General features: G+C 75.4%; 54 protein-coding genes (1 of these 54 only partly in view). 23 read left to right on the plus strand and 31 right to left on the minus strand.

Annotated features, from left to right (window positions below):
• Positions 1–514 carry the 3' end of a (Fe-S)-binding protein gene (locus BLS21_RS20790; protein ID WP_091223050.1) on the plus strand. The gene continues 791 nt to the left of window position 1, outside the view, so the window shows 514 of its 1,305 coding nt (coding positions 792–1,305); its start codon lies beyond the left edge, outside the window; its stop codon occupies positions 512–514.
• Positions 515–527: 13 nt separating this feature from the next.
• On the opposite strand, the gene BLS21_RS20795 is transcribed toward BLS21_RS20790, so the two are convergent.
• Together BLS21_RS20795 and BLS21_RS20800 are read right to left on the minus strand one after the other, a co-directional pair.
• Entirely contained in the window at positions 528–1,619 is a 1,092-nt protein-coding gene (locus BLS21_RS20795) for an FUSC family protein (protein WP_175479683.1), read from the minus strand.
• Between the two features lie 130 nt (positions 1,620–1,749).
• Complete coding sequence (locus BLS21_RS20800; protein ID WP_217636226.1) at positions 1,750–2,505, minus strand: MerR family transcriptional regulator; 756 nt, start codon at positions 2,503–2,505, stop codon at positions 1,750–1,752.
• A gap of 91 nt (positions 2,506–2,596) precedes the next feature.
• Here BLS21_RS20800 and BLS21_RS20805 point away from each other — a divergent pair, with 91 nt between their 5' ends.
• Entirely contained in the window at positions 2,597–3,211 is a 615-nt protein-coding gene (locus tag BLS21_RS20805) for a DinB family protein (protein WP_091223056.1), read from the plus strand.
• 11 nt (positions 3,212–3,222) lie between these two features.
• Positions 3,223–4,128, plus strand: a complete 906-nt coding sequence (locus tag BLS21_RS20810; protein ID WP_091223058.1) for a haloalkane dehalogenase — start codon at positions 3,223–3,225, stop codon at positions 4,126–4,128.
• A gap of 165 nt (positions 4,129–4,293) precedes the next feature.
• Here the strand turns inward: BLS21_RS20810 and BLS21_RS20815 are convergent, their stop codons facing one another.
• The 4 genes from BLS21_RS20815 to BLS21_RS20830 form a co-directional block, all read right to left on the minus strand.
• On the minus strand, positions 4,294–5,163 hold the full coding sequence (locus BLS21_RS20815) for an ABC transporter permease (protein WP_217636227.1): 870 nt from the start codon (positions 5,161–5,163) through the stop codon (positions 4,294–4,296).
• A complete protein-coding gene (locus BLS21_RS20820) occupies positions 5,160–6,122 on the minus strand; it encodes an ABC transporter ATP-binding protein (RefSeq protein WP_091223060.1) in 963 nt (320 codons plus the stop codon). The genes BLS21_RS20815 and BLS21_RS20820 overlap by 4 nt, the downstream gene beginning before the upstream one ends.
• Before the next feature lie 42 nt (positions 6,123–6,164).
• Positions 6,165–6,545 (minus strand): antibiotic biosynthesis monooxygenase, encoded by a 381-nt coding sequence (locus tag BLS21_RS20825; RefSeq protein WP_091223227.1) that lies wholly within the window; start codon positions 6,543–6,545, stop codon positions 6,165–6,167.
• A gap of 92 nt (positions 6,546–6,637) precedes the next feature.
• Positions 6,638–7,237 carry a TMEM165/GDT1 family protein gene (locus BLS21_RS20830; protein ID WP_175479684.1) on the minus strand — a complete coding sequence of 200 codons (600 nt, stop codon included), beginning with the start codon at positions 7,235–7,237 and terminating at the stop codon, positions 6,638–6,640.
• A 322-nt stretch (positions 7,238–7,559) separates the two neighbouring features.
• Between BLS21_RS20830 and BLS21_RS20835 the strand changes: the two genes are divergently transcribed.
• Complete coding sequence (locus BLS21_RS20835; protein ID WP_091223062.1) at positions 7,560–8,663, plus strand: MFS transporter; 1,104 nt, start codon at positions 7,560–7,562, stop codon at positions 8,661–8,663.
• On the opposite strand, the gene yczE is transcribed toward BLS21_RS20835, so the two are convergent.
• Positions 8,656–9,279, minus strand: a complete 624-nt coding sequence (yczE, locus tag BLS21_RS20840; RefSeq protein WP_091223064.1) for a membrane protein YczE — start codon at positions 9,277–9,279, stop codon at positions 8,656–8,658. The genes BLS21_RS20835 and yczE overlap by 8 nt on opposite strands.
• A gap of 58 nt (positions 9,280–9,337) precedes the next feature.
• Here yczE and yczR point away from each other — a divergent pair, with 58 nt between their 5' ends.
• Entirely contained in the window at positions 9,338–10,771 is a 1,434-nt protein-coding gene (gene yczR, locus BLS21_RS20845; RefSeq protein ID WP_091223066.1) for a MocR-like transcription factor YczR, read from the plus strand.
• Positions 10,772–10,897: 126 nt separating this feature from the next.
• Here the strand turns inward: yczR and BLS21_RS20850 are convergent, their stop codons facing one another.
• Positions 10,898–13,612 (minus strand): diguanylate cyclase domain-containing protein, encoded by a 2,715-nt coding sequence (locus tag BLS21_RS20850; protein ID WP_245700630.1) that lies wholly within the window; start codon positions 13,610–13,612, stop codon positions 10,898–10,900.
• Between the two features lie 104 nt (positions 13,613–13,716).
• Positions 13,717–15,372, minus strand: coding sequence for a GGDEF domain-containing protein (locus tag BLS21_RS20855; protein ID WP_091223070.1), 1,656 nt, complete (start codon positions 15,370–15,372; stop codon positions 13,717–13,719).
• Between the two features lie 115 nt (positions 15,373–15,487).
• On the opposite strand from BLS21_RS20855, the gene pheA reads away from it, so the two are divergent.
• Positions 15,488–16,423 (plus strand): prephenate dehydratase, encoded by a 936-nt coding sequence (gene pheA / locus BLS21_RS20860; protein WP_091223073.1) that lies wholly within the window; start codon positions 15,488–15,490, stop codon positions 16,421–16,423.
• A gap of 25 nt (positions 16,424–16,448) precedes the next feature.
• Here the strand turns inward: pheA and BLS21_RS20865 are convergent, their stop codons facing one another.
• The gene (locus tag BLS21_RS20865; protein ID WP_091223075.1) at positions 16,449–18,545 is read right to left on the minus strand and encodes an MMPL family transporter; all 2,097 of its coding nucleotides are present in this window, start codon (positions 18,543–18,545) and stop codon (positions 16,449–16,451) included.
• A gap of 80 nt (positions 18,546–18,625) precedes the next feature.
• Here BLS21_RS20865 and BLS21_RS20870 point away from each other — a divergent pair, with 80 nt between their 5' ends.
• Positions 18,626–19,084, plus strand: a complete 459-nt coding sequence (locus BLS21_RS20870) for a MarR family winged helix-turn-helix transcriptional regulator (RefSeq protein ID WP_091223077.1) — start codon at positions 18,626–18,628, stop codon at positions 19,082–19,084.
• 45 nt (positions 19,085–19,129) lie between these two features.
• Here the strand turns inward: BLS21_RS20870 and BLS21_RS20875 are convergent, their stop codons facing one another.
• The 3 genes from BLS21_RS20875 to BLS21_RS20885 form a co-directional block, all read right to left on the minus strand.
• On the minus strand, positions 19,130–19,456 hold the full coding sequence (locus BLS21_RS20875; protein WP_245700631.1) for a GroES family chaperonin: 327 nt from the start codon (positions 19,454–19,456) through the stop codon (positions 19,130–19,132).
• A 76-nt stretch (positions 19,457–19,532) separates the two neighbouring features.
• A complete protein-coding gene (locus BLS21_RS20880; protein ID WP_091223079.1) occupies positions 19,533–19,880 on the minus strand; it encodes a metallopeptidase family protein in 348 nt (115 codons plus the stop codon).
• A 13-nt stretch (positions 19,881–19,893) separates the two neighbouring features.
• Complete coding sequence (locus BLS21_RS20885) at positions 19,894–21,327, minus strand: GuaB1 family IMP dehydrogenase-related protein (RefSeq protein WP_091223081.1); 1,434 nt, start codon at positions 21,325–21,327, stop codon at positions 19,894–19,896.
• Positions 21,328–21,421: 94 nt separating this feature from the next.
• Here BLS21_RS20885 and BLS21_RS20890 point away from each other — a divergent pair, with 94 nt between their 5' ends.
• Positions 21,422–21,664 carry a FitA-like ribbon-helix-helix domain-containing protein gene (locus tag BLS21_RS20890; RefSeq protein ID WP_091223233.1) on the plus strand — a complete coding sequence of 81 codons (243 nt, stop codon included), beginning with the start codon at positions 21,422–21,424 and terminating at the stop codon, positions 21,662–21,664.
• On the plus strand, positions 21,661–22,038 hold the full coding sequence (locus tag BLS21_RS20895) for a type II toxin-antitoxin system VapC family toxin (protein WP_091223083.1): 378 nt from the start codon (positions 21,661–21,663) through the stop codon (positions 22,036–22,038). Before BLS21_RS20890 ends, BLS21_RS20895 begins: the two co-directional genes overlap by 4 nt.
• Before the next feature lie 3 nt (positions 22,039–22,041).
• Here the strand turns inward: BLS21_RS20895 and BLS21_RS25355 are convergent, their stop codons facing one another.
• Both BLS21_RS25355 and BLS21_RS20900 read right to left on the minus strand, forming a co-directional pair.
• Positions 22,042–22,203, minus strand: coding sequence for a hypothetical protein (locus BLS21_RS25355; protein ID WP_175479686.1), 162 nt, complete (start codon positions 22,201–22,203; stop codon positions 22,042–22,044).
• A gap of 199 nt (positions 22,204–22,402) precedes the next feature.
• Positions 22,403–23,125: a hypothetical protein gene (locus tag BLS21_RS20900; RefSeq protein WP_091223085.1), complete on the minus strand. Its 723-nt coding sequence runs from the start codon at positions 23,123–23,125 to the stop codon at positions 22,403–22,405.
• Between the two features lie 160 nt (positions 23,126–23,285).
• On the opposite strand from BLS21_RS20900, the gene serS reads away from it, so the two are divergent.
• From serS to BLS21_RS20915, 3 genes are read left to right on the plus strand one after another with little or no spacing between them, the layout of a single operon-like run.
• Positions 23,286–24,587 (plus strand): serine--tRNA ligase, encoded by a 1,302-nt coding sequence (gene serS, locus BLS21_RS20905; protein WP_091223235.1) that lies wholly within the window; start codon positions 23,286–23,288, stop codon positions 24,585–24,587.
• Positions 24,577–25,503, plus strand: coding sequence for an HAD family hydrolase (locus BLS21_RS20910; RefSeq protein ID WP_091223087.1), 927 nt, complete (start codon positions 24,577–24,579; stop codon positions 25,501–25,503). The genes serS and BLS21_RS20910 overlap by 11 nt, the downstream gene beginning before the upstream one ends.
• A complete protein-coding gene (locus tag BLS21_RS20915; protein WP_091223089.1) occupies positions 25,496–26,299 on the plus strand; it encodes an HAD family hydrolase in 804 nt (267 codons plus the stop codon). The genes BLS21_RS20910 and BLS21_RS20915 overlap by 8 nt, the downstream gene beginning before the upstream one ends.
• Positions 26,300–26,653: 354 nt before the next feature.
• On the opposite strand, the gene BLS21_RS20920 is transcribed toward BLS21_RS20915, so the two are convergent.
• Positions 26,654–28,174: a GAF domain-containing protein gene (locus BLS21_RS20920; RefSeq protein ID WP_091223091.1), complete on the minus strand. Its 1,521-nt coding sequence runs from the start codon at positions 28,172–28,174 to the stop codon at positions 26,654–26,656.
• 97 nt (positions 28,175–28,271) lie between these two features.
• Positions 28,272–28,679, minus strand: a complete 408-nt coding sequence (locus BLS21_RS20925) for a GlcG/HbpS family heme-binding protein (protein WP_091223093.1) — start codon at positions 28,677–28,679, stop codon at positions 28,272–28,274.
• A gap of 186 nt (positions 28,680–28,865) precedes the next feature.
• Here BLS21_RS20925 and BLS21_RS20930 point away from each other — a divergent pair, with 186 nt between their 5' ends.
• Genes BLS21_RS20930 through BLS21_RS20950 form a run of 5 tightly spaced genes read left to right on the plus strand, consistent with a single transcriptional unit; the run spans position 28,866 to position 33,885 of the window.
• Positions 28,866–29,315, plus strand: a complete 450-nt coding sequence (locus tag BLS21_RS20930; RefSeq protein WP_091223095.1) for a diol dehydratase small subunit — start codon at positions 28,866–28,868, stop codon at positions 29,313–29,315.
• 16 nt (positions 29,316–29,331) lie between these two features.
• The gene (locus BLS21_RS20935; protein ID WP_091223097.1) at positions 29,332–31,047 is read left to right on the plus strand and encodes a propanediol/glycerol family dehydratase large subunit; all 1,716 of its coding nucleotides are present in this window, start codon (positions 29,332–29,334) and stop codon (positions 31,045–31,047) included.
• 3 nt (positions 31,048–31,050) lie between these two features.
• Positions 31,051–31,644: a propanediol/glycerol family dehydratase medium subunit gene (locus BLS21_RS20940; RefSeq protein WP_091223099.1), complete on the plus strand. Its 594-nt coding sequence runs from the start codon at positions 31,051–31,053 to the stop codon at positions 31,642–31,644.
• Position 31,645: 1 nt separating this feature from the next.
• Positions 31,646–33,541 (plus strand): diol dehydratase reactivase subunit alpha, encoded by a 1,896-nt coding sequence (locus tag BLS21_RS20945; protein ID WP_091223102.1) that lies wholly within the window; start codon positions 31,646–31,648, stop codon positions 33,539–33,541.
• Positions 33,526–33,885 (plus strand): glycerol dehydratase reactivase beta/small subunit family protein, encoded by a 360-nt coding sequence (locus tag BLS21_RS20950; protein ID WP_091223104.1) that lies wholly within the window; start codon positions 33,526–33,528, stop codon positions 33,883–33,885. The genes BLS21_RS20945 and BLS21_RS20950 overlap by 16 nt, the downstream gene beginning before the upstream one ends.
• Positions 33,886–34,012: 127 nt before the next feature.
• On the opposite strand, the gene BLS21_RS25360 is transcribed toward BLS21_RS20950, so the two are convergent.
• Complete coding sequence (locus BLS21_RS25360) at positions 34,013–34,225, minus strand: DUF4190 domain-containing protein (RefSeq protein ID WP_091223106.1); 213 nt, start codon at positions 34,223–34,225, stop codon at positions 34,013–34,015.
• Positions 34,226–34,512: 287 nt separating this feature from the next.
• On the minus strand, positions 34,513–35,082 hold the full coding sequence (locus BLS21_RS20960; RefSeq protein WP_091223109.1) for a bacterial proteasome activator family protein: 570 nt from the start codon (positions 35,080–35,082) through the stop codon (positions 34,513–34,515).
• An 89-nt stretch (positions 35,083–35,171) separates the two neighbouring features.
• Between BLS21_RS20960 and BLS21_RS20965 the strand changes: the two genes are divergently transcribed.
• Positions 35,172–36,395 carry a cysteine desulfurase-like protein gene (locus BLS21_RS20965; RefSeq protein ID WP_091223112.1) on the plus strand — a complete coding sequence of 408 codons (1,224 nt, stop codon included), beginning with the start codon at positions 35,172–35,174 and terminating at the stop codon, positions 36,393–36,395.
• 1 nt (position 36,396) lies between these two features.
• Here the strand turns inward: BLS21_RS20965 and BLS21_RS20970 are convergent, their stop codons facing one another.
• Both BLS21_RS20970 and BLS21_RS20975 read right to left on the minus strand, forming a co-directional pair.
• Positions 36,397–37,389, minus strand: coding sequence for an NAD(P)H-quinone oxidoreductase (locus BLS21_RS20970; protein WP_091223114.1), 993 nt, complete (start codon positions 37,387–37,389; stop codon positions 36,397–36,399).
• A gap of 80 nt (positions 37,390–37,469) precedes the next feature.
• The gene (locus tag BLS21_RS20975) at positions 37,470–38,195 is read right to left on the minus strand and encodes an NAD(P)-dependent oxidoreductase (RefSeq protein ID WP_091223116.1); all 726 of its coding nucleotides are present in this window, start codon (positions 38,193–38,195) and stop codon (positions 37,470–37,472) included.
• Positions 38,196–38,347: 152 nt separating this feature from the next.
• Between BLS21_RS20975 and BLS21_RS20980 the strand changes: the two genes are divergently transcribed.
• Entirely contained in the window at positions 38,348–39,343 is a 996-nt protein-coding gene (locus tag BLS21_RS20980) for an AraC family transcriptional regulator (protein ID WP_091223118.1), read from the plus strand.
• Positions 39,344–39,444: 101 nt separating this feature from the next.
• Here the strand turns inward: BLS21_RS20980 and BLS21_RS20985 are convergent, their stop codons facing one another.
• The 4 genes from BLS21_RS20985 to folP all read right to left on the minus strand — a co-directional run bounded on the left by BLS21_RS20985 (position 39,445) and on the right by folP (position 43,556).
• Positions 39,445–40,413 carry an alpha/beta hydrolase gene (locus BLS21_RS20985; protein ID WP_091223120.1) on the minus strand — a complete coding sequence of 323 codons (969 nt, stop codon included), beginning with the start codon at positions 40,411–40,413 and terminating at the stop codon, positions 39,445–39,447.
• Between the two features lie 44 nt (positions 40,414–40,457).
• The gene (locus BLS21_RS20990; RefSeq protein ID WP_091223122.1) at positions 40,458–42,059 is read right to left on the minus strand and encodes a 4-coumarate--CoA ligase family protein; all 1,602 of its coding nucleotides are present in this window, start codon (positions 42,057–42,059) and stop codon (positions 40,458–40,460) included.
• Positions 42,060–42,154: 95 nt separating this feature from the next.
• On the minus strand, positions 42,155–42,580 hold the full coding sequence (locus tag BLS21_RS20995; protein WP_091223124.1) for a PaaI family thioesterase: 426 nt from the start codon (positions 42,578–42,580) through the stop codon (positions 42,155–42,157).
• A gap of 115 nt (positions 42,581–42,695) precedes the next feature.
• A complete protein-coding gene (gene folP / locus BLS21_RS21000) occupies positions 42,696–43,556 on the minus strand; it encodes a dihydropteroate synthase (protein ID WP_091223126.1) in 861 nt (286 codons plus the stop codon).
• 72 nt (positions 43,557–43,628) lie between these two features.
• On the opposite strand from folP, the gene BLS21_RS21005 reads away from it, so the two are divergent.
• A complete protein-coding gene (locus BLS21_RS21005) occupies positions 43,629–44,090 on the plus strand; it encodes a MaoC family dehydratase (RefSeq protein ID WP_091223128.1) in 462 nt (153 codons plus the stop codon).
• 116 nt (positions 44,091–44,206) lie between these two features.
• Here BLS21_RS21005 and BLS21_RS21010 read toward each other — a convergent pair whose 3' ends face one another.
• Both BLS21_RS21010 and BLS21_RS21015 read right to left on the minus strand, forming a co-directional pair.
• Positions 44,207–45,460 carry a serine hydrolase domain-containing protein gene (locus BLS21_RS21010; RefSeq protein ID WP_091223130.1) on the minus strand — a complete coding sequence of 418 codons (1,254 nt, stop codon included), beginning with the start codon at positions 45,458–45,460 and terminating at the stop codon, positions 44,207–44,209.
• A gap of 209 nt (positions 45,461–45,669) precedes the next feature.
• Positions 45,670–45,954, minus strand: a complete 285-nt coding sequence (locus tag BLS21_RS21015) for an HU family DNA-binding protein (RefSeq protein WP_091223132.1) — start codon at positions 45,952–45,954, stop codon at positions 45,670–45,672.
• Positions 45,955–46,148: 194 nt separating this feature from the next.
• Here BLS21_RS21015 and BLS21_RS21020 point away from each other — a divergent pair, with 194 nt between their 5' ends.
• A complete protein-coding gene (locus tag BLS21_RS21020; protein ID WP_091223134.1) occupies positions 46,149–47,072 on the plus strand; it encodes an aldo/keto reductase in 924 nt (307 codons plus the stop codon).
• On the opposite strand, the gene BLS21_RS21025 is transcribed toward BLS21_RS21020, so the two are convergent.
• Positions 47,073–48,215 carry an EAL domain-containing protein gene (locus BLS21_RS21025; RefSeq protein ID WP_245700632.1) on the minus strand — a complete coding sequence of 381 codons (1,143 nt, stop codon included), beginning with the start codon at positions 48,213–48,215 and terminating at the stop codon, positions 47,073–47,075. It lies immediately after the preceding gene.
• A 129-nt stretch (positions 48,216–48,344) separates the two neighbouring features.
• Between BLS21_RS21025 and BLS21_RS21030 the strand changes: the two genes are divergently transcribed.
• Positions 48,345–51,083: a SpoIIE family protein phosphatase gene (locus tag BLS21_RS21030; protein ID WP_091223136.1), complete on the plus strand. Its 2,739-nt coding sequence runs from the start codon at positions 48,345–48,347 to the stop codon at positions 51,081–51,083.
• Between the two features lie 13 nt (positions 51,084–51,096).
• Here the strand turns inward: BLS21_RS21030 and BLS21_RS21035 are convergent, their stop codons facing one another.
• Positions 51,097–51,816: a trimeric intracellular cation channel family protein gene (locus BLS21_RS21035; RefSeq protein WP_091223138.1), complete on the minus strand. Its 720-nt coding sequence runs from the start codon at positions 51,814–51,816 to the stop codon at positions 51,097–51,099.
• Positions 51,817–52,014: 198 nt separating this feature from the next.
• Here BLS21_RS21035 and BLS21_RS21040 point away from each other — a divergent pair, with 198 nt between their 5' ends.
• On the plus strand, positions 52,015–53,550 hold the full coding sequence (locus tag BLS21_RS21040; RefSeq protein WP_091223239.1) for an amidase: 1,536 nt from the start codon (positions 52,015–52,017) through the stop codon (positions 53,548–53,550).
• A 135-nt stretch (positions 53,551–53,685) separates the two neighbouring features.
• Here the strand turns inward: BLS21_RS21040 and BLS21_RS21045 are convergent, their stop codons facing one another.
• Both BLS21_RS21045 and BLS21_RS21050 read right to left on the minus strand, forming a co-directional pair.
• A complete protein-coding gene (locus tag BLS21_RS21045; protein WP_091223140.1) occupies positions 53,686–55,698 on the minus strand; it encodes an acyl-CoA dehydrogenase family protein in 2,013 nt (670 codons plus the stop codon).
• Positions 55,699–55,775: 77 nt separating this feature from the next.
• A complete protein-coding gene (locus BLS21_RS21050; RefSeq protein WP_091223142.1) occupies positions 55,776–56,423 on the minus strand; it encodes a TetR family transcriptional regulator in 648 nt (215 codons plus the stop codon).
• Between the last annotated feature and the right edge of the window lie 20 nt (positions 56,424–56,443).

Below are 56,443 nucleotides of genomic sequence, written 5' to 3' on the forward strand. Positions count from 1 at the left end.
GCTGCAGGACTCCTGCCACCTGCGCAACGGGATGGACGTCTGGCGGGAGCCGCGGGAGCTGATCGCCGCCGTCGCCGACTACGTCGAGCTGCCCGGCGCGGCGCAGTGCTGCGGTTCCGCGGGCACGTACTCGCTGCTGCGGCCGAGGGACAGCCGCCGGGTGCTGGCCCCGAAGCTCGACCAGATCGAGGCCGCCGGCGTCGACTACGTCGTCGCGGTGAACCCCGGCTGCCAGCGGCAGCTCGTCACCGGCCTGCGCCGCCGCCGCTCCCGGGTGCGTGTGCTGCACCTGACCGAGCTGCTGGCCGCCGCGCAGGACGGCGGGCTGCCCCGCCGCCGGCTGCGGCTCGGGGCGCGGCCGGGCCGCCGTGCCGAGGTCCCCGCCGACGAGGCCGCCGGGATGGCCGCCCACCTGAACGACCGGCCCCTGCCCGACGACCCGGGTGCCGCGGGTGCCGGCCGACCCGACGCGCTCGACGGGTCCGCCGGTCCCGACGAGGTGCACCGCAGCTGACCCTGCGGGCCGGTCAGGCGGCCTGGGCCTGCCTCCGGTGCGCGCCGAGGGCGGCCAACCCGCGCCGGACCCCGACCGCCACCGCACCGAGGGCGAAGAAGCCGTCCTCGTCGGCGGGCTGGGTCGTGCGCAGCAGGGTGACCAGCCGGTCCAGCGCGGCCTCGGCTCCGGCGATCCGCTCGTCCCGGCGGTCGGGCGTCGTCCCGTCCGTGCTGTGGTACGGCGTACGGACCACACCGGCCAGGCCCGCCAGGGCGTCGGCGAGCACCCAGCCGGCCCCGGCCTCGACCCGGTCGATGCCGCGCCGGTGCGGCTGCAGCTCGACGACCAGCGAGGTGAGGTCGTCGACGAGGACGGCGACGCGGTCGACCGCCCGGGACTCCTCGCGGATGCCGGCCGCCCGGCCCTGCCAGCGCGGCGCCCGGGGGTTGGCCCGGCGGGCGCGCTCGACCTGCGCCTCGGCGGCGCGCATCCGGTCCAGCGTGCGGTCCAGCACCGTGGCCCGGCCGCTCCACTCGGCGGGGTCGGGCACCCGGCCCTCGCGCAGGGTGCCGGCGATCTCCTCGAGGTGCGCGGCGAGCTGCGACCGGGCGGTGGCGATCTCCTCGACCGCGCGGGTCAGCTGCATCGGCGGGAAGAGCACGGTGGTCACCAGCACGCCGATCGCGGCCCCGAGCAACGTCAGCCCGGCGTAGCGCAGCACGTAGGCGCCGGGGTCGTCGAGGCCGACGGTGATCATGAGGACGGCGGCGAAGCTGACCCAGCTGGCCTGCTCGCGCCACAGCTGCAGCTGCTCGACGGCGATCGCCACGGCGACGATGAGCGCGATGGTGAGGGCGTCGGGCACCACCCGCGTGACCTCGTACAGGGCCACGGCCAGTCCGAAGCCGGTGAGGATGGCCAGCACGCTGCGCCAGGCGGCGCTGGCCGAGTCGGCGATCGTCGGGTGCACGGCGATCACCGCGCCGAGCGGGGCGTAGTACGCGTACTCGCTCAGCAGCGGCGGCAGCAGGACGGCGACCTGCCAGGCGAGCGCGGCCGCCACCGCCGCCCGCACCCCGCGCTGCACGGCCGGCCGGTGCAGCTGCACCCACAGGGCTCCCACGGGGTCAGGATGACCGGTGCCGCAGCCCGCCGTTGCGCCGGGTCCCGGCGCCGCTGCGTTCCGTGAGATCTGCACACTCGCGCCCATCAGGCGTCCGATGGTGACGAGTGTGCAGATCTCGCGGGTTCGGTCACCCGCCCTGGCGGGCGGCGTTGGCCTGGACCGCGGTGCTCACGTACTGCGCCAGGCCGGGGGCGATCGCCTCGTAGGTCGCGGTGAACCGCTCGTCCTCGACGTACATCCGGCCCAGGCCGGCGTGCATCTCGGGCGGGCAGTCGTAGAACCACCGGCCGATGTGCTGCCGGTGCTCCTCCGCGACGTCCATCGCCTGCTCCGAGTCGGCCGGGACGCCGGCCCGCATGACCTCGGCGAAGCGCCGGTGGACGTCGTCCATCTCCTCCTTGATCCGGACCCAGTCCTCCTTGGTGTGGCTGCGGGTCCGCTGCTGGGACTGCGCCCACGCCTCGGTGTCCCCCCAGCGCTCCTCCGCCTCGCGCTCGTGGTCCTCGGACCAGCCCTCCCCGAAGAGCTCGAACCTCTCCTCCGGGGTCAGTGAGATCCCCATCTGTCTCGCCTCCATCTCCTTCTCGACGGCCGCGACCACCGCCCGCGTCCGCTCCAGCCGGTCGAGCAGCAGCCGGTGCTGGCGGCGCAGGTGCTCGGCCGGGTCGGCGGCGGGGTCGTCGAGCAGGGTCGCGACCTCCTCGAGGGGGAACCCGAGCTCGCGGTAGACCAGCACCTGGTGCAGCCGGTCCAGGTCGGCCGGCGAGTACCGCCGGTAGCCCGCAGTCGTCCGGCCGGACGGCGACAGCAGTCCGATCCGGTCGTAGTGGTGCAGCGTCCGGACCGTCACACCGGCCAGCGCCGCGACCTCGCCCACGTTCACGGGTGTCCTCCCTCCTGACGCCGACCAGTGCACGGCCTGACGTCGCGTCAGGGTCAAGCGTGCTGCCGGTGTCGTGCGCCAGGCTGCTCGCATGGACGAGAAGAGCGCCCTGCGCGAGTACCTGCGCCTCGGCCGGGCCGCCCTGCTGGCCAAGCTCGACGGCCTGGGCGAGTACGACGTCCGGCGGCCGATGACGCCGACCGGCACCAACCTGCTCGGGCTGGTCAAGCACGTCGCCTACGTGCAGCTGGGCTACTTCGGCGAGGTCTTCGGCCGGCCGAGCGGCCGGCCCTTCCCGTGGGAAGCCGAGGGCGCGGAGGAGGGCGTCGACCTGTGGGCGGCGCCGGACGAGAGCCGGGACGACGTCCTCGAGCTGTTCCGGTTCGCGGCCGCGCACGCCGACGCGACGGTCGAGGCGCTGCCGCTGGACGCCGTCGGCGAGGTGCCCTGGTGGGGGGACGAGCGCCGGCACCCGACGCTGCACACGATCCTGGTGCACGTGTGCGTGGAGATCGCCCGGCACGCCGGGCACGCCGACGTCCTGCGCGAGCTCCTGGACGGGTCGGCCGGCCTGAGCCCGGGAAACAGCAACCTGCCCGAGCGCAGCGCCGACGAGTGGGCGGCGTTCCGGGCGCGCATCGAGGACGCCGCGCGGCAGGCGGCCGGGACCGCGGTCCCGAGCGGTGCCACGAGCGGGGATGGGTGAGGATCGCAGGCATGGCAGCCGACGACGTCTCGCCCGAGGACCCGTTCCCCCGCAAGCGCGTCCGCGTCGACCGGCGGGCCGACGGCAACCTGCACATGGCCTACGTCGAGGTGGGGGAGGGCGACCCGATCGTCTTCCTGCACGGCAACCCGACGTCGTCCTACCTGTGGCGCAACGTCATCCCGCACGTCCAGCACCTCGGCCGCTGCCTGGCTCCGGACCTGATCGGCATGGGCGAGTCGGACAAGCTGCCCAGCCCGGACCGGGGCACCTACTCGTTCTCCGCGCACGCGGGCTTCCTGGAGCGGTTCCTCGAGGAGGTCGGCGCGACCGAGCGGGTCACCCTCGTGCTGCACGACTGGGGCTCGGCGCTGGGCTTCGACTGGGCCCACCGGCACGCCGGCGCGGTCCGCGGCCTGGCGTTCACCGAGGCGCTCGTCGTCCCGCTGACCTGGGCCGACTGGCCGGCCGACGCGCGCCGGATCTTCCGCACCATGCGCGGGCCGGACGGCGAGGCCGCGGTGCTGGAGAACAACGTGTTCGTCGAGCGCATCCTGCCGGCGTCGGTGACCCGCGGCCTGAGCCCGGAGGCGCACGCCCGCTACCGCGAGCCCTTCGCCGACCCCGCGCACCGCTGGCCGACGCTGGAGTGGCCGCGGCAGCTGCCGATCGAGAACGTGCCGCCCAAGGTCCGCGACGTCGTCGCCCGGTACGGCCAGTGGCTGCGCACCAGCGACGTCCCCAAGCTGTTCCTCAACGCCGAGCCGGGCTCGATCCTGGTCGGCCGGCCGCGGGCGTTCGTGCGCAAGTGGAAGGCGCTGACCGAGGTCACCGTGCCCGGCTCGCACTTCGTGCCGGAGGACTCGCCGCACGAGATCGGCCGGGCGCTGGCCGAGTGGATCCCGACGCTGCGCTGAGCGACGTCTCCGCCCGTGGTGACCGGACGGACATGCACCTGAGGAACCTCTCCCCCTGCTCACGGGAGGAAGCAGGGGGAGAGGTTCCTCAGGTGGTCATCGCCTCCTCCTGCCCGCCTTCGACGCCTCGGCGGTCCCCTGGACACGAGCGGCGCGGGTCCTCCCTCAGTCGAGCGCCCGCCGACGGAATCCCACCAGGCTCGTCACGCCGAAGACGACGAGGAAGCCGGCCAGCGCGAGGGCGCACAGCCACAGCGGCAGGTGCGGCACGTCCGGCGCCATCTCCGCGCGCAGCGCCTCGCTGACGTAGGTCAGCGGGTTGAGCGCGCAGACCACCTGGAACCAGCGCAGCGTGTCCAGGGACTGCCACGGGAACTGGGTGGACCCGGTGAACAGCAGCGGCGTCAGGACGACGGCGAAGACGACGTTGATCCGGTTGGGCTTCACGAACGTCCCGAGCGTCATGCCCATCACCGCGCCGACCAGCGAGCCGAGCACGAGGAACGCGGTCAGCAGCGGCAGGTCGCCCCACTGCACGGGCAGCGTGCCGAGCACCCACCAGCTGATCGGGAACATCACCGCGGCGGCGACCAGCGCCCGCAGCAGCGAGAACACGATCTTCTCGACGGCGACCAGCGCGGTGGGCAGCGGCGCGAGCAGCCGGTCCTCGATCTCCTTGGTGAAGGAGAAGTCGATGACCAGCGGGAAGGCGGTGTTCTGCAGCGCGGTGAGGAAGGCGGTCAGCGCGATGACGCCGGGCAGCAGCACGTCGGAGTACTGGCTGGTGGCGAACCCGAGCTCGACGAGCACCTTGCCGAAGACGAACAGCAGGAAGACCGGCTGCAGCACGACCTGCAGCAGGAAGGGCACCAGCTCGCGGCCGGTGACGAAGACGTCGCGCCACAGCAGCGCGCCGAAGGCCCGGCCGACGTCCGGCCGGCCCGGTGCGGCGCTGCCGACCCCGGCGGCCAGGCCCGGTACGGCGGTGTCGGTGCTCGTCGCAGCCCCCCGCCCCGAGGAGGTGTCCGTGCTCATCGCAGTTCCCGTCCGGTCAGGCTGAGGAAGACGTCCTCGAGGCTGGGCTCGCCGATGCGCACGCCGGTCAGCCGCGCGTGCCGCGCACCGAGCGCCTCGGACACCGGGCCGACCAGCGCCGCGGCGTCGCCGGAGAGGTAGAGGCGAGCCCGCAACCCCGAGCCGTCGGCCACCTGCTCGACCCGCTCGGCGAGCGGGGCGAGGGCCGCCAGCACCGCGTCGTCGGTGTCCTCGGCCGCGCGCGCCACGTCGATGTCCAGGGTGGCGCTGCCCGGCAGTGAGCGGGTGAGCGCCGCGGGGGTGTCCAGGGCGAGCAGCCGGCCGTGGTCCATGATCCCGACCCGGTCGGACAGCGCGGCCGCCTCGTCCATGTCGTGGGTGGTGAGGACGACGGTGACGCCGCCCTCGCGCAGCTCGCGGATGCGGTCCCACACGAACAGCCGGGCCTGCGGGTCCAGCCCGGTGCTCGGCTCGTCGAGGAAGACCACCTGCGGGGCGTGCATGAGCGCCCGCGCGATGAGCAGCCGCTGCGCCATCCCGCCGGAGTAGTCGTCGACCTTGTCCCCGCCGCGCCCGCCCAGGCCCAGCTGCTCGAGCAGCGCGTCGGCCCGGCGGTTGCGCTCGGCCCGGCCGACGCCGTGGTAGGCGGCGTGGAAGACCAGGTTCTGGCGGGCGGTCAGCGCGCGGTCGAGGTTGGACCGCTGCGGCACCACCGACAGCCGGCTGCGTGCGGTGACCGGGTCGGCGGCGACGTCCACCCCGGCGACGCTGGCGGTGCCCGAGGTGGGCAGCACCCGGGTGGTGAGGACGCCGATCGTCGTCGTCTTGCCCGCGCCGTTGGGGCCGAGCAGGCCGAAGACCTCGCCGCGCGCCACCGTGAAGGAGATCCCGTCCACGGCGTTGACCGGCCGGCCGGGGTAGCGCTTGACGAGGTCGGTCACCTGCACGGCCGCATCCATCGGCGGCCATGCTGCCACCGGGACGGGCGGGGACCGAGCGGGTTACGCGGACAGCGCAGCCGCCGTCTGCACCGTGGGGACGACACCGGCGGTGCCGGGGTGCGACCGGTTGCTGAACTCCCGCATCTCCGGGCCCCAGCGCCGCATCGCCGAGCGGTGCGGGTCGGTCCGGACGAACGCGCGCATCGCGGCCTCGTCGTCCCACCAGGACACGGTGGTGAAGTGCCGGGCCAGCGGCTGGGCGCGCAGGTACAGCGAGCGCGCGCCCGGAGCGGCCATGGTCTGGGCACGGATGGCCAGCGAGTCGCGGAAGAACGCCGGGACGTCGCGGAGCCGGCGCAGGTGCAGGTGGGTGACCACGACGACGCCCGGGCCGTCCCCGACGTGCTCGGCGGTCCACGGCAGATCGGGGATGACGGCCACGGCGACCTCCTCGGTGTCGTCCCCGTGGGTCGCCAGGCTAGGTCCCGCCGGCACGGCCGTGGAGTGGCCTTGGGCCCGCCCGGGGTCCTCCCTCAGCCCGCGAGGGTGCGCACCGTCTCCACCGCGGCGACGACGGCGAAGACGAGGAACAGCACCGCGGCCACCCGGCGGATCAGCGCCACCGGCAGCCGGTCGGCCAGCTTCTTGCCCAGGAACACGGCCAGGCCCGAGACGGTGAGCAGCGCGGCCCAGGACCCGACGAAGACCGACACCGGGTCGTCCAGGCGCGCGGCCAGCCCGGCGGTGGCCAGCTGCGACAGGTCGCCCCACTCGGCGGCGAACAGAACGCCGAAGGAGATGGCGGCGACCCGGAGGAACGACGTCCCCTCCTTGCCGGCCGCCACGTCGTCGGCCTCCTCCGGGCCCTCCGTCGCGCTGCGCCACAGCAGGACGGCGCCGGCCAGGAAGAGCACCGCCACCACCCCGCTGACCAACGCCTCGGGCAGCAGCGACAGCAGGCTGCCCGCGGTCACCGCGATGGCGACCTGCAGGCCGAACGCCGTCCCGACGCCGACGAACACCGGCAGGGGCGGGAAGCGGGTGGCCAGGACGAGGCTCGCGAACAGGGTCTTGTCCGGGAGCTCGACCGGCAGGACGAGCACGAAGGCGGTCAGCACGACCGTCAGGGACACGGGGTTCTCACTTCCGTCAGGGCGCTGCCGGACGGATGCGGGCAGCCTCCGACCGGCAGCTGCCGGCGAGGCGACTGCGGTCGAAGGTCTCGCCCACCCACGGCCGAGCGTGGGCCCGCTGACCGGGCGCCCGGGGGCGCCAGCGTGTCGACCAGCGGACGGGGGGCTACTCCCCTTCTCGGCCGGAGAGCCTAACCCAGCGGTGCCCGGAACTCGGCTGCGGGCCGGGGTGACCCGCGCTACGGTGCGCGCCGTGCCGTTCCGTTGACGCCCGGCCAGGGCATCCCTGCCGCCCACCGCCCGGCCGCTCGCGCGCCTGGCGGTGGGGTGGACCGCGCTGTCCGAGCTGGTGCCGCTGTACCCGCTCTACGCGCTGCTGTTCCTCGACACGGGGCTCTCGGCCGCCGAGATCTCGCTGCTGTTCGCCGCCTGGTCGGTCACGGCGCTGCTGACCGAGGTGCCGGCCGGGGCGCTGGCGGACCGTTGGTCCCGCCGGGGCGCGCTCGTCGCGGGCGGCGTCCTGGAGGCGGCCGCCTTCGTCGTGTGGACCGTCGCGCCGCAGTACACCGGCTTCCTCGCCGGCTTCGTCATCTGGGGCGTGGCCGGCGCGCTGGTCTCCGGCACGGTCGAGGCCCTGGTCTACGACGGCCTGGCCGAGGTGGGCGCCGAGGGCGCCTTCGCCCGGGTCAACGGCGCGATGACGTCGGCCGAGCTGCTGGTGCAGATCCCGACCGCGGCCGCGGCCAGCGTGCTCTACGCGCTGGGTGGATACCCGCTGGTGGGCTGGGCCAGCGCCGCGGTCTGCCTCGCCTGGGCGGCGCTGGCCCTGCGGTTCCCCGAGCCGCCGCGGGAGCGCGACGGCACGACGCTGGTCGCCACCCTCCGCTGCGGCGTGGCCGAGGTCGTGCGCGTCCCCGCGCTGCGGCTCACCGTGCTCGCGGTCGCGCTGGTCGGGGCGATGGACGCGGTGGAGGAGTACTTCCCGGTGCTCGCGGGCGACCGCGGGGTGCCCACGGTCGCCGTCCCGGCGGCCGTCCTGGGCATCATGCTGGCCGGGGCGCTCGGCGCCGCGCTGGGTGACCGGGCCGACCGGCTGTCCGACCGTGCACTGCCGGTGCCGCTGCTGCTCTCGGGTGTGCTGCTCGGGGCGGCGGCCGCGGTGCCCGGGCCGCCCGCGCTGGCGCTGGTGGCCGCCTCCTACGCGCTCTACCTCGCGGTGCTGGTGGTGGCCGAGGCGCGCCTGCAGGAGCGGATCGACAGCGCCCGCCGGGCCACGGTCACCTCGGTCGCCGGCCTGGGCACCGAGCTGGCCGCCCTGCTGGTGTTCGCGGCCTGGGCGCTGGGCGGCGTCGCGGCGGTGGCGGCGCTCGTGCTGGCCGTCGTCCCCGTGGTGGCGGCCGGCCTGCGCCGGCCGCCGGTCAGCTGACCCGGGCGGGGGCGCGGGGGAGGTCCATCGCCAGCCGGGGGAGCAGCACGTGCACCAGCGGGCCGATGGCCAGCGCGTACAGCACGGTGGCGACGCCCAGCGTGCCGCCGAGCAGCCAGCCGACGGCGACGACCGCGACCTCGATCGAGGTGCGCACCAGTCGCACCGAGCGGCCGCTGCGGCGCACCAGGCCGGTCATCAGGCCGTCGCGCGGACCCGGGCCGAGGTGCACGCCGATGTAGGCGGCGGTCGCGACCGCGTTGAGCGCGATGCCGAGGGCGACGAGCGCGATCCGGGAGGGGAGGGCCGACGGCTCGGGCAGGACGGCGAGCGCGGCGTCCAGCGCCAGGCCGATGACGACGACGTTGCTCACCGTGCCCAGCCCCGGCCGCTCGCGCAGCGGGACCCAGGCGAGGAGCACCAGCGCGCCGACGACCATCGTGACGACCCCGAGCGACCAGCCCAGCTGGCGGGCCAGGCCCTGGTGCAGCACGTCCCAGGGCATGACGCCCAGGCCCGAGCGCACGAGCAGCGCCATCGACACCCCGTAGAGCACCAGGCCCGCGTAGAGCTGGACGAGGCGGCGGGCCGGCCGGGCGGTCAGGAACTGGTGCATGACCCGATCCTCCGCGACGATTGGCCTGCCAACCACAGGCCAATCCGCAGGAGGTGGCATGGAGACGACGTCCGCGCGCTCGCTGGCCGTGCTCGTCGGCGACCTCGCCACCGACCGGCCGCCGCGCTACGCGGCGCTGGCCGGGCGCATCCGCCGGCTGGTCGCCGACGGCCGGGTGCCCCTGGGCACGCGGCTGCCGGCGGAGCGGGAGCTGGCGACGGCGCTCGCGGTCAGCCGGACCACGGTCACCGCCGCCTACACGCGGCTGCGCGAGGACGGGTGGGCCACCGCCCGGCAGGGCGCCGGGACGTTCGCGGCCCTGCCCGCCGGGCCGCACCGCGGTGCGTGGGTGCCCGGGCCGGCGGACGACGGGGCGATCGACCTCGCCCACGCCGCACCCGCGGCACCCGCCGCCGTCCCGGCCGCGCTGGCCGCGGCGCTCGAGGAGCTGCCCCGCTTCCTGGCCACGCACGGCTACCACCCCGCCGGACTGCCCGACCTGCGGGCGCGGATCGCCGCGCGCTACACCGCCCGCGGTCTGCCCACGACCCCCGAGCAGGTGCTGGTCACCAACGGCGCGCTGCACGGGGTCTCGATCGGGTTCGCAGGCCTGCTGCGGCGCGGGCAGCGGGTGCTGGTCGAGCAACCGAGCTACCCCAACGCCCTGCAGGCCGCCCGGGCCCTCGGCGCCCGCGTCGTCCCCGTCGCGCTCGACCCCGACGAGCCGGCCGCCTGGCTGGACGCCGCCGAGCGCACCCTGTCCGCCGTCCGGCCCGCGGCCGCCTACCTGATGCCGGACTTCCAGAACCCGACCGGCGTGCTGCTCGACGGAGCCGGCAGGGAGCGGCTGGCCCGGGCGCTGCGCCGCACCGGCACCCCGGCGGTGGTCGACGAGACGTTCGCCGAGCTGGGGCTCGATGCGGCGGCGCCACCGCCGCTGGCCGCCTTCGGCCCCGGCCACCTCTCGGTGGGGACGCTCAGCAAGGTGGCGTGGGGCGGCCTGCGGGTGGGGTGGGTGCGCGCCGAAGCCGACGCCGTCCGCCGGCTGACCGCGGTCGCGGTCCGCACGTCGATGTCCGGGCCGGTCGTCGAGCAGCTCGCCGCCTGCGCGCTCCTCGACGGCCTGGACGGGTCGCTGCCGGCCTGGCGCGAGCAGCTGCGCGAGCGCCGATCCGTGCTGACCGCCGAGCTGCGGCAGCGGCTGCCCGACTGGCGGGTGCCCGCGCCGGCGGGCGGCCTGGTGCTGTGGTGCGGGCTGCCCTCGCCGCGCTCCCGCGCGGTGGTCGCTGCGGCCGAGCGGCTGGGGCTGCGGCTGGCCGCCGGCCCGCTGTTCGGCACCGGCCACGCCCTCGACGACCGGCTGCGGCTGCCCTACACGCAGCCGCCGGAGGTCCTGCGCCGGGCGGTGGCCCTGCTCGCGCGGGCCGACGCCGAGGCGACCGGGGCCCGACCGCCGGTGGACGCCGCCGACGAGCCGCAGCCGGTGGTCTGACCCGGGCCCCGCCGGTGTCCCCTCACCCGGTGATCAGCTGAGCTGATCCCGCCGGGTCCTGGCTCACCACCGGTCGTGCGCCAGGACCCGCGACGGATCTCAGCTGATCGTCGCGGGGCGGAGAGCTCAGCCGCGGCGGTGGCTGCGGCGGGCGATGCGGGCGGCGAAGACGCCGGCGGCGTGGCCGTTGTCGATGTTGCTCACCACGACGCCGGGTGAGGCCGAGTTCAGCATCGTCAGCAGCGCGCTGAACCCGCCGAAGGAGCCCGGCTGCCCGGTCGACGTCGGGACGGCGACGATCGGCACGTCGGTGAGCACGCCGAGCAGGCCGGCCAGCGAGGCGTCGAGGCCCGCGACGACGACCAGGCAGTCGACGTCCTCGGGCAGCGCGTCGCCCGGCAGCCCGGCGCGGAACCGGCTGCCGCCGACGTCGTCCACCCGCAGCACCGCGGTGCCGGTGACCCGCGCGGCGAAGGCGGCCTCGGCGGCCACCGCGAGGTCACCGCCGACCCCGCACAGCACCCCGATGCGGCCGACGGGCTCGGGCAGCGGGCCGACCGCCGCGGACATCGAGGCGGCGTCGACCGTGGTGTAGGCGTCGTGCTCGCTGGCCAGCGCGACCAGCGTCTCGGCGGGGGCCCGGACGACGACCGCCGGCCGGTCCGGGAACTGCCGGCGTGCCTCGCGGACCAGTGCGAGCACCTGCTCGGTGCTGCGGCCGGGTGCCCAGATGACGTCGGGCTCGGCCGGCACCCCGCGGGCCGGTGCGGCCGGCGGGACCGGCGGCTCGAGCGGTGGCGGTACCGCGGCCAGGGCCGGCTCGGCGAGGCTGCCCAGGCCCAGCGGCGGGTCGGCCGGCTCGACGAGCAGCGGTGCGAAACCGCTGCTCACCGCGGTGGGGTCGGTCAGCGGGGAAGGCTGCACGGCAGGGACCCCGGGGGCCGGCGCGACCGGCCCCGGGGAGCCGGCGGGCGCCGTGTCGCCCCGGGAGGCCCCGTCCGTCGCAGCAGTCCCGGCCGGGTCGGGGAGCGCGTCCGGCGGACCGTCGACGGCCCGGGTCTGGGTCACCGCCGACAGCCGGACGACGCGGTCGCGGCCGCTGCGCTTGGCGTCGTAGAGGACGCCGTCGGCGGCGGCGAACAGGGTGCGCCGGTCGTCGCCGCGGGTGGCCGAGGCGATGCCGACGCTGATGGTCACCGGCACGGGCATCCCGAGCGCCGCCCAGTCGGTCTCGGCGACCGCGCGGCGGCAGCGCTCGAGCGCGAGCTCCGCCTGCTCGGCGGTGGTGTCGGGAAGCAGGACGACGAACTCGTCACCGGCCCAGCGGCACACGTCGTCGGTGTCGCGGCACCCGGCCACGAGGATCTCCGCGACCCGGCGCAGGACGTCGTCCCCGCCGGCGTGGCCGACGGCGTCGTTGACCTCCTTGAACCGGTCGACGTCCACCACGGCCAGCGCCGGTGCCGCACCGCTGCTGAGCAGACCGTCGAGGGTGGCCTCGGCGTAGCGGCGGTTGGGCAGGTGGGTGAGCGGGTCCTCGTAGGCCTGCCGGCGCAGCTGCCCGGCGGCCCGCTCGGTCTCCAGCAGGCTCTTGCGCCGGCCGAACAGCTCCACCCAGCGGGTGCGCCGCTCGTCGACCCGGTCCAGCTCGTCGGCCAGGTAGGCCTGCAGGTAGGGCAGTGCCCGCCCCGCGTCGTCCAGCTCGGCGTGCAGGGTGCACAGCTCGCGCAGCGCGGCCCGGCGGACCCGCGGCAGGCCGTGCTCGGTCGCCGTGGCGAGGGCCTGGGCCAGCTGCTCGTCGGCGTCGCCGCCGTCCCCCTGCCGACGCAGCGCGCGGCCCAGGGCGAGCAGCGCCGCCGCGTGCAGCGCCCGGTCGCCGGTGGCGGTGGTCCGGACGGCGGCCCGCAGCGGGTCCATGGCGGCGGCGTGCTCACCCAGGCCCACCAGCGCCCAGCCGTGCACCACCTGCGCGGCCACGACCGCCTCGCCCGACTCCGGCGGCAGCAGCGTCAGCGCCTGCTCGGCCAGCGCGCGGGCCTCGGCGAAGTGCGGGGCGGCCGCGTCGGGGTCGCCGTCGTCGAGCAGCGCCTCGCCGAGCTCGGCGCACAGCTCGCCCAGGGAGCTGGCCGCGCGGGCGACGAGGACGTGGGGCCCGCCGTCGTCCGGCCGCGGCGCGTCGGCGACGGCCGCCGCGGCCACGGCGGTCTCGTGCGCCCGGCGCTGGTAGTCCAGCGCGAGCGGCATCAGCTCGAGGTCGGCGAGCACGCCGGCGAGGGTGGTCAGCGTCTCCACCAGCAGGGCGGACGGCGGCAGCGCGAGGTCGAGCAGGCTGGCCGCCTCCACCGCCTCGTCCATGGCGGCGTCGATGCGGCGCGACAGCAGCTCGATGCGGGCGTGCCGGGCCAGGCCGGCGGCTCGCTGCAGCTCGTCCTCGGTGGCGTCGAAGGCGGCCTTGGCCGAGCGCACCAGCGCGATGGCCAGCGCGGCGTGGGAGGCGCGCGGGTCGCCGTCCTCGGCCGCGGGAGCGCCGTCGATCAGCTCGGCCACGCCGGCGTGCAGGTCCAGCCCGGCCGCCGCGCCGGGTCCGGACGCGGGCCCGACGGGGTCGCCGACGAGGGTGAAGCCGGCCCGCCGCAGCCGCCGCACGAGCAGCTCGGCGCGCAGCGTGTCGGCCCAGGCCCGGCCCAGGTCGGCCGGACGGTCGGCGCCGCCGTCCCGCGGCGCGGGGGCCACGTAGGGGGAGGAGTCGGTGCCGACGTCGGCCAGCAGTTCCTCGGCGTCGTCGAGCTGCCAGTTGGTGAGAGCGGCGGTCACCCGGTGGTGCAGGGCTCCGGGAGGCACGAGCGCACTGTGCCTGCCGTTGTCAATGGAGTCGAGCACCGGACGAAGGGCACGCCGGGGGTCCGGGGCACTCCCGTCACTGCCGTCCCACCGGGTCCGCGCCGTCACGGGGCACCCTCGCCCGCGGTCCGGCCGCCGTGGGTGCGCACCCGGTTGCGCCCCCCGCGCTTGGCGGTGAACAGGTGCAGGTCGGCGGTGTCGAACAGCGAGCGCCAGCCCAGCGGCTCGTCCTCGGCCGCCGTGGCGGTGGCCACACCGATGCTGACCGTCACCGGCTCGGGCAGCTGCAGCTCACCCCAGTCCGCGTCGGCCACCGCGGCGCGCAGCCGGTCGACGGCGGTCAGTGCCTGGGCCTCGGTCGCCCTCGGCAGGACGACGAGGAACTCGTCGCCGGCCCACCGGTACACCTCGTCGCCGGTGCGGCAGTGCTCGCGCAGCAGGTCGGCGACCCGGCGCAGCACCTCGTCGCCGTGCGAGTGGGAGGTGTCGTCGTTGACCGCCTTGAACCGGTCGATGTCGACCACGGCCAGCGACACCGGCTCGGCGCCCAGCCGCATGCTGCCCAGCCGGCGCTCGGCGCTGCGCCGGTTGCCCAGCCCGGTGAGCGGGTCCTCCAGCGCCACCCGGCGCAGGTGGGCGTTCTGCCGCTCGGCCTCGCGCAGCCGGCTGCGCCGCACGAACATCTCCGCCCACAGCTCCCGGCCGCGGGCGAGCGCGCGGCCGGTGTCGGCGCGGTAGGCCTCCAGCCAGTGCAGCGCCTCGGCCGGGCGGCCCATCGCCGCGGTGCCCTGGCCCAGCTCCAGCAGGCACTGCCGGTAGCGGCGGCGGTCGCCGGCGGCGGCGAAGGCCCCGGCGGCGTCGACCAGCAGGTCGGTGGCCTCGGCGTCGTGGCCGCCGCCGGACCGGTCGTGGGCCAGCCGGGTCAGCAGCCGGGCGAGCACCAGGTCGGCGTAGCCGCGCAGCCACGTCCCGCCGTCCCGGTGCACGCGCTTGTGCGCGCGCCGCAGAGGGCCGAGGCCGTCCTCCACCTCACCGCGGCAGGCGATCGCCCACGCCTGGACGACGTCGAGCAGGTCCTGGTCGCCGTGCGCGGGCTCCCAGCCCAGGGCGCGGGCGGCCTCGGCGCAGTCCACTGACGTCCTGGCCAGCTCGCGGGCGCGCTCGGCCTCGCCGCGGCGGTGCAGCGTCTGCGCCAGCTCGGCGTGCTGCTGGGCGCACAGCTGCAGCAGCCGCCAGCGGTCGGCCAGGCCCGGCAGCTGGTCGGCCACCCGGGAGCCCTGGAGCGCCTGCGCCACGGCGAGCTCCTCGAGGTCGAGGGCGGCCAGGGTCAGCGCGAGCCACAGGTGGGCCTGGTGCAGGGCGCGGGACGGTCTCTCGGCTGCGGCGGTCTGGGTCAGCAGGCTGGCGTCGATGGCCAGCACCATGCCCGTGTCGGCGTGGTCGGCGGCCACCTCCACGTGGGCCAGGTGGGCCAGGGTCAGCGCCGTCTGCGCAGAGGGCCGGCAGCCGCCCAGGGCCTCGCGGGCAGCCGACACCTCGGCCGCGACCGCCCGGGGGTCGCCGTCGACCAGACCGCGGCGGGCGGCCAGCGCGTGCCGCCAGGCGGACCAGCAGGGGTCGGTCGCGGCGTCCAGGGTCGCGGCGGCGCGGTCGTGCTCGGCGGTGAAGGCGGCGGGGTCGTCGCGGTCGCTCGCGGACAGCAGACGCCAGAGCGCATCGTCGAGGTCACCCTCGGTGAGGCGCTCAGGGCCGGGGGTCACGCACTGCCTCCCACGACGGTGTCCGGCCGCTGTGCGGCCACGGGTCCGGTGACGAGCGTGGCAGCTCCCCCCGGGTGGGGCATCCGCCCTCCCCCGGCCGCTCTACCCTCGTCGGGTGCCTGGGACGCCTCCGACGCGGTACGCCTATCTCGGCCCCGAGGGTACCTTCGCCGAATCGGCCCTCATCAGTGCCGTTGGTGCCGACGAGGGGATCCGGCAGCCGGCCGCCGGGGTGCCGGCGGCGTTGGCCGCCGTCCGTTCGGGGGACGCCGACGCCGCGCTCGTCCCGCTGGAGAACTCGGTCGAGGGTTCGGTGCCGGCCACCATGGACGGCCTGGCCGACGGGGACCCGCTGCTGATCACCCGCGAGGTGTTCCTGGCGGTCTCCTTCGTCCTCGCCGGCCGGCCGGGGACGACGCCGGCCGACGTCCGCTCCGTGGTCAGCCACCCGCACGCGCTGGCGCAGACCGCCGGCTCCCTGGCGCGGCTGCTGCCCGGCGTCGTCCCGCTGCCGGCCACCTCCACCGCCGAGGCCGCCCGGCAGGTCGCGGACGGCGAGCACGACGCCGCCGTCTGCGCGCCGATCGCCGCCGAGCGGTACGGGCTCACCGCGCTGGCCGAGGACGTCGCGGACCGGCCCGGCGCCGTCACCCGGTTCGTGCTGGTCGCGCCTCCGGGGCCGCTGCCGGAGCCGACCGGCAACGACAAGACCTCGCTGGTCGCCGTCGTCGGGGACCGCACCGGCGCGCTGCTGGACGTGCTGAGCGAGTTCGCCGTCCGAGGCATCAGCCTGACCCGCATCGAGTCGCGGCCGACCCGCGAGCGGCTCGGCGTCTACTCCTTCTCCCTCGACTGCGAGGGGCACGTCGCCGACGCGCGGGTGGGGGAGGCGCTCTCCGGCCTGCACCGGGTCTGCGACGACCTGCGCTTCCTCGGCTCCTACCCGCGCGCCGACGGCCGGGAGAACAAGCCCGTGACGCCGGTGTCGACCGACGCGGCGTTCCGCGAGGCCGCCGGCTGGCTCGAGCGGGTGCGCGCCGGCCGCGTCTGAGAGCGGCCGGGGACCCCGGGGTCGGCTACACCCGTTCGAGCTCGGGCTCCGGCTCGGGGGTGGGGTGCCGCCGCGCCAGCCGGCTGGGCCACCAGGTGCGGTCGCCCAGCAGCGCGACCGCCGAGGGCACCACCAGCGAGCGGACGACGAAGGTGTCGAGCAGGACGCCGAAGCCGACCAGGAACGCCAGCTGCACGAGGAACAGCAGGGGCAGCACCGACAGCGCGCCGAAGGTCGCCGCCAGCACCAGTCCGGCGCTCGTGATGACCCCGCCGGTGACCGCCAGCGCCCGCAGGACGCCGTCCCGCGTGCCGTGCCGCAGCGACTCCTCACGGGCCCGGGTCATGAGGAAGATGTTGTAGTCGATGCCCAGCGCGACGAGGAACACGAAGGCGATCAGCAGGATGCCGGGGTCGCTGCCCGGGAACCCGAGGACGCCGTCGAAGAGCAGCGCGGCCACCCCGACCGTCGCCCCGACGCTGAGGACCACGGTCGCCATCAGCAGCAGCGGCGCCACCAGCGCGCGCAGCAGCAGCGCCAGGACGACGGTGATCACGACGAGCACGGTCGGCACGATGACCCGCAGGTCCCGGGCGGCGGTCTCGCGGGCGTCGAGGTTGCTCGCGGTGTCGCCGCCGACGAGCGCGGCCGGGTCGGCGGCGTCGAGCTCGGTGCGCAGCTGCTGCACCACCTCGATGGCCTCGGTGCTGTCGGCCGGGACGCCGAGCACCACGTCCAGCCGGACCAGCCCGTCGACGACGACCGGCGGGCCGCCCGGGGCGCCTCCCGTGAACGGCACCACGGTGGCCACGCCGTCCGTGCCCGTGGCCGCCTCGGCGACCGCCGGCCAGGTGTCCTCCGGCGTGACGACGACGGTCGGGCTGCCCGAGCCGGCGTCGAAGTGCCGGGCCAGCGCCTCCTGCCCGGCGACGCCGTCGGACTCGCCCCGGATGGCGTCGGAGAAGGTGATGCCCGAGGCGTCGTAGCTGGGCGCGAAGACGGCGGCCGCGACCAGCGCCAGCGTGCTGACCGCGAGCACGCGGCGGGGACGGCGCCCCACCGCAGCTGCGACCCGCTGCCAGCCGCGGCCCTGCGGCGGCTCGACCCCGTACTGCGGGCGGAACGGCCAGAACGCGGCCCGGCCGAGCAGGGTGAGCGCCGCCGGCAGGAAGGTGAGCGCGGCCAGCACCGACAGCGTGACGCTGACCGCCGAGATCGGGCCCAACCCGCGGTTGGAGGCCAGGTCCGACAGCAGCAGGCAGAGCACGCCGAGGACGACGGTCGCGCCGGAGGCCACGATCGGCTCCCACGACCGGCGCAGCGCGACCGCCATGGCCGCGTACTTCGACTCCTCGCGCCGCAGCTCCTCGCGGAAGCGGGCGACCAGGAGCAGGCCGTAGTCCGTGGCCGCCCCGACGACCAGGATCGCCGCGATGCCCTGGCTCTGGCCGTTGACGGTGATCACCCCGCCGTCGGCCAGCAGGTAGGCGACGGCGTTGGCCGCGGTGAGCGCCAGCCCGGCGGTGCCGATGACGAGGAAGGGCAGCAGCGGGCTGCGGTAGACGACCAGCAGGATCAGCAGGACGACGCCGAACGCGGCGAGCAGCAGCAGGCCGTCGATGCCGGCGAAGCCGTTGGCGAAGTCGGCGAAGATCCCGCCCGGGCCGGTGACGAAGGTGTCGGTGCCCTCGACGGCGAGCGTGGCGCGCAGCTCCTCGACCAGCGGGACGATCTCGTCGCCGACCTCGGGGTCCAGCGGGAGCAGCACCTGCACCGCCGCGCCGTCCCCGGAGGGGACGGGTGGGGACGGCGGTGCGGCCAGCGCCCCGGCGTCCTCGGCGACCCGGGCCGCCTCCTGCGCCCGCTCGCCGACGGCCTGCAGCGTGGCGGCGTCGAGCGGCCCGTCGCCCTCCCACAGCAGGATCGCCGGGATCGCCTGTACGGGGGAGAAGCCCTGCTGCAGGTCGGCGACGCGGGTGGACTCGGCGCTGTCGGGGAGGAAGGCGGCCGTGTCGTTCTCCTGCAGCCCGGTGAGCTGCGCGCTGAGCGCCGCCAGCGGGCCGGCGCCGCCGACCCAGACGAGCAGGACGAGGGCGGGGAGCAGCCAACGGAGCCGGGCCATGGTGATATCCCTCGATGTTCGACAATCTCGACGATCGAGAGACTAGGGTGAGCGGCGGTCGTGGGCAAACGGGAGGTGGAGTGGACGTCGAGGAGCGCCGGGAGCTCGCCCTGCTGCTGCGCCGGCTGACGGTGGAGCTCGACGCCGTCGGCCAGCGGTTCGCCGAGCTGCACGGGCTCGGGCGCACCGACGTCCGGGCGATGGTGGCGATCATGGACGCCGCCCGCCGCGGTGAGGCGCTGACGGCCGGCGCGCTCGGCCGGGCGGTGGACCTCAGCTCGGCGTCGGTGACCGCGCTGGTCGATCGGCTGGAGCGGGCCGGCCACGTGCACCGGGTGCGCGACCCCGCCGACCGGCGCCGGGTCGTGCTGGAGATGTCGGAGTCGGCGATGGCCGCCGGCGGGCAGTTCTTCGGCGGGCTGCAGCGCGACCTGGTGGCCGCGATGGCCGACCACACCGACGAGGAGCTGGCCGTCGTCCGCCGGTTCCTCGAGCGGGTGACCGACGTGGTCGTGCGGCACGCCCGGTCCGGCGGCTGAGCGCTGGGTGCAGGAGCCGCGGTGGTGCGGCCCCGGCCGGCCTCCTCAGAGGTAGAGGCCGGTGGACTCCTCGATCCGCTCGGCGGCGACGGCGTGCACGTCGCGCTCGCGCAGGATGATCAGCTCCTCGCCGTGCACCTCGACCTCGTGCTGGTCCTCGGGGGAGAAGAGCACCTGGTCGCCGACCTTCACCTGGCGCACGCTCGACCCCACGCCGCGGGCCTCGCCCCAGACCAGCCGCTTGGCCACCTGCGCGGTCGCCGGGATGAGGATGCCGCCGCTGGAGCGGCGCTCGCCGTCCTCCCTGCGCAGCGCCACCAGGATGCGGTCGTGCAGCATCTTGATGGGCAGCTTCCCTGCGGTGTCCGGCACGCCGATCACGGTACGCGGCGGCGCGGCCCCATCCGGAGGCTCACCCCGGGCGTGCGAGGGGGATGGGGCCCTCCTGCTAGGACCAGCCCAACTCGTGCAGCCGGTCGTCGTCGATGCCGAAGTGGTGCGCGATCTCGTGGACGACGGTGATCGTGACCTCCTCGACGACCTCCTCGGCGGTCGAGCAGATGTCGCAGATGGCCTCGCGGTAGACCATGATCCGGTCCGGCAGCGCGCCGCCGTACTCCCAGCCGCGCTCGGTGAGCGCGTACCCCTCGTAGAGGCCGAGGAGGTCGGGTTCGTCGGCGTTGCGGTCCTCCACCAGGACGACGACGTTGTCCATCAGTCCCAGCAGCTCCGGCGGCACCTGGTCGAGGGCGTCGGCGACCAGGCCCTCGAACACCGGGAGGGGCAGCGCCCTCACCCCGCCCGCCCGGTCACCAGGACGTCGGCAGCGGCCGGCCCTCCTCGTAGCCGGCCGCGCTCTGCACCCCCACGACCGCCTTCTCGTGGAACTCGTCGACGCTGCGGGCGCCGGCGTAGGTGAACGACGAGCGCACCCCGGCGACGATCCCGTCGACCAGGTCCTCGACGCCCGGCCGCGCCGGGTCCAGGTACATCCGCGAGGAGGAGATGCCCTCCTCGAACAGCCCGGCGCGCGCCCGGTCGAAGCCGCTCTGGGTCGCCGTGCGCGCCTTGACCGCGCGGGCCGAGGCCATGCCGAAGGACTCCTTGTACAGCCGGCCCGAGCCGTCGTCGTGGATGTCGCCGGCGCTCTCGTAGGTGCCGGCGAACCACGAGCCGACCATCACGTTCGCCGCACCCGCGGCCAGGGCCAGGGCGATGTCGCGCGGGTGCCGCACGCCGCCGTCGGCCCAGATGTGCTTGCCGAGCGACCGGGCCGCCGCGGCGCACTCCTCGACGGCGGAGAACTGCGGCCGGCCGACGCCGGTCATCATCCGCGTGGTGCACATCGCGCCCGGGCCCACGCCGACCTTGACGACGTCCGCCCCGGCCTCGATGAGGTCGCGGGTGCCCTCGGCGGTGACCACGTTGCCCGCCACGACCGGCACCGGGCCGGCCACCGAACGGGCGGCGCGCACCGCCTCGACCGCCTTCTCCTGGTGCCCGTGCGCGGTGTCCACGACGAGCACGTCGACGCCGGCGGCCAGCAGCGCCCCGGCCTTGCCGGCCACGTCGCCGTTGATGCCGACGGCGGCGGAGGTGAGCAGGTGCCCGTCGGCGTTCACCGCGGGCTGGTAGAGCGCCGAGCGCAGCGCACCCTTGCGGGTGATGACGCCGACCAGCCGGTCGCCCTCGACCACGGGCGCGGCGCTGATCCGCTCGCCGGACAGGACGTCGAAGATCTTGGGCAGGTCGGTGCCGGCGGGGACGGTGAGCGGGTCCCCGGTCATGACCTGGGACAGCTGGGTGAACCGGTCCACGCCCTGGCACTGGCCGTCGGTGACCACGCCGACGGGGACGCCGTCCTCGACCACCACGACGATGCCGTGCGCCCGCTTGGTCAGCAGCGACAGCGCGTCGGCGACGGTCGAGGTGGGGGAGAGCGTGATCGGGGTGTCGTAGACCGGGTGGCGGGTCTTGACCCAGGACACCACCTCGGAGACGACGTCGACCGGGATGTCCTGCGGCAGCACGGCCAGCCCGCCGCGGCGCGCCACGGTCTCGGCCATCCGCCGTCCGGAGATGGCCGTCATGTTGGCGACGACGACCGGGATCGTCGTCCCCACGCCGTCCGGGGTGGTCAGGTCGACCTCGAGCCGGGAGCCCACGGTGCTGTGGTTGGGCACCATGAAGACGTCGGCGTAGGTGAGGTCGGTGGCCGGGCGTTGGTCGTTCAGGAACCGCATGACGGCCATTGTCCCGCACGGCGCGGGGCCGCAGGCCACGCGACGGCTCCGCGAGTGGGTGCAGACTGCACCCACGCCGCCGTACGCTCGGGCCGTGTCCCGCGTGATCCAGATCCGTGACGTCCCGGACGACGTGCACGAGGAGCTGCGCGCCGCAGCCGCAGCCCGGGGGCAGTCGTTGACCAGGTATGCCCTGGCGGCACTGGAGGACGCCGTGCGTCGCCAGCGCGGCGTCGCGCACAACGCCGAGGTGATCCGTCGGGCCAAGGCCGAGATCGACGCCGACGTGTCCCGCGAGACGATCCTGGAGGCCCTCCGCGACGTGCGCGGGGAGTGAGGGTCCTCGACGCCGGCGTGGTGGTCGACCTGCTGGTGGGCCGACTCGACGAGACAGCGCTGGCAGGGGAGGAGGCCGGCGTCCCCCACCTGCTCGACAGCGAGGTGACCGGCGTCCTGCGCCGACTCGTCCTGCGCGGCGACCTCACCGTCGAGCAGGGGGACGCCGCCATGGCGCGCTTCCTCGAGCTGGACCTCGAGCGGTTCCCGGCCGACTGGCTGCGGGGCCGCATGTGGGAGCTGCGGGAGAACCTGACCGCCTACGACGCGACCTACGTCGCGCTGGCCGAGGCGGTCGGTGCCACAGCTCTGCTCACCACGGACGTCCGGCTCGCGGGCGCGCCCGGACTCCGCTGCACCGTGCGCGTGGTCTGAGCGTCAGGGCGCCGGCACCGGCTCGGCCTCGGTGGAGCCGGTGCGCGGCATCGCCGTCCACACCGGGGTGCGGCGCATCAGGGCGGCGACCAGCCCGCGCAGCGGGAACCAGGCGTGCCGCTGCCGGTAGCCGACGTTCTCGAGCAGCCCGGCGAGCAGCCGCACGCCGACCTCCCGGCCGCGGGTGCAGCGGGCGTAGGAGAACTCCTCGACCGCGCTGGCGCAGGTGTGCCACAGCCTAGAGGCCGTGGACCCCGGCGCCCTCGCCGTGGGCGACACGCCGGCCGCCCTGGAGCTGGAGCGCGCCCGGGTGCGGGCCGCGGTCACCGAGCTGCTGGCCGACGGCGGGCGGTGACCCCCGCGGTCAGGCCGGGCGGCGGACGAGCGGGACGAGCGCCGTCGCGGCGACGACGGCCAACCCGGAAGCGGCCACGACCACCAGGGGCACGGCTCCCGCGCTGGCCGTCGAGACGAGGGCGCCGAGCAGGGCCCAGCTCGCCGCCAGCACGCAGGCCGGCTGACCGTGGACCGCACGGGTGAGCGCCGCCGCGGTGAGGGCGGCCCCGGCGAGCAGGGCGGCGAGCGGGGCGGTGGCTGACGCGGCGCCCTCCGGGAGCAGCGTCGCGGCGTTGATCCAGACCGCGGCGCTGGTCCACCCGGCGTAGAGCCCCACGCTCCCGCCGAGCAGGCCGCGGGTGACCCGGTCGGCCGGCGTGACCACCACGGCCCGCAGGCAGACGACCAGAGCGACGAGCATCCCGGCGAAGACCGGCAGCGTCAGCACCGGGAGCCGGGCCGCGGCGACCAGCCAGGCCGCGAAGCCGACCTGGGCCAGGGACAGGGGCAGCTGGATGCGGCGCCACGGCTCGGCGGTCGCCCGGCGCAGCGGCAGCCCCCACAGGGCCGCGGCCAGGCAGCCGAGGACGATGGGTCCCCAGATGGCGAAGAAGGGCCCGGGTGGGACGACGACCGGGTCGCTGCCCGATCCCTGGTCGAAGCCCGCGAGCGGCGGTGAGACCGCCTGGACGACGGCGGTTCCGAGCAGCACCCAGCGTCCCCGGGTCCCGCGACGGCTGCGGAAGGTCATGGCCGGCTCCCGTCCTCTCGTGGGTCTCTTCCCCGCCCGGCGTGGCATCGGATGCGCCACCCCCAGGGTGGCCAGCACGGAGCGACCGCTCGACACCCCGATGTGGGCAGCGCCGACCGCACCGCCGGGGCCGGTCGCGCCCGGCACCTACGATCGAGCGGTGATCGACCTGCGCCTGGTGCGTGAGCACCCCGACCTCGTCAAGGCCAGCCAGCGAGCCCGCGGAGCCGACGAGTCCCGGGTCGACGAGCTGCTCGCCGCCGACGCCGCCCGCCGCGACGCCGTCAAGCGCGCCGACGACCTGCGCGCCGAGCAGAAGGCGGCCTCGCAGGCGGTGAGGAAGGCGTCCCCGGAGGAGCGGCCCGCGGTCCTCGAGCGGGCCCGCGCCCTCGCCGCGGAGGTCAAGGAGGCCGAGGAGGCGCTGCGCGCGGCCGACGCCACGCTGCGCGAGGCGCACCTGCGCATCCCTAACGTCGTGCACGACGGCGTCCCGCCCGGCGGTGAGGACGACGCGGTGACCCTGCGCACCGTCGGCGAGGTGCCCACATACGACTTCCCGGTGCGCGACCACCTGGAGATCGGCGAGGCGCTCGGCGCGATCGACATGGAGCGCGGCGCCAAGGTCTCCGGCGCCCGCTTCTACTTCCTCACCGGGCCGGGCGCGATGCTGGAGTTCGCGCTGGCCCAGCTGGCGATCGGCCAGGCGGTGTCGGCGGGCTTCACCCCCGTCGTCGCCCCGGCGCTGGTGAAGCCCGCGGCCATGGAGGGCACCGGCTTCCTCGGCGAGCACGACGAGGAGGTCTACCGGGTCGAGCGCGACGACCTCTACCTCGTGGGCACCTCCGAGGTGGCGCTGGCCGGGATGCGCAGCAACGAGGTCCTCGACCTCTCCGGTGGGCCGCTGCGCTACGCCGGCTGGTCGTCCTGCTTCCGCCGCGAGGCCGGCTCCTACGGCAAGGACACCCGCGGCATCATCCGCGTGCACTGGTTCGACAAGGTCGAGATGTTCAGCTTCTGCCGGCCCGAGGAGGCCGCGGAGGAGCACCTGCGGCTGCTGGCCTGGGAGGAGCAGTTCCTGCAGGCCCTCGAGCTGCCCTACCGCGTCGTCGACATCGCCGCCGGCGACCTGGGCACCAGCGCCGCCCGCAAGTACGACATCGAGGCCTGGTTCCCGTCGCAGGGCACCTACCGCGAGCTCACCTCGACCTCGGACTGCACCACCTTCCAGGCCCGGCGGCTGGGCACCCGCTACCGGGACGCCGACGGGCGGAACCAGACCGCGGCCACGCTCAACGGCACGCTGTGCGCGATCGCCCGCACCGTCGCCTGCCTGCTCGAGGTGCACCAGCGCGCCGACGGGTCGGTGTACGTCCCGAAGGCGCTGCGTCCCTGGCTGGGGGGCGTCGAGGCGCTCACCCCCGGCATGACGCTCGTGGCGCCGGTGCCGTCGCATGACGGCTGACCGGCCGGGCGTGCTCCCCAGCACCGGCAGGGCCGGTGCCCGAGCGGACGACGTCGTCGAGCTGGCCGACCTCGGCACCTGGCGGCCCAAGCTGGTCGCCAGCGACCTCGACGGCACGCTGCTCACCTCCGACGGGGAGGTCAGCCCGCGCACCCGCGCGGCACTGACCGCGTGCTGGGACGCCGGCATCCCGGTGGTCGGGGTGACCGGTCGCGGTCCGCGGCTGTTCGACAGCGTCCGCGCCGCGCTCGACGGGCGGGGCATCGCCGTCCTCGCCCAGGGCGGCTTCGTCGTCGACCTGGAGCGCGATGAGGTGCTGCGCACGGTCGGCCTGCCGCGCGAGCAGGCCACCGCGGTCATCGAGCGGATCGAGTCGGTCGCCGGTGAGCTGGTCCTCGCGGTGGAGGACGCCGCCGAGCAGGGCGAGGTGCACTCCCCGCTGAGGGTGCAGCACGGCTTCGACTGGCCCTACCCCGAGCCGGCGCACCTGCTGCCCCGGCACCAGGTGCTGCCGACCGGCGCGGTGCTCAAGGTCTTCCTCCGCTCCCAGACCCTCGGCCAGGACGAGCTGCTCGCCCGGGCCCGCCGGGTGGTCGACCCGGCCCAGGCCGAGGTCACCCACGCCGGGCTGGGCTTCATCGAGGTGCTGCCGCCCGGCATCACCAAGGCGACCGGCCTGGCCATCGCGCTCGAGCGCTACGGCGTCGGCTTCGGCGACGTGCTGGTGTTCGGCGACATGCCCAACGACCTGCCCATGATCGAGGCGGTGCGCGACGCCGGCGGCCGGGCGGTCGCGGTGGCCAACGCGCACCCCGCCGTCCGGGCGGCCACACCACTGGTCACCAGCGGGCACGACGTCGACGGCGTCGCCCGGTACCTGGAGGCCCTGCTCGACGGGAGGCGGCCGGGTGTCTGACTGGAAGCCGCGGCTCATCGCGACCGACATGGACGGCACCCTGCTGCGCGGGAACGACACCGTCAGCGACGCGACGGTCGCCGAGCTGGAGCGCTGGCGTGCCGAGGGTGTGCCGGTCGTGCTGGCGACCGGCCGGCCACCGCGCTGGATGGTCCGCATCCGCGAGGTGCTGCGGTACGGCACGGCGGTCTGCTGCAACGGCGCCGTCCTGCTGGACCTGGCCGGCTTCGAGGTGCTCGAGGAGGACGCCCTGGAGCCGGAAGTGCTGCAGGAGGTCACCGCCGAGCTGCGCCGGCAGCAGCCCGACACCTGGTTCGCCGTCGAGTACGGCCTGGAGTTCCGCCACGAGCCGGTCTACCAGCCGCGGTGGGACGTCGACGCGCCCGGCGTGGCGGTGGCGACGCTGGAGGAGATGGTCGCCGCCCCCGTGGCCAAGCTGCTGGCTCGCCACGAGACGCTGCCCCGCGACGAGTTCGTGGCGCTGGTGGAGCGGGTCGTGGGCGACACCGCGACGGTCACCAACTCCTCCACCGACGCCCTGGCCGAGATCTCCGCGCGCGGCGTCACCAAGGCCACCGGCATCGCCAAGGTCGCCGCGGAGCACGGCGTCGGCCCCGAGGACGTCGTCGTCTTCGGCGACATGCCCAACGACATCGCCGCGTTCGACTGGGTGCGCGAGGGCGGCGGCCGGGCGGTGGCCATGGCGCACGCCCACCCGGACCTGCTCGCCGCGGCCACCGACGTGACCGGCACCAACGAGGACGACGGCGTCGCGGCCTTCCTCTCCTCGCTGTGACCTCCTCGGTGATCAGCTGAGCTGGTCGTTGCCGGTCCTGGATCACCACTGGGCGTGAGCCAGGACCCCGAACCGTGATCCCGGCTGATCACCGGGAGTGGAGGGCGCGGGCCTCGGCGGCCGCTCAGCGCGCCGTGTTCATCGCGGTCCGGGTCTGCCCGACCCTCGCGCCGTTGCCCTCGCCCCCGCGCCGTTGCACCAGCGCGAGTCCGGGCACAACGGCGCAGGAGTGGCCCAGCGGGGTCCACGGCAGCCGGGGACGGCACTTGGCCGGGCCTCGCGATCGTGGGCAGCGGCTCGACGGTGGCCCGGGACCGCACCCGGCCCGGTCCGGTCCGGACCGCGACGTCCCCGTCACTCGGCGCGGAGCCGGGCCGCTCGCAGGGCCACGCCGGCCGCCCGCGGGTCACCGGCCGGCAGGAGGGCGAGCAGACGGTCGTGGGCGTCGAGGTCGTCCGCGCCCAGGGGGTGCAGCACGAAGGCGTGCAGCAGCCCCACGTCACGGGTGGCCAGCACCGCGGAACGCAGCCCGGCGGTCAGCTCCTCGCGCAGCTGCCGGATCTCCGTGGCGTCCGACCGCGGCAGCAGGGGACCGGCGCACGCCCGCAGCGCGGTGGCCACCTGCCCGGCCCGCAGCGCACGGCGGGCCGACCCGAAGTCGCTGTCCACCGCGCCCACCAGCCGGTAGGGCCGCGTGCGCAGCACGTCGGCGCCGATGAGCGTGCGCAGCCTGCGCACCTGGACGCGCACGGTCGTCTGGTTGCCGTCGTCCCCGTAGAGCAGGTAGGCGAGCTGCTCCCCGGTCAGGCCCTCCGGGTGCAGCGCGAGCGCGGTGAGGATCTCCGCCGCCCGCAGCGGCAGGGGGACGGCGCGGCCGTCGAGCACCGCGCCGGGTGCGCCGTTGCCCGTGACCCTCAGGGACAGCGCCGACGGGCGCGACGGGCTCGCCGCTCGGGACGGGCGCTGCGGCACCCGGAGCAGGTAGCCCTCGGCGAGGGGTTCGACCAGCACCTCCCGGCCGTCCGGCAGCAGGACCCGATCGGTGACCCCGTCGAGGTCGATCCGCTCGGGCCACCCCCCGGAGGGCTCGGTGGCGAGCACCCGGCCGGTGGGGGTGACCAGCGCGCCGGCCGTGCCCCGTAGGTGGGCCAGGTGCGGCGTGTTCCGCAGCAGGAAGCGCTGGTCGGCCTCGGCCAGTCGCACCCGCAGCTCGGCCTCCGCCAGCTGCGCGGTGGTCGCCACCAGCTGGGCCAGCGACGGGTGCATGCTCCGCAGCGGTCCGCTGACGTCGACCGCGCCCAGGACCGCCCCGGTGTCGGGGTCGTGCACGGGCGCGGCCACGCAGGTCCACGAGTGGTACGTGCGGACCAGGTGCTCGGCCGAGTGGATCTGCACCGGCGCGTCCACCGCCAGCGTGGTGCCCATCGCGTTGGTCCCGATGGCGGCCTCGCTCCAGTTGGTGCCCGGGAACAGGCCGACCCGGTCGGCCGGGCCGAGCAGCTCGACGGCGCCCTCCCGCCACAGGACGTGGCCCGCGGCGTCGGTGACGAGCACCAGGTGCACGGCGTCCTCGGCGATGCCGACGAGGCTGTCCCGCACCAGCGGCATGACGGCGCCGAGCGGGTGGGCCGCCCTGATGTCGCGCAGCTCGTCGGGGGCGTGCACCACCGGCGGCGTCCGGCGGTCGGGGTCGACCCTGGCCGCGAGGCTGCGCTCCCAGGAGGCGGACACGACCGGGCGCGGCGCCCGGCGGACCGGACCGCTGCCGAGCACGGCGTCGAAGGTCTCGGCGAGCTGCCTGGCGCGGGCGGCGGCATCGGTACCGACGACGTCGGGGCCGGTGCAGGCGAGCCGGTGCCGGGCAGAGCGGGTCATGACACCCCTGAGCGTCCTCGCCGGGCGGGCGGCGCCGGCCTGCCGGGGATCATCACCCATGCCCGTCCGGCCAGCAAGGCACGCCGAGGAGCCGGACTCAGCCCTCCAGCGCGGCGGCGGCCGCCTTGGCCACGGTGACGTCCTGCTCCACCGACCCCGCGCTGACGCCGACGGCACCCACGATCTCGCCGTCGCGGTACAGCGGCACGCCCCCGCCGAAGGCCACGAGGCCGCCGGCGGTCTGCTCGAGCCCGTAGAGCTCCGCGCCGGGCTGCACCAGCGGGGTGAGGGCCTCCGTGGGCAGGGCCATGAGGATCGAGGTGACCGCCTTGCGGGTGGAGATGTCGATGCTCGCCTTGATCGCCCCGTCCATCCGTCCGAACGCCAGCAGGTGACCGCCGTCGTCGACGACGGCGATGTTCATCGGCTGGCCGATCTCCTCGGCACGGGCGATCCCGGCGTCCAGGACGCGGCGGGCGGAGTCGTACGTCAGCGAGGCACCCATGTCCGGGGAGCAAACCGCACCGAGCCGGACCGGACACCTCTCCGGTCGGGCAGGTCCCGGCCTCTCCGGGTGGACAGGTCCCGGGAGTGACCGGAGGAGAGCAACGTCGGTGCAACGTGGCGCGTGCCACAGTGGCGCGACGATGCGATGTCCCGATGCGCTGACCCCCCGAGGAGTGAGCCTGCGATGAGCGCCCAGCCGCCTCCCGAGCTGACCGCTGCGGACTACCCCCTGTCGATCAACCGCCCGGACCTGCTGCGCACGCCCAGCGGCAAGCCGATCACGGCGCTGACCATGGACGCGGTGGTCTCCGGCGAGCTGTCGGCCACGGACCTGCGGATCACCCCGGAGACCCTGCAGCTGCAGGCGCAGCTCGCCGACGCCAGCGGCCGGCCCCAGCTGGCCGCGAACTTCCGCCGGGCCGCCGAGATGACGGCCATCCCCGATGCCGAGGTGCTCGCGATGTACAACGCGCTGCGCCCGCGAGCCTCGACCGGCGCCGCGCTGGAGGAGATGGCCGACCGGCTGGAGCGCACCTACTCGGCGCCGGTCTGCGCGGCCCTGGTCCGCGAGGCCGCCGAGGTCTACGGGCGCCGCGACCTGCTCGCCCGCCCCGTCGCCGACTCCGACCAGTGAGAGAGGGCTCCCGCAGATGACCACCACCGCGCCCCGGCCCACCGGCGCCGCCGCCAAGCAGTCGCTGAGGACCGAGCTCCTCGAGGCCCGCCCGGTCAACCTCGACGGGTTCGTCGAGGAGTGGCCCGAGAAGGGCCTCGTCGCCATGGAGAGCGAGTTCGACCCGGCGCCCAGCGTGCGGGTCGAGGACGGCCGGATCGTCGAGCTCGACGGCAGGTCGCGGAACGACTTCGACTTCATGGACACCTTCATCGCCAACCACGCGATCGACGTCGCGTCGGCCGAGGCGTCCATGGCCATCCCCTCGGCCCAGATCGCGCGGATGCTCATCGACCCGGGCGTCTCCCGCGGCGAGGTGCTCGCGGTGACCCGCGGCCTCACGCCGGCCAAGGTCCTCGACGTCGTCAAGCTGATGAACGTCGTGGAGATCATGCAGGGGATGCAGAAGATGCGTGCCCGGCGCACACCGGCGAACCAGGGGCACTCCACCAGCGCCCGGGACAACCCGATCCAGGTCGCCGCGGACGCCGCCGAGGGAGCCCTGCGCGGGTTCGCCGAGCTGGAGACGACACTGGGGGTCCTGCGGTACGCCCCCCTGGTGGCCATCGCGCTGCAGGTGGGCGCCCAGGTCGGCCGGGGCGGCGTGCTCACGCAGTGCGCGCTGGAGGAGGCCACCGAACTCGAGCTCGGGATGCGCGGCATCACCGCCTACGCGGAGACCATCTCGATCTACGGCACCGAGTCGGTGTTCGTCGACGGGGACGACACCCCGTGGTCCAAGTCGTTCCTGGCCGCGGCGTACGCCTCGCGCGGGATCAAGATGCGCTTCACCTCGGGCACCGGGTCGGAGGTGCAGATGGGCAACGCCGAGGGCAAGTCGATGCTGTACCTGGAGATCCGCTGCATCCTGATGGCCAAGGGCGCCGGGGTGCAGGGGCTGCAGAACGGCTCGATCAGCTGCATCGGCGTGCCCGGGGCGGTGCCCGGCGGCCTCCGGGCGGTGGCCGCGGAGAACCTGGTGGCCAGCATGGTCGACCTGGAGTGCGCGTCGGGGAACGACCAGTCGTTCTCGCACTCGGCCATGCGCCGGACGGCGCGGGCGATGCCCCAGATGCTCCCGGGCACCGACTTCGTGTGCTCGGGGTACTCGTCGGTCCCGAACGCCGACAACATGTTCGCCGGGTCGAACTTCGACACCGAGGACTTCGACGACTGGAACACCATCCAGCGGGACTTCCAGGTCGACGGGGGGCTCCGGCACGTCCGCGAGGACGAGATCCTCGCCGCCCGCAACAAGGCGGCCCGCGCGCTGCAGGCGGTCTTCGCCCACCTCGACCTCCCGCCGATCACCGACGACGAGATCGAGGCGGCCACCTACGCCAACTCCTCGAACGACTACCCGCTCCGGGACGTGCTCGCCGACCTCAAGGGCGCGCAGTCCGTGATGGACCGGGAGATCACCGGCCTGGACCTGGTCAAGGGCCTGGAGTCGGCCGGCTTCCACGACGTCGCGGAGAACCTGCTCACCGTCCTGCGCCAGCGGGTGTCCGGTGACCTGCTGCAGACCTCCGCCGTCCTGACAGCGGACTTCACACCGCTGTCGGCGATCAACGACCCCAACGACTACGCCGGTCCGGGCACTGGGTACCGGCTCCAGGGCGAGCGCTGGGAGCAGCTCAAGAAGCTGCGCCACGTCACGTCGTCGACCAACCCCGAGACCGAGGTGGGCTGAACGATGACCACTCCGACGACGACCGCGCCGGAACGCACGGTCAGCCTCCGGGAGGTGGGTCCCGCGCGACGCGGCACCCGCCCCGACGAGGTCGTCATCGCGCTGTCCCCGGCCTTCGCCGGGCACTTCACCAAGACGATCGTCGACGTCCCGCACGCCGAGGTGCTCCGCCAGCTGATGGCCGGCATCGAGGAACAGGGCGTGACGGCTCGGCTGGTGCGGGTGCTCGACACCGCGGACCTGGCGGCCATCTCGCACACCGCGGCGAGGCTGTCCGGGTCGGGGATCTCGGTGGGCGTGCTCTCCCGCGGCACGACGATGATCCACCAGAAGGACCTGCCGCGGCTGAGCAACCTGGAGCTCTTCCCGCAGTCCCCGCTGCTCGACGCCCCGGTGTTCCGGATGATCGGCTCGAACGCGGCGCAGTACGCCAAGGGGGAGTCCCCGCAGCCGGTGCCGACCCGCAACGACCAGATGGCCCGCCCCCGCTGGCAGGCGAAGGCGGCACTGCTGCACCTGAAGGAGTTCGACTGCATCGAGGCGGGCCGGGGTCCGGTGGAGGTCGAGGCCGTCTTCGGTCCGGGCACCGCCGGCTGAGGTGGGCGCACACGAGGGCGGCCCGCCGGAGGGGCTGCTCGTCGTCGGCGTCGACATCGGCAACTCGACGACCGAGGCGTGCCTGGCCGTCGTCGCGCCCGACGGCTCGATCACCTACCTGGGCACCGACCTGACCCGGACCACCGGTGTGAAGGGCACCCCGGACAACACCGAGGGCGCCCTCAAGGCGATCCGCGGCGCCCTGGCCAGGGCCGGCCGGAGCGCCGGCCAGGTCGAGACCGTGCTGCTGAACGAGGCGACGCCGGTGATCAGCGGCCTGGCCATGGAGACGATCACCGAGACGATCATCACCGAGTCGACGATGATCGGGCACAACCCCACCACCCCGGGTGGTGAGGGTCTCGGCGTCGGCACCACGCGGTCGATCGGCGAGCTGGGAGAGCAGCAGCCCGGTGAGCCGGTGGTGTGCGTCGTGCCGCACGGGTGGGACTTCGACGACGTCGCGGCGACGCTGAACGCCGCCGTCGCCGCCGGTGTGGACGTCGTCGCGGCGATCCTGGCCGGGGACGACGCCGTCCTGGTCACCAACCGGCTCACCCGGCCCATCCCGGTGGTGGACGAGGTCTCCGCCGTGGAGAAGGTCCCGCTGGGCATGCTGGCTGCCGTCGAGGTGGCCGCACCGGGGCGGACCATCCGGACGCTGTCCAACTCCTACGGCCTGGCCACCGTCTTCGATCTGGACCCCGTCCAGACCCGGCAGGTGTCCCCGGTGGCCCGGGCGCTGACCGGCAACCGCTCGGCGGTGGTCGTGCGCACGCCGACGGGGGACGTCACCGATCGGCGCATCCCGGTCGGCGAGCTCGTGCTGCACGGCGCGGGCAAGACGCTGCGGGTGGACGTCGACGCCGGCGCGGAGGCGATCATGGAGGTCGTCGGCCGGGCGCAGCCCCTCGACGACGCGCGCGGGGAGCCCGGGACCCACGTCGGCGGCATGCTCGCCCAGGTCCGCGACACGATGGCCGACGTCATGGACGTCGCCGGCCAGCCGGACGTGCCGCCGTCCGAGATCGCCATCCGGGACGTGCTCGCGGTCGACACGTTCGTCCCGGCCGAGGTGCGCGGCGGCCTGGCCGGGGAGGTGGCCCTGGAGAACGCGGTCGCGCTCGCGGCGATGGTGCGGACCAGCCGCAGCCGGATGCAGCTGGTCGCCGACCTGGTGTCCGAGGGGCTGGGCGCCGCGGCGGAGATCGGCGGGGTCGAGGGCGAGATGGCGGTGGGCGGCGCGCTCACCACGCCGGGTGTCGACCGGCCGATCGCCGTCCTCGACCTGGGCGGCGGCTCGACGGACGCCGCCCTGCTCACCCGCGAGGGCGAGTGCACGGCCGTCCACGTGGCCGGGGCCGGGGAGCTGGTCACCAAGCTGATCGACTCCGAGCTGGCGCTGGGCGACCGGGAGGTGGCCGAGGGCGTCAAGTGGTATCCGCTGGGCAAGGTGGAGAGCTTCTTCCACCTGCGCCACGAGGACGGCACGGTGGAGTTCGTCAACGAGCCGCTGCCGCCGCACGTCTTCGCCCGGGTCGTGGTGCTGACCCCGGACGGTCCCGCACCGGTCCCCACCCGGCACGGCCTGGACCACGTCCGGCGCGTGCGCCGCGAGGCGAAACGGCGGGTCTTCGTGGTCAACGCCCTGCGCGCACTGCGCCAGGTGGCGCCGGGGGGCAACCTGCGGGCGCTCGAGTTCGTCGTCCTGCTCGGCGGCTCGGCGCTGGACTTCGAGATCCCGGACATGATCGCCGACGCCCTCGCCCCGCACGGGATCGTCTGCGGCACGGGCAACGTGCTCGGCACCGAGGGACCCCGCAACGCGGTCGCATCGGGTCTGGTCCGCGCCCACGCCGCCCTGGTGGCGGAGGAGGCCCGGTGCCGGAGCAGCTGACGGCGCCGGGGCCGCGGCCGGCCGTGCTGGTGTACCGGCACCCCGGGACCCCGGCGGCGGTGCTGCGGCAGGTCTGCGCCGGCGTCGAGGAGGAGGGCGTGCCCACGGACGTCACCGAGGTCCCCGGCCCGGACGACGCCACCGCCCTGGCCCACGCGGCCGCCGCCGAGTCCCGGCTGAGCGTGGGCATCGGCCTGGACGCGGCCGGTGCCGCCGCCGTGCACCACGGCACGCTGCCCGAGGGGGCGCCGGTGGTCGCGACGCCGGCCCGGGCGCTCCCCTCGGACTGGCGACGGGTCGGCCGGGTCGCCGCCCGGGTGGTCAAGCACCTGCCGCTGGTCTGACCGCCCGCACACCCGCCGACGGCGCCGCCCCGCGGGGCGGCGCCGTCGGCGGGTGTGCCCGCTCAGGTGAACAGGTCGTAGGCCACCACCACGTTGACGATCGCGAGCACGATGGCGACGGCTCCGGTCACCCGCCCGGCCGTGGCCTGGCCACCCCGTCCGCCGTTGCGACGTGCCGCGGCGCCGAGGCGACGGCCACCACGCCGAGGGCCAGGCCCACGACCGCGAAGAGCAGGGCGAGGAGGATGCCGGCGATGCCGGTCACCAGGGCGGCGACCGCCAGGCCGTTCGACCCGCGCGTCCGCCCGGTCGGCGTGGTGCTCGTCCGCTCGCTGGTCATGGGTCCTCCACGCGTCGGTCAGCGGCCGGGATCTCCGGCCGTCGACCGGCCCGGGTGGGGTGTCCCGGGCCGCCGCGGAACCGCCTGACCAGGTCGTTCACCGGGTCGGGTGACCTCGGTCACACTCCTGGCGGGCGCGCAGTGAGCCCGGGGCGCGGGTCAGCGCCCGGGGCGGTCGAGCACCTGCTGCCGCGGCGACGTCCCCGCCGTGGGCATCGGCCGGTGGCTGCCCTCATCGGCGTGTCGAGCGGCCACTCGCCGATGATCACGGCCTCGGGGGGTGGGCCCTACAGGTACTGGCCGCCGCCGGGGCGGAAGTCGGGCTGCTGGGGCGCGTGGCTGCCACCCGGCAGCGCGCGGCGGCGCATCTCCTCCAGCTGGGCCCGGGCGGCCATCTGCTGGGCGAACAGCGCGGTCTGGATGCCGTGGAAGACGCCCTCCAGCCAGCCGACCAGCTGGGCCTGGGCGATGCGCAGCTCGGCGTCCGACGGGGTCTCGCCCTCGCTGAACGGGAGCGTGATCCGCTCCAGCTCCTCCCGCAGCTCCGGGGCCAGGCCCTGCTCGAGCTCGCGGATCGAGGAGGCGTGGATGTCGCGCAGCCGGTTGCGGCTGGCGTCGTCCAGAGGGGCGGCGCGGACCTCCTCGAGCAGCTGCTTGATCATCGTGCCGATCCGCATGACCTTCGCCGGCTGCTCGACCATGTCGCCGATGCTCCCGCCGCCGTCGCCGGCTGCATCGTCGCCCCGCCCAGCCAGCGATCCGCCGTCGGGCACGGGCATCGTGCCGACGGGCCGGCCGTCGGGGCCGACCACGACGACCTGCTGAGGGCGTCCACTGCCGTTGTCAGGTGCGGTCATGCCTCCATCCTCCCCCGGCGCCGCGGAGGCCTGCCGAGTCGGCCCGGGTCGCCTCCGGCCGCAGGGGGCGACGTCTAGTGTCGAAGCCCATGGGACCGGGGGAGGGGCGGCTGGACGTCGCCCGCGTCCGGGGCCTCTTCCCGGGACTCTCCGACGGTCTGGTGCACGCCGAGGGGTCGGCCGGCGCGCTGCTGCCCGAGAACGTCGTCCTCGCGGTGGCGCAGGCGATGCGGGTGCCGGTGGCCGACCGCGGCGGGGTCTTCCCGGCGTCCGCCCGCGCGGAGGGGCTGGTCAGCAGCGCCCGCACCGCCGTCGCCGACCTGGTCGGCGGGGTGTCCACCGGCGTCGTCCTCGGGCCGGACCCCTCCCGGCTGACCTGGACCATGGCCCGCGCGCTGGCCCGGACCTGGCGACCCGGCGACGAGGTGGTGGTCAGCCGGCTCGACCACGACGCCAACGTGCGGCCCTGGGTGGAGCTGGCGTCCCGCGCCGGCGTGGCCGTGCGCTGGGCCGAGGTGGACATCGAGACCGGCGAGCTGCCCGACTGGCAGTACGACGAGCTGCTCGGCCCCCGCACCCGGTTGGTCGCGCTGACGGCGGCCAGTTCCGCGATCGGCACCCGCCCGGACGTCGCGGCGATCGCCCGGCGCGCGCACGCGGTCGGCGCGCTGGTCTACGTCGACGGCACGCACGCCGCGGCGCACGACCTCCTCGACGTCCGCGCGCTGGGCGCCGACTTCCTCACCGTCGCCGCCGACATGTGGTGCGGCCCGCACGTGGGGGCGGTGGTGGCCGGCCCGGAGCTGCTGGCGGAGCTGGAGCCCGAGAAGCTGCTGCCGGTGTCCGACCGGGTACCCGACCGGTTCGAGAGCGGCGGGCACGCCTTCGAGCTGCTCGCCGGGGTCACCGCGGCGGTCGAGCACCTGGCCTCGCTGGACGACCTCGCGACCGGCACCCGGCGGGACCGGCTGCGCGCCTCGATGGCCGCGGTGGCCGCCTACGAGCGCGGGCTGTTCGACTGGCTGGACCAGGCGCTGCGCGCGATGCGCCACGTGCAGGTCATCGGCTCGGCCCCGCACACCACGCCGACGCTGTCGTTCACGGTCGCGGGCATGCGCCCGCGGCAGGTGGCCCACGAGCTGTCCCGGCGTGGCATCTGCGCGTGGGACGGCGACCTGTCGGCCCGGGAGCTGTTCGACGCGCTGGGGGCGAACGAGGAGGGCGGCGCCGTCCAGCTGGGGCTGATGCACTACAACACGGCCGAGGAGGTCGGGTACCTCGTCGACGCGGTCGCCGCGCTGCGCCCCCGTTGACTCACCCCTGGGCGAGCAGCAGGACCTTCCCGACGTGCTCGCTGGCGTCGACCACGCGGTGCGCCTCGGCGGCCCGCGACATGGGCAGCCGCCGGTCGACGATCGGCCGCACCACGCCCCGCTCGACGTCGGGCCACACGTCGTGCCGCACCGCCGCGACGATCTCGGCCTTGCTGCCGGGGCCGGTCGCCGGCCGGGCGCGCAGCGTCGTGGCGTGCACCGAGGCGCGCTTGCGCATCAGCTTGCCGAGGTCCAGCTCGGCCCGGGTGCCGCCCTGCATCCCGATGCAGACCAACCGCCCGCCGGTGGCCAGGACGTCGACGTTGCGGGCGAGGTACTTGGCGCCCATGTTGTCCAGGACGACGTCCACGCCGGCCCCGTCGGTCTCCTCCAGCACCCGCTCGACGAAGTCCTCGTCGCGGTAGTTGACGCCCACTTCCGCGCCCAGCTCGCGGCAGACGTCGAGCTTGGCCCGGGTGCCGGCCGTGGTGAACACCCGGGCGCCGGCCCGGGCGGCCAGCTGGATGGCCATGGTGCCGATCCCGCTGGACCCGCCGTGCACCAGGAACACGTCACCGCGGCGCAGCCCGGCGAGCATGAACACGTTGGACCACACGGTGCACACGACCTCGGGCAGCGCCGCCGCGGTGGCCAACTCCACCCCGGCAGGGCGGGGGAGCAGCTGCCCGGCCGGGACGGCGACCCGCTCGGCGTAGCCGCCGCCGGAGAGCAGCGCGCACACCTCGTCGCCGACCGACCAGCCGGTCACGCCCTCGCCCACCTCGCTGACGACCCCGCTGCACTCCAGGCCGAGGACCTCGCTGGCCCCGGGTGGCGGTGGGTAGGCCCCGGCCCGCTGCAGCAGGTCGGCCCGGTTCACCGCGGTGGCGACGACGTCGACGAGCACCTCGCCGGGCCGCAGCACCGGGTCGGGGACCTCGCCCCACTCGAGCACCTCGGGGCCACCGGATCCACTGAGGGTCACCGCGCGCATGCCCCGACCTTAGGAGGACCCCGTCCTCCCCACCCTGCGCGCTCGGGGCGGGGCCCGAGACGGGGCCACTCCCCTCAGGCTCAGGCGGGGCTCCTCCTGGTCTCCCTCGCAGGCCCGGGGATGCCCGGGAGTGCGCCGCCCCGCGCCACCGCCGCCCGCGCTCCCGACACCGCGACGCTGCGCGGGCCGTCGCCGGGGACCTCCGCCAGGTCCGCGAGGACCTCGCCCACCGCCCGCCGTGACACCCGCATCCCCTCGGTGTCCCCGGTGCCGGAGAGGGCGGCCGGCTCGTCGCCGTCGGTCAGGTGCACCGGCTGCACGAGCGTCCAGTCCAGCCCGCTGCCCCGGACGATCCGCTCCTGCTGCTCGTGGTCGGCGATCTGGGGGCGCAGCAGCAGGGCGAACACCAGCCGGCTGGACAGCGGCAACCGGTCCCGCGTCTCCCCGACGCCGTAGGAGGACTGGACGACCAGCCGCCGCACGCCGTGCTCCCGCATGGCGGCGACCACGGTCGCGGTGCCGCGTGAACGCACGTCCAGCGCGGTCCCCGCGCTGCCCAGCAGCCGCACCCGCAGCGGCGGCTCGCTGATGCCCAGCGTCACCACGACCGCGTCCTGCCCGCGGACGGCGCGCCCCACGTCCTCCGGCACGGTGGCGTCGCCGTCCACCGCCCGGACCCCGGCACGGCCCCCGAACACCGTGCTCGCCCGGCGGGCGAGGGCGGTCACCTCGTGCCCCCGGCCGGCGAGCGCCTCCACCGCCGCCCGGCCCGATCCCCCGGTTGCTCCCACGACCAGCACCTTCACGTCCTCGCTCCTCTCGGGACTGCCGGCCCACCGACCGGCACCCCCGAGACTGGTGGGTCGGGGGTTCCGGGCCCATGACCGCACGTCCGGGGCCCGTGCCCGTTCGTCCGGACGGCCTGGACGCCCGGTAGCGGCAGCGCCAGGCTGGGGACGTGGTCACCGCGGCGACGCCCGACCGGCCCTGGACGCCGGTCGACCCGGTCGGCGGCGTGCTCGCCGACCTGCGGATCCGGGGCGTCTTCTACTGCCGGGCGGAGGCCACCGCCCCCTGGGGCGTGGAGATGCCGGCCCTCGACGGCTGCATGAGCTTCCACGTCGTCACCGAGGGCAGGTGCGTGCTCGAGGTCGACGGCGTGCGGTGCGTGCTCGCCCCCGGGGACCTGGCGCTGGTGCCGCACGGCCGGGGGCACCTGCTGCGCAGCGGCCCGGACGCGCCGATCGCCGGACGGGCCGACCTGCTGCCCCAGCAGTACCTCGCGGAGCACTACTCGGTGCTGAGGCTGGACGGCGGCGGGGCGTCGGCCGGGATGGTGTGCGGCGTCGTCCAGCCCGACCGGCCCGGAGCGGCCCACCTGCTCGACCTGCTGCCGCCGGTCCTGCACGTCGAGGGCCGGGACGCGGCTCGCGCCGGCTGGCTGCCGGTGCTGCTGGGGGTGATCGCCGACGAGGCCAGGCACGACCGGCCGGGCTCCGAGGCGGTGGTCACCCGGCTCGCCGACGTCGTGGTCATCCAGGCCGTGCGCGCCTGGCTCGACACCGCGGCCACCGGGCCGGGCTGGCTGCGCGCGCTGCGCGACCCCCAGGTGGGACGGGCGGTGGCGCAGCTGCACCGGGAGCCCGGGACGGCGTGGACGCTGACCCGCCTCGCTCGGGAGGCGCGGATGTCCCGCTCCTCGTTCGCCGCCCGGTTCACCGAGCTCGCCGGGGAACCGGCCATGCACTACGTCGCCCGCTGGCGGATGCACCTGGCCACCGTCGCCCTGGCCGACGGGGCGCGGGTCGGGGAGCTGGCCCGGCACCTGGGCTACGAGTCGGAGGCCGCCTTCTCCCGGGCCTACAAGCGCGTGGTCGGGGTCCCTCCGGTCACGGCGACGCGGAGGGACCCCGACCACGCCGGGGCGCCGGCCGCAGCGGGTGCGGCCGGCTGAGACCTCCGGCGGCGTCGCCGGCCCCCTGCGGCCCCGTCCCGGGTCCCACCCCGAGCCTGCGAAGGGTGGGAGGACGGGTCCTTCCACGGTGGGGGCCTCGTTCAGGTGCGGGCCTCCGGCGCCTCGACGCGGAGGTGGAGGGCCAGCTCGGCACACAGCTCGGCCATCGCCTGCGGAGCGCTGCGGCAGAAGCCGGGGAAGCTGAGGTAGCCGTGCGGCATGCCGACGTACGTCGTCGTCCGCACCGGCACCCCCGCCGCTCGCAGCGCGGCCGCGTAGCGCAGGCCGTCGTCGCGGATCGGGTCGAGCTCGGCCACCTGGACCAGTGCGGGCGGCAGCCCGGTGTGGTCGGCCGCGAACAGGGGCGAGACGTACGGGTCGCGCGGGTCCTGCCCGCCCAGGTAGAGATCCCGGAAGGCCACGCAGTCGGCCCTGGTCAGCACCGGCGCGTCCGCGTTCTCGTCGATCGACGGGCTGGACAAGGTGAGGTCGGTGGCCGGGTAGACCAGCCCCTGGAAGGCGATCCGGGGGCCGCCGCGGTCCCGTGCCATCAGCGTGACGACGGCGGAGAGGTTGCCGCCGGCGCTGTCGCCCATGACCGCCACGCGGTCGGGGTCGGCGCCGAACTCCGCAGCGCGGGCCACCACGTCGCACAGCGCGGCGTAGCAGTCCTCGGGACCGGCCGGCCAGCGGTGGCCGGGCGCGAGCCGGTAGTCCACCGACACCACGACGGCCCCCACCGCGGCCGCGACGCTGCTGCAGTGCCAGTCGACCCCGTCGAGGTCGCCGACCACCCAGCCCCCGCCGTGGAAGTCGACCACGAGCGGCAGCGGACCCTCCGCGCCCACCGGTCGGTGCACCCGCGCCGGCAGGCGCCCGACCTGGCCCGCCACCTCGACCTCCTGCTGCTCCGTGCCGGGCGCCACCCCGCCGAACACGAAGTCGACCACGCGGTTGTGGCCCAGGTGCCGCGCCTGCGCCTCCGCGATCCCCTCGGCGTCCAACCGGGTGATCGAGAAGCGGCGGGACAGCAGCCCGAGCAGCCGCACCCGCAGGTCCGTCCGTGCCATCGGCCCGCCTCCGCCGTCCCCTCGCCCCGTTCAGCTCGCCCCGTTCAGCCCGCCGCGCGGAGGTCCTTGCGCAGGATCTTGCCGGCCGCGGACTTCGGCACCGCCTCGATGAACTCGACGATGCGGATCTTCTTGTGCGGGGCCACCTTGCCGGCCATGTACTCCATGACCGCCTCCTGGGTCAGCGCCGAGCCGGGGGACCGGACGACGAAGGCCTTGGGCAGCTCCTCGCCGCTGTCCTCGTCCGGCACGCCGATGACCGCGGCGTCGGCGATCTCCGGGTGGCCGATCAGCACGGCCTCGAGCTCGGCCGGGGCCACCTGGTAGCCCTTGTACTTGATCAGCTCCTTGACCCGGTCGACGACGGTGTAGCAGCCGTTCTCGTCGACGATCGCGACGTCACCGGTGTGCAGCCAGCCCTCGGCGTCGATCGTGTCCGCCGTCGCCTGGGGGTTGTTCAGGTAGCCCTTCATGACGTTCGGGCCGCGCACCCAGAGCTCGCCGCGCTCGCCGGTGGCGGCGTCCCGACCGGTGGCGGGGTCGACCAGCCGGCACTCGGAGTTCGGGACGGCGAAGCCCACCGAGCCCTTGGGGACCGACCCCGCGGACACGCCCGGTGGCTCGGCGCCGAGGTCGGGGGTGGTGTGCGAGACCGGTGACAGCTCGGTCATCCCGTAGCCCTGCGCCACCGTGACGCCGGTGTCGGCGCCCTTGCGCAGCCGCCGCTCGGCGGCGAGGGCCAGCTGCTCGTCCAGCGGGGCGGCGCCCGAGAGGATCGAGGTCAGCGACGACAGGTCGTACTGGTCGACCAGCGGGTGCTTGGCCAGGGCCAGCACGATGGGCGGTGCCACGAAGGCGCGGGTGATCTTGTGGTCCTGGATGGTGCGCAGGAAGTCCTCGAGGTCGAAGCGCGGCAGCGTCACGACCGCGCCGCCCCAGGCCAGGCCCTGGTTCATGAGCACGGTGAGCCCGTAGATGTGGAAGAACGGCAGGACGGCGATGATCCGCTCGTCCTCGCCGAGCTGGATCAGCGGCCGGCACTGCGCCACGTTGGCCACCAGGTTGCGGTGCGTGAGCATGACCCCCTTGGGCAGCCCCGTGGTGCCGCTCGAGTAGGGCAGCGTCACCAGGTCGTTGGCCGGGTCGAAGTCGACCTGGACCGACGGGGCGTCGGTGCTCAGCAGGTCCACCAGCGAGGCGTGGCCCTCGGCGCCGTCCATGACGACGACCTCGCCGACCGGGGACCCCTCCACCGCCGCCAGCGCCCGGTCGAGGAACGGCGAGACGGTGATCAGGATCTTCGCCCCGGAGTCGCGCAGCTGGAAGGCGATCTCGTCGGGCGTGTACAGCGAGTTGATCGGCGACATCACGCAGCCGGCGGCGGCGATGCCGTGGAAGACCACCGGGTACCACGGGGTGTTCGGGCAGAACATCGCCACGACGTCGCCCTTGCGCAGGCCGCGGGCGTGCAGCGCCGCGGCGACCCGGTCGACGTAGCCGGCCAGCTGGCCGTGGGTGATGACGTCGCCCCGGAGGCCGTCGATGAGCGCGGGCGCGTCGGGCTTCTCGCGCCCGGCGGCGAGGACGAACTCGGGGACGGAGACGTCGGGGACCTCGACGTCGGGGTAACGGCTGGCCAGCGCCACGGGTGCAGCTCCTTCGCACATCGGTGTGGCGCCAGTCTCACATCCCCCGTGGCCGCGGCCACAGGGGGGTTACCGGTGAGTACCCGGACGTGTGGTCAGCGTGGCCAGAGCACCGACTGGGTGCAGCGGAACAGCGCGATGGTCCTCCCGGTCCCGTCCGCGGTCACCACGGCGTCCCACACCTGCGTCGTCCGCCCGGCGTGCGCGTTGGTCGCCACGGTGGTCACCCGGCCCTCGCGCAGGGTGCCGAGGAAGTTGCTCTTCAGCTCGATGGTGGTGAAGCCGGCCGACCCCTCCGGGAGCAGCGCCCGGGTGGCCAGCCCGCAGGCGGTGTCGGCCAGCCCGACCACGGTCGCGGCGTGCAGGTAGCCGTTGGGGGCCAGCAGCTCCGGGCGGACGTCGAGCGCGGCCTCCAGGCGGCCGGGTTCGTGCGCGGTGATCGTCAGCCCCAGCAGGCCCGGCAGGGTGCCCGGGAGCAGCGCGTTGAGCTCGTCGGCGGTGTGGAACCCGGTGGCGGCCATGCGGGGAAGGTAGCCGGGCGGCCGGCCCGACGATCGGGTCAGCTGGTCGTCCGGGTCCCTGGCCCACCACTGGTCGTGAGCCAGGAACCACGAAGACCAGCTCAGCTGATCATCGTCACGCCAGGCCGCGGGTGGTGCGCGCGGGCGGGCGGTCGCCGCGGATGGCGGCCACCATGTCCAGCGTCTGGCGGGTCGCCGCGACGTCGTGCGCTCGGAACACCGTCGCGCCGAGCCAGGCGCTCACCGCGGTCGCCGCCAGCGTGCCGGTCAGCCGCTGCTCCAGCGGGACGTCGAGGGTCTCGCCGACGAAGTCCTTGTTCGACAGCGCCACCAGCACCGGCCAGCCCGTGGCGACCAGCTCGTCGAGCCGCCGGGTCGCCTCCAGCGAGTGCCGGGTGTTCTTGCCGAAGTCGTGCCCCGGGTCGACCAGCACCCGGTCGCGGTCGACGCCCGCCGCGACCGCGGCCTCGGCCAGCGCCGTCGTCCGGGTCACCACGTCGGCCACGACGTCGTCGTAGGTGACCCGGTGCGGGCGGGTGCGCGGCGGCAGGCCCCCGGCGTGCGTGCAGACGATCCCGGCGCCGGCCTCGGCCGCCACCTCCGCGAGCTCCGGCTCGACACCGCCCCACGCGTCGTTGACGACGTCGGCCCCGGCGGCCAACGCCTCGCGCGCCACCTCCGCCCGCCAGGTGTCGATGGAGATCGGCAGGGTCGGGTGCGCGGCGCGGATGGCGGCGACCAGGTCGACCGTCCGGCGGATCTCCTCGGCGGCGTCGACCTCCTCGCCGGGGGCGGCCTTGACGCCGCCGACGTCCACCATGTCCGCGCCCTCGGCGACGACCCGGTCGACGCGCTCGACGGCGGCGGCGAGCTCGTAGGTCGCGCCGCGGTCGTAGAACGAGTCGGGCGTGCGGTTGACGATGGCCATGACCACCAGCCGGCCGGGCGGCACGCCCAGAGCACCGAGCCGCAGCAACCCCGCTCCCCCCGCCGTCGCGTCGTGTGGTGGAGTCAGCCAACCAGATCGGCGCATCGGGAGGAGAGGCTCATGGCACAGACCACGGTGGAGGGCGTCGAGGGCGTACTGGCCAAGGTCGGCCAGCACCTCGGGCACAGCGACTGGGTGGAGATCACCCAGGAGCAGGTGAACCAGTTCGCCGAGGCCACCCACGACCACCAGTGGATCCACGTCGACGTCGAGCGGGCGAAGAAGGAGAGCCCCTTCGGCGGCCCCATCGCCCACGGCTACCTGACCCTGTCCCTGGTCTCGGCGCTGACCGCGCAGATCATCGACGCCAAGGGCTTCCGGATGGGGGTCAACTACGGCGCGGACAAGATCCGCTTCATGTCACCGGTGCCGGTCGGTGCCCGCATCCGCGCGTCGGCGACCCTCGATGACGCCAAGCAGTTCGAGGGCGGCGTGCAGATGACCCTGGGCATCACGATGGAGATCGAGAACCAGCCCAAGCCGGCGATGGTCGCCGCGATCCTCTTCCGCCGCTACCTCTGACGACGTCGGCGGTCCTCGGTGATCAGCTGACCTGATCGTCCCGGGTCCTGGCTCACCACCGGTGGTGAGCCAGGACCCCGGACCGTGGTCCCAGCTGATCACCGGGGCGGACGGCTTCAGTCGACCAGGGCCTGGTTGACCAGTTGGCGCAGGTGGTTGCGGATGGGCAGCGTGCTCGACGGCAGCAGCTGCGTGTAGAAGCCGACGGTCACGTCCTCCACCGGGTCCACGTAGAAGGCGGTGGACGCCGCCCCGCCCCAGCTGTAGTCGCCGAGGCTGGACAGCACGCCGTAGCGCACCGGGTCGACCACCATCGAGAAGCCCAGCCCGAAGCCCACCCCGCGCAGCGGCGTCTCGGCGAACAGCGGCCGGCCGAAGGTCTCCAGGTCCTGGTTGCCCGGCAGGTGGTTGCGGGTCATCAGCGCGATCGTGCGGGAGCCCAGCAGCCGGCCGCCGTCGTAGGAGCCGCCGCGGCGCAGCAGCTCGACGAAGCGCAGGTAGTCCGCGGCGGTGGAGACCAGCCCGCCGCCGCCGGAGAGGAACGCCGGCTTGGAGAGCGCGGTCGCGCCCATGGCGTCCAGCGGCGCGAACCCGGTCGGGGCGCCGCCGGGCCGGCCGGGCACGGCTCCGTACAGCCGGGCCAGCGACTCCGGGTCGTCACCCTCGCGCAGGCCGAAGGAGGTGTCGGTCATGCCGAGCGGGGCGAAGATGCGCTGCGCGAAGAACTCGTCGAGCGGCTGGCCGGAGACCACCTCGACCAGTCGGCCCAGGACGTCGGTGGAGACGCCGTAGTTCCACTCCGAGCCGGGCTGGAAGACCAGCGGGATCGCGGCCCACTGACGGCAGACCTCGGCGGAGTCCGCGCCCGCGGGGGTGCCCCACTCGTGCCCGGCGGCCCGGTACATCGCGTCGACCGGGTGGGCGTGGTGGAAGCCGTAGGTGAGCCCGGAGGTGTGCGTGAGCAGGTGCCGGACCCGGATCGGCTCGACCTGCGGCTGGGTGACCGGCTTCTGGGCGGAGCCCGCGACGTAGACGCGGGTCTCGGCGAACTCCGGCAGCCAGCGGGAGATCGGGTCGGAGAGCTCGAAGGCGCCCTCCTCGTACAGCATCATCGCCGCGACCGAGGTGATCGGCTTGGTCATCGAGTAGATGCGCCAGCGGGTGTCCCGCTCCACGGGCAGGCCCGCCTCGACGTCGCGGTACCCGGACGAGCTGACGTGCACCAGGTGTCCGCGCCGGGCCACGGTCACCAGGTAGCCGGGCAGCTGGCCGTCGTCCACCCAGCGGTCCAGCCGGCGGTCCAGCCGGGTCAGCCGATGGGCGTCGAAGCCGACCTCGGTCGGGTCGGTGTCCACCTCGAGTGCCGTCACGGGTCCTCCGTCCCTCGTGCCGCCCGCCATCGGACGGCGACTGCCCGGGCATCCTCACCCACGCGGTCGTGGGCCCGGTCACAGGGGCAGCCGCCGTCCCGACGCGGACGGCGCCGGGAGGCGCCGATCAGGCCACGACGGCCCCGATCGGACGGGGACGTCGCTGGCACGCTCCCGATCAGACCGGGACGTCGCAGGGATGCTCCGGATCAGACGGGGACGTTGCTCGCGGCCTTCTTCAGGTTCGAGCCCGCGGTGACCTTGACCGTGTTGGCGGCGGGGATGTCGATCGACTCACCGGTCTGCGGGTTGCGGCCGGTGCGCGCGGAACGCTGGGTGCGCTCGACGGTCAGCAGGCCGGAGACGGCGACCTTCTCGCCGCGGGTGATCGCGTCGACGAGCTCGTCCTGGAGCCCGGCGAGCACCGAGTCCACGGTCGAGGTGGGCACGTCGGCCCGCTTGGCGATGGCGGAGACGAGTTCGGCCTTGTTCACGGGGTTCCTTCCGTGTCGGTGACAGAGCGTGCCGGACCGCGCCGGGTGGCGAGGTCGGACCGCAGGCACGGTGCCATGCGCCCCTGACAGTCCGCCACCGAGGGGGTCGAACGGGTCCCTCACGTCCCACCGGTCCCTCGAGGTCGGCCGGTTCCCGCGCGGCGCCCCGAGGGCCCCCGCCATAGCGTGGGGTCATGCCAGTGATCCCCGGGACCGACCCCGCCGTCAGCGACCTCTGCCTGGGCGGCAACGTGTTCGGCTGGACGGCGGACGAGCCGACGTCCTTCGCCCTGCTGGACCGGTTCACCGACGCGACGGTCAGCACCCTCGCGCCGTTCGTCGACACCGCGGAGTCCTACGGCCGCGGCGCCTCGGAGGAGATCCTCGGCAACTGGATGGCCGAGCGCGGCCTGCGCGACCGCATGGTGGTGGCGACCAAGGCCTCGCGGCTGGAGAAGGAGCACCCGCTGTCGGCCGCGGAGATCCGGAAGGCGGTCGAGGGGTCGCTGCGCCGGCTGCAGACCGACCGGATCGACCTCTACTACGCGCACTACGACGACGAGAGCACGCCGCTGGAGGAGACGCTGCGCGCGTTCGACGAGCTGGTCCAGGCGGGCAAGGTCCGCCACGTCGCGGCGTCGAACTACTCGCCGGAGCGGCTCACCGAGGCGCTGGAGACCTCCGAGCGGCTGGGGCTGACCCGGTACGTGGCGCTGCAGCCGCACTACAACCTCATGGAGCGGGCGGCGTACGAGGACGGGCTGCGCGACGTCGTGGCCGCCCACGATCTGGGCGTGCTGCCCTACTACGCGCTGGCCAAGGGCTTCCTGACCGGCAAGTACCGGGCCGGTGAGCAGGTCGACTCGCCGCGGGCGGAGGGCGCCTCGGCCTACGTGGGGGAGCGGGGCGACCGGGTGCTGGCCGCGCTGCGGCGGGTGGCCGACGGGCACGGGGTGACGGTCGCGGCGGTGGCGCTGCGCTGGCTGGCCGACCGGCCCACCGTCGTCTCGCCGATCGCCAGCGGCCGCTCGGTGGAGCAGCTGGCCGACCTGCTGCCCATGCAGGACCTCGTGCTCACCGAGGAGGAGACGCAGGCGTTGGACGCCGCCAGCGAGTGATCAGCGGGCGGTGATGGCGCCCGCGAGGTCCTCGACGCGCAGCAGGCCCACCGGGGCGCGGGTGGCGTCGGTGCAGACCACCGGGTCGAAGCGCTGCGCCGGCGGCCGCGTCATCGCCCGCTGCAGCGTCGCGGCGACGTCGTCCGTCAGGTGGGCCTGGAGTGACACCGGCGCCAGGTGCGGCTCGCCGGTGCGCGGGCAGGCCAGCCACAGCCCGACCGGCTCCCCCCGCCCGCCCACCAGCACCGCCGGGGGGACGGCGGGCGGTGGCCGCCCGACGTCGCACTGGCGCACCGGGCGCACGAGCGCGGCGAGCCCCGCGGAGACCCGGGTGCGGGCGGCGGAGGTGCGGACCAGGGCGGCGACCTCCGGGGCCAGCGGGGCGGGCTCCGGCGTCGGCCGGCCGAGCAGCCAGCCCTGCGCGAGCGGGACGCCGAGCCAGGCCAACGCGGCGAGCTCCCGGGCCGTCTCGACGCCCCCGGCCACGAGCCGGGCACCGGTCCGGCCGGCGAGGTCGCGCACGACCTCGGTGAGCGCCGTGCGGACCGGGTCGTCGTCGGCGCCGGTCACCAGGGCCCGGTCGAGGCTGACGAGCTCCGGGCGGACGGCGGCCACCAGCGGCAGGCCCGAGGCGGCGTCGTCCACCGCGACCAGGGCCCGGCGGGCCCGCAGGGCGTCGGTCTGCCGGCGCAGCGCGTCGAGGTCGTCGACCGGCGTGCGCCCCGCGAGCTGGACGACGACGCGGGACAGGTCCGGCCGGGTGGCGAGGGCCTCCTGGACCGGACCGCTGCCGAGCAGCTGCGGGCTGACGGGGACGGTGAGGGAGGTGCCCTCGGGCAGCAGCGGGACGGCGGCCAGCGCCTTGGTGACCGCCAGCGCCTCGAGCTCGGCGGCCAGGCCGCAGTCGGCGGCGGCGGCGTACCAGACGTCGGGCCCGGCGGTCCCCGGGAAGCGTGCGAGCGCCTCGTAGCCCACGACCCGCGCGGTGGCGAGGTCGACGACCGGCCGGAACACCGGCGTGAGGTCGTCGGGATCGGCCAGCAGCGGACGGCAGTCCGGCAGCCGGCTCGTGAGGATCGCCGTCATGGCCAGCCCATCGGCGTCGGCGCTGCCGGGCTCCACCCGGGACCGCGCTCGCCTCACCCGACGGGGTGGACGACGGGGGTGACACGTGCGGGGGACGTTGCGCGGCTGGAGAGGCGGTGCGTGCCAGGATGTGCGGTCGACGCGGCTGGCGCACGGGCCACCCACAGCGGACGAGGGAGCGCGCGCATGGCGTCGGCACCCCGGTCCCCGCGGTCCGACGTGCTGACCGACCCCTGGCGCGTCGCGGCGGCCCGGCGGCTGCTCGCCGAGGCCTCACCCGGCGTCCACGACCGGCTCGCCGAGCTCGCCGCGCGGCTGACGCAGGCCCCGGCGGCGCTGGTCTGCCTGGTCACCGACGTCGAGGTGCCCGTGGGGTCCTGCGGACTGCCGGCGTCGGTCGTCAGCGGTCCGCTGCCGCTCGACGGCTCCCCCTGCGCGGTGACCGTCGGGATCGGCGTCCCCGTCGTCGTCCCGGACGCGGCGCAGGACGAGCGGCTGGCCGCGCTGCCCGCGGCGGTCGACGGGTCGCTCGTCGCTTACCTCGGCGTCCCCCTGCGCGCCCGGTCCGGGCAGGTCGTCGGGACGCTGGCGGTGTTCGACGGCGTCCGGCGGGACTGGTCGCCGGAGCAGGTCCTCTCGCTGGGGCAGCTGGCCGCCTCGGTGGTCGCCGAGCTCGAGGTGTCCGCGGCCCGGTCGGCCGCGGACGCCTCCCTGGTGCGCCTGGAGCTGGCCCTGGAGGCCGGTGCCGTGGGGACCTGGGAGGTCGACCTGCGGCGGCACACCATCGACTGGGACGAGCGCTGCGCGGCGGTCTTCGGCTACGACTCCACCGTCCGGCTGGGGATGGACCGGCTGTTCGCCGAGCACGTGCACCCCGACGACCGGGAGCGCGCGCAGCAGGAGATGCAGGCCGCCGTCGACGCCCTGGCGCAGTACGCCGTCGAGCTGCGCGTGGTGCGCACCGACGGCGGGGTGCGCTGGACGATCAGCCGCGGCCGGGTCCTGGCCGGTCCGGACGGCGCGCCGCAGCGGATCGTGGGCACGGTCGTCGACGTCACCGAGGCCCACGAGCAGGTCGACCGGGAGCTCGACGCCGTCCGCCGCGCCGCCGCGATCGCCGAGGTCGCCGCCGAGCTGGCCGGCGCCACGCAGGTCACCCAGCTCGCCGAGATCGCGCTGCGCGCCGCCGCCGTCCTGGGGGCGGAGTCGATCGGGCTGGCGGTGTTCGACCCGCGCGACGACGAGCTGTACCTGCACCTGACCCGGCGCATCGTCGACAGCGTGGCCAGCGCGGCCGACGTCCGGCTCCCCGCCGGCGGGGTGCAGACGCCGCTGGACGACGAGCTGCCCACCCAGTGGGTCGCCCGGCACGGCGAGCCGCTGTTGTTCGCCGACGCGGCTGCGGCCGAGGCGCGGTTCCCGAGGATGGCCGAGGTCAACGCGGTGCTCGGCAGCCGGGCCCTGGCCGCGCTGCCGCTGCGGGTCGAGGGCCGGCTGCTCGGCAGCTTCGTCGTCGTCTGGACGACCGAGCACGCCTTTCCGGACCGGGACGTCGAGCTGCTCGAGGGGCTCACCGCCCAGATCGCGTTGACCGCCTCCCGGCTGCGGGCCGACGCCGTGCGCGCCGACGCGGTGGCCGCGATGACCGCGGCCACCGCCCGGCTGCAGCTGCTGGCCGACGCCGGCCGGGTGCTGTCGGGGACGCTGGAGATCACCCGGCAGGTCGGCCAGCTCGCCGACGTCGTCGTCCCCACCCTGGCCGACTGGTGCTGGCTGGTGGTCACCGACGAGCAGGGCCGGCTGCACGAGGTGGCCTCGGCGCACCGCGACCCCGGGCTGCGCGCCGAGCTGGAGCTGTACGTGCACTCGATGGTCGCGGTGATGACCGAGGAGGCGGCCGCGTCGGTGGTCACCCGCACCGGCCGCCCGCTCGTGCTGCCCCGGATCGACGCCGCGCGGATCGAGCGCGCCATACCCGAGCCGGCGACCCGCGAGCTGCTGGGCCGGCTCGGCCTGGCCTCGGGCGTCATCGTGCCGCTGGTCGCCCGCGGGCAGTCCCTCGGCGCGCTGGGCCTGTTCAACGGCGCGGAGCGGGGACCGCACACGCCCGCCGAGGTGGAGACCGCGGTCGAGGTGGGCCGCCGGGCCGGGCTGGCGCTGCACCACGCCCGGCTCTACGGCCAGCAGCGGGCGTTGGCGGGGGCGCTGCAGCACAGCATGCTCACCGACCCGCCGGAGCCGGAGCACTGCGAGATCGTCGTCCGGTACGTGCCCGCCGCGGAGGGCGCGGAGATCGGCGGCGACTGGTACGACGCGTTCCTCGAGCCGGGCGGGGCCACCGTGCTGGCCATCGGCGACGTCGCCGGCCACGACGTGCGGGCCGCCGCGGCGATGGGGCAGCTGCGCGGCCTGCTGCGTGGGATCAGCTACTCCAGCGGCGCCCCGCCGGCGCAGGTGCTGACCCAGGTCGACCGCGCCGTCCGCGGGCTGGGGCTGGACACGATGGCCACGGCGGTGGTCGCGCGCCTCGAGCGGGGGGACGACGACCTGTCCGTCGACCGGACGCTGCTGCGCTGGTCCAGCGCCGGCCACCCGCCGCCGGTGCTGCTCCGGCCCGACGGGCAGGTGGAGGTGCTCGACGGGGACCTGCCGGACCTGCTGCTCGGCGTCGACCCGTCGGTGCAGCGGCACGACCGGGTCACCGTCCTCCCCGCCGGCAGCACGGTCTTCCTGCACACCGACGGGCTGGTCGAGCGCCGCGACCGGGACCTCGACACCGGCACCGCCGCGCTGGTGTCCGTGCTGGCCGAGTACGCCGCGCTGCCGCTGGCCGACCTGTGCGACCGGGTGCTCGAGCGGCTGTTCCTGCCCGACGCCGAGGACGACGTCGCGCTGCTCGCCGTCCGGCTGACGACCCCGGCCTGACGCCGAACTCCGCTCAGCGGCGGTCGCGGCGGCGCCAGCGGGCCGGACGCACGGCGCGCACGCGCAGCAGCCGGTGACGCGCCCGGCCGGGCAGGTCGACGGCGACCGGGGCCTCCCAGCCGCGCCACACCGAGAGCACGCGCAGCGCGGCGACCAGCACGATGACCAGCGCGGCGACCAGGATCGGGTCGAGGCCGGCCGGGCCGGAGAGCACGGTGAGCGCGATGCCCCCGAGCAGTGCGGCGACCGCGTTGTACGGGCCGGGCTGCACGATGTCGGCGCGCTGGGCCAGCAGCACGTCGCGGATCACCGCGCCGCCGACCGCGGTGACCGTGCCGACGAAGACCACGCTGGCACTGGGCAGGGCGGCCAGCTGCGCCTTCTGCGCGCCGATGACGGTGAAGAAGCCGAGGGTGACGGCGTCGAGGACGACGAGCAGGCCGGTCAGCCGGGACAGCCAGCCGGAGAAGTAGAACGTCACCGTCGCGGCGACGGTCACCGTGGGCAGGTAGGCGGGGTTGGTCAGGGCGACCGGCGGCAGGTCGCCGAGCAGCACGTCGCGCACCAGCCCGCCGCCGAGCCCGCCGGTGAAGGCCAGCAGCAGCACGCCGGAGACGGCGAATCCCTCGCGGGCGGCGAGCAGCCCCCCGGTCAGCGCGCCCACCACGATCGCCGCGAGGTCGACCGCCGCCGGCACCCGCAGCGTCTCGGTGGCCGCGGCCAGGATCTCCACGGCGGGGATTGTCCTCGGGGGCCCACTTCCGCCGAGATCACGGGGTTCTCGTCGGTCGTTGCGGCGTGTCGGGCCGTGTCGGCGGCGACGACCCCGTGATCGACACGGCGAGGAGGGCGTCGCCGCCGGTGACAGGAGGGCGCGGACGCCGCTAGCTTGCGGCTCCGGCTCCACCCGCCGCTCGCCGAGGAGGTCCCCATGGCCGTCCGCCGTCCCGGCAAGGACGACGTCGCCGCGCTCGCCCGTTCCTACGGGATGCAGCCCAGCGACGCCGACCTCGACACCTACTCCGTGCTGGTCGCCGGCGCCTTCGACTCCTACGACGCGGTCGAGGAGCTGTACGCCGGCATCGCCCCGCAGGCACCTGACGACCGGCCGAGCACCCGCCCGGCCGAGGGGGACGACCCGCTGGGCGCCTGGTACGTCCGGACCGAGATCCGCGGGAGCGACCACGGCCCGCTGGTCGGCCGGACCGTGGCGGTCAAGGACAACGTGGAGGTCGCCGGCGTCCCGATGATGAACGGCTCGCACACGCTCGAGGGCTTCGTCCCCCAGCGGGACGCGACCGTGGTCAGCCGGTTGCTCGCGGCCGGCGCGACGATCACCGGGAAGGCCGTCTGCGAGGACCTCTGCTTCTCCGGCGGCAGCCACACCTCCGTCACCGGCCCGGTGCGCAACCCGTGGGACCCGTCCCGCACCACCGGGGGCAGCTCCAGCGGCAGCGCGGCGCTGGTCGCCGCCGGGGAGGTCGACCTGGCGATCGGCGGTGACCAGGGCGGCTCGATCCGGATGCCCGCGGCGTTCAGCGGCATCGTCGGCCACAAGCCCACCCACGGCCTGGTGCCCTACACCGGGGCGTTCCCCATCGAGCTGACCCTCGACCACCTGGGCCCGATGACCCGCACCGTCGCCGACGCCGCGGCGATGCTCGACGTCCTCGCCGGCCGCGACGGCCTGGACCCCCGCCAGCCGGGCGGCCTGCAGCCCCAGCAGTACGCGGCGGCTCTGGACGGCGACGTCTCCGGGCTGCGGGTCGGGGTCGTCGCCCAGGGCTTCGGCTGGGAGGAGCTCTCCGAGGACGGTGTCGACGACACCGTCCGGGCGGCCGCCGGACGGCTGCGGGAGCTGGGCGTCGAGGTGGTGGACGTCGACCTGCCCTGGCACCGGCACGCGATCCACGTCTGGAACGTCATCGCCACGGACGGCGCGGCGACCCAGATGATCAACGGCGAGGGGTACGGGCACAACTGGGAGGGCCTCTACGACCCCGAGCTCGTGGAGCACTACGGCCGGCAGCGACGGGAGGTGGCCGACCGCTGGTCACCCACGGTGACCCTCGTCGCGCTGGCCGGGCGCTGGTCGGCCCAACAGCTGCACGGTCGCCACTACGCGATGGCCCAGGACCTCGCCATCGAGCTGCGCGAGCGCTACGACCAGGCCCTCGGCCACGTCGACCTGCTGGTGATGCCGACCGTGCCGATGGTCGCCCCGGAGATCCCGGCGCCGGACGACCCGCTGGAGGTCCGCGTCGCCCGGGCGCTGGAGATGATCGTCAACTGCGCGCCGTTCGACGTCAGCGGCCACCCGGCCACCAGCGTCCCGGCCGGGCTCTCGCAGGGGCTGCCGGTGGGGATGATGCTGGTCGGCCGCCGGTTCGAGGACACCACCCCGCTGAAGGTGGCGCACGCCTTCGAGCAGCTGGTCGGCGGCTTCCCGGGCCCGCCGGCCCGCTGACCCGCTCGCTCCGACCCCGCCGTGATCATGGGGTCGTCGTCGGCCGATGCGGCGTGTCGAGCCGTGTCGGCGGCGACGACCCCGTGATCAACGGAGAAGGGGAGAGGGCGGGGGCAGGAGGACGAGGTCTCCCTCCTACTGGGCGGGCGGGACCTCCAGCGACGTCGCCGTCCCGCGGCGCAGCTCGGCGTCGTGGGCGCACATCGCCTCCTGGCGGCCGGGCTCCTCGCGCAGGATCGCCGCGCCCTTCCAGTCCTCCGGGATGGCGAAGGCGTCGACCAGCGTGACCATGTGCGGGCGCAGATCCTTGAGCAGCGCGTTCACCGTGGCGGTGAGCGCCTTGGAGCGGTTCGGGGTGAGCCGGCCGTGCTCGAGGAACCAGGCCCGGTCGGCCTCGATGGTCGTGAGCGCGTACAGGTCGCAGACGCGCTCGAGCAGGGCCCGCGCGTCGACGTCGGTCGTCCGCTCGATGCCGGCGACGAAGGCCTCCAGCACGACGCGGTCGATGTGCGCCTGCGCCGTCCGCAGCACGTGGTCCTGGACGTCGTTGAAGACGTCGAAGGGCCGGACGTCGGGGGTCTCCGCGCCGCGCCGCAGCCGCCGGATCGCGCTCTCGAGCAGGTGCTTCTCGCGGTCCTCGAGCATCTTCAGCTGCCAGCCGCGGTCGAGCAGCGGCACCTCGTCCTCCCGGCCGGGGACGGCGTCGACGAGCCGGGCGATCAGGCCGCGGGCCGCCGTCCGCTCGAGCACGGTCTCGCGGACCATGTCGGCGATGAACCCGACCCTGCCCCAGCCGTCGAGCGAGCCGAAGGCGTCGCGGTAGCCGGTGAGCAGGCCCTTGGCGACCAGCTGCAGCAGGACGGTGTTGTCCCCCTCGAAGGTGGTGAACACGTCGGTGTCGGCCTTGAGGTGCGGCAGCCGGTTCTCCTGCAGGTAGCCCGCACCGCCGCAGGCCTCGCGGGCCGTCTGGATGGTCCGCGTGGCGTGCCAGGTCTGGGCGGCCTTGAGACCGGCGGCCCGGGACTCCAGCTCGCGCTGCGCGCCCTCGTCCACGTGCTCGGCGCCCTGGACGTCGTGCATGGTGCCGACCAGCTCCTCCTGCGCGAAGGAGTACGCGTAGGTGGCGGCCAGCGCCGGCAGGAGCTTGCGCTGGTGCACGAGGTAGTCGTTGAGCAGGACCTCGCGGTCGGCGCCCGGCGCGGAGAACTGCCGGCGGGTCTCGCCGTAGCGGACGGCGATGTCGAGGGCGAGCTTGGTCGCCGCCGACGCGGAGCCGCCGACGCTCACCCGGCCGCGCACCAGGGTGCCCAGCATGGTGAAGAAGCGGCGCGTCTCGTTCTCGATCGAGCTGGTGTAGGTGCCGTCGGGCGCGACCGAGCCGTAGCGGTCGAGCAGCATGTCCCGCGGCACGGTCACGTGGTCGAAGCTCAGCCGGCCGTTGTCGACGCCGAGCAGGCCGGCCTTGGGCCCGTCGTCGCCGATGGTGACCCCCGGCATCGGGTTGCCCTGCTCGTCGCGGATCGGCACCAGCCAGGCGTGCACCCCGTGCCTCCTGCCCTGGGTCACCAGCTGGGCGAAGACGACTGCCATCCGGCCGTCCTCCGCCGCGTTGCCGATGTAGTCCTTGCGGGCGGCCTGGTGCGGGGTGTGCAGGTCGAAGGTCTGCGTCCCGGGGTCGTAGGTGCACGTCGTCCGCAGCTGCTGGACGTCGGAGCCGTGCCCGGTCTCGGTCATGGCGAAGCAGCCGGGCAGGTCGAAGCCCATGATGTCGCGCAGGTAGGCCTCGTGGTGCCGCTCGGTGCCCAGCGCCTGCACGGCGCCGCCGAACAGGCCCCACTGGACGCCGGCCTTCACCATCAGCGACAGGTCGGTGAAGGCCAGCATCTCGATCGAGGTGACCGAGCCGCCGGCGTCGTCCTCACCCCCGTACTCCTCGGGGAAGCCGAGGGTGACCCGGCCGGACCGGGCGATCTTCGCCGCCATGCGGGTGACCCGCTCGCGGGCCTCGTGCACGGTCTCGCCGTAGACCGGCAGCAGGTCCGGGTCGTGCAGGTTCTCGCGCGCGTCGCGGCGCACGTGGCCCCAGCGGCCGTCGAGCACCTCGGTGAGCGTCTTCGCGTCCACCGCGTGCGGCAGGCTCGTCGTCACTCGCTCCTCCTCGCTGGCGCTCGTCGCCCGAGCGCCGACAGTCGTGCTGTGTCGTCTGCGTGCCCTCGCGAGCTCGGTCACGGTTGTTCCTCCTTGCGGGACACGACGCCGGAGAGCCCGGCCCAGGCGAGATCGGTCAGGTGTGCGGCGAGTTCCACCCGGGGCATCGGACGGTCGGCCTGCAGCCACCAGTCGGCGGCCGAGCGGACGAGGCCGACCAGGCCGTGGCCCCACGGGAGCGCGGCGGCGGGGTCGCGGCCGGCCTGCTCCAGGGCCACGGCGACCAGCGCCGCCGCCTGGTTGCCCACGAGGGAGGAGAGGTTGGCGATCGGGTCCGTGTCACCAGGGGCGGCCGGGCGGTCCGGTGCCTGGACGACGAACCGGTAGAGCTCGGGATCGGCCTCGAGGAACGCCAGGTAGGTCTCGACGGCGGCGGCCACCATCTGCCGCGGCTCGCCGCTGCGCTCCATCGCCTCGCGCAGGCGCGCTGTGAGGGAGTCGGCGACCCGGGCGCAGACGGCGACGTGCAGCTCGGTGCGGTCGGCGAAGTGCCGGTAGACGACGGTCTTGCTGGTGCCGGCGGCGGTCGCGATCTCCTCCATGCCGACGCCCGCGCCGTGCCGGCCCACGGCGGCGATGGTCGCGTCGACCAGCTGCTCCCGGCGGGCGCGACGGTGCTCGTCCCACCGCGAGTCGCGCCGGTCCCGCCGCGTCCCGATCTTCACGACACCAACGGTACCTGATA

This window comes from Geodermatophilus siccatus (genome assembly GCF_900103785.1).
Lineage (GTDB): Bacteria > Actinomycetota > Actinomycetes > Mycobacteriales > Geodermatophilaceae > Geodermatophilus > Geodermatophilus siccatus.

Bases quoted from the DNA above. Each gene is read 5' to 3' on its own strand.
- BLS21_RS20885 (WP_091223081.1), bottom strand. From the start codon at position 21,327: ATGCGGTTCCTGAACGACCAACGCCCGGCCACCGACCTCACCTACGCC.
- BLS21_RS20985 (WP_091223120.1), bottom strand. From the start codon at position 40,413: ATGGCACGGACGGACCTGCGGGTGCGGCTGCTCGGGCTGCTGTCCCGC.
- BLS21_RS20810 (WP_091223058.1), top strand. From the start codon at position 3,223: ATGGCAGCCGACGACGTCTCGCCCGAGGACCCGTTCCCCCGCAAGCGC.
- BLS21_RS21040 (WP_091223239.1), top strand. From the start codon at position 52,015: ATGGCCGTCCGCCGTCCCGGCAAGGACGACGTCGCCGCGCTCGCCCGT.
- BLS21_RS20920 (WP_091223091.1), bottom strand. From the start codon at position 28,174: ATGACCCGCTCTGCCCGGCACCGGCTCGCCTGCACCGGCCCCGACGTC.
- yczR (WP_091223066.1), top strand. From the start codon at position 9,338: ATGGAGACGACGTCCGCGCGCTCGCTGGCCGTGCTCGTCGGCGACCTC.
- yczE (WP_091223064.1), bottom strand. From the start codon at position 9,279: ATGCACCAGTTCCTGACCGCCCGGCCGGCCCGCCGCCTCGTCCAGCTC.
- BLS21_RS20995 (WP_091223124.1), bottom strand. From the start codon at position 42,580: ATGGCCGCCACCGGGTTCCACACCGCCGACGAGCTCAACGCGCTGCTC.
- BLS21_RS21020 (WP_091223134.1), top strand. From the start codon at position 46,149: ATGCCAGTGATCCCCGGGACCGACCCCGCCGTCAGCGACCTCTGCCTG.
- BLS21_RS21030 (WP_091223136.1), top strand. From the start codon at position 48,345: ATGGCGTCGGCACCCCGGTCCCCGCGGTCCGACGTGCTGACCGACCCC.
- BLS21_RS20865 (WP_091223075.1), bottom strand. From the start codon at position 18,545: ATGGCCCGGCTCCGTTGGCTGCTCCCCGCCCTCGTCCTGCTCGTCTGG.
- BLS21_RS20960 (WP_091223109.1), bottom strand. From the start codon at position 35,082: ATGACCGCACCTGACAACGGCAGTGGACGCCCTCAGCAGGTCGTCGTG.
- BLS21_RS20965 (WP_091223112.1), top strand. From the start codon at position 35,172: ATGGGACCGGGGGAGGGGCGGCTGGACGTCGCCCGCGTCCGGGGCCTC.
- BLS21_RS20935 (WP_091223097.1), top strand. From the start codon at position 29,332: ATGACCACCACCGCGCCCCGGCCCACCGGCGCCGCCGCCAAGCAGTCG.
- BLS21_RS21005 (WP_091223128.1), top strand. From the start codon at position 43,629: ATGGCACAGACCACGGTGGAGGGCGTCGAGGGCGTACTGGCCAAGGTC.
- BLS21_RS20930 (WP_091223095.1), top strand. From the start codon at position 28,866: ATGAGCGCCCAGCCGCCTCCCGAGCTGACCGCTGCGGACTACCCCCTG.
- BLS21_RS20820 (WP_091223060.1), bottom strand. From the start codon at position 6,122: ATGGATGCGGCCGTGCAGGTGACCGACCTCGTCAAGCGCTACCCCGGC.
- BLS21_RS20970 (WP_091223114.1), bottom strand. From the start codon at position 37,389: ATGCGCGCGGTGACCCTCAGTGGATCCGGTGGCCCCGAGGTGCTCGAG.
- BLS21_RS20925 (WP_091223093.1), bottom strand. From the start codon at position 28,679: ATGGGTGCCTCGCTGACGTACGACTCCGCCCGCCGCGTCCTGGACGCC.
- BLS21_RS20940 (WP_091223099.1), top strand. From the start codon at position 31,051: ATGACCACTCCGACGACGACCGCGCCGGAACGCACGGTCAGCCTCCGG.
- BLS21_RS20805 (WP_091223056.1), top strand. From the start codon at position 2,597: ATGGACGAGAAGAGCGCCCTGCGCGAGTACCTGCGCCTCGGCCGGGCC.
- BLS21_RS20815 (WP_217636227.1), bottom strand. From the start codon at position 5,163: ATGAGCACGGACACCTCCTCGGGGCGGGGGGCTGCGACGAGCACCGAC.
- BLS21_RS20900 (WP_091223085.1), bottom strand. From the start codon at position 23,125: ATGACCTTCCGCAGCCGTCGCGGGACCCGGGGACGCTGGGTGCTGCTC.
- BLS21_RS20910 (WP_091223087.1), top strand. From the start codon at position 24,577: ATGACGGCTGACCGGCCGGGCGTGCTCCCCAGCACCGGCAGGGCCGGT.
- BLS21_RS25360 (WP_091223106.1), bottom strand. From the start codon at position 34,225: ATGACCAGCGAGCGGACGAGCACCACGCCGACCGGGCGGACGCGCGGG.